The 57,671-nt window shown below is 42.5% G+C and carries 54 protein-coding genes and 1 pseudogene (1 of these 55 running past the window's edge); 43 read left to right on the top strand and 12 right to left on the bottom strand.

Features of this window, described 5'->3' with window-relative positions:
- The 14 genes from IT392_05970 to tatC all read left to right on the top strand — a co-directional run.
- On the top strand, positions 1-1,815 hold the 3' portion of the coding sequence (locus tag IT392_05970) for a chemotaxis protein CheA (protein ID MCC6544037.1). 273 nt of this gene lie to the left of the window's left edge; 1,815 of the gene's 2,088 nt are visible here — the last part of the coding sequence; its start codon lies off the left edge, out of view; it ends in the stop codon at positions 1,813-1,815.
- Between the two features lie 192 nt (positions 1,816-2,007).
- Positions 2,008-2,895, top strand: a complete 888-nt coding sequence (locus IT392_05965; GenBank protein MCC6544036.1) for a diguanylate cyclase — start codon at positions 2,008-2,010, stop codon at positions 2,893-2,895.
- 6 nt (positions 2,896-2,901) lie between these two features.
- Positions 2,902-3,402 carry a purine-binding chemotaxis protein CheW gene (locus IT392_05960; GenBank protein MCC6544035.1) on the top strand — a complete coding sequence of 167 codons (501 nt, stop codon included), beginning with the start codon at positions 2,902-2,904 and terminating at the stop codon, positions 3,400-3,402.
- Positions 3,399-4,034, top strand: a complete 636-nt coding sequence (locus IT392_05955; protein MCC6544034.1) for a hypothetical protein — start codon at positions 3,399-3,401, stop codon at positions 4,032-4,034. Before IT392_05960 ends, IT392_05955 begins: the two co-directional genes overlap by 4 nt.
- Positions 4,035-4,096: 62 nt before the next feature.
- Positions 4,097-4,804 (top strand): phosphoribosylformylglycinamidine synthase subunit PurQ, encoded by a 708-nt coding sequence (purQ, locus tag IT392_05950; protein ID MCC6544033.1) that lies wholly within the window; start codon positions 4,097-4,099, stop codon positions 4,802-4,804.
- Positions 4,805-4,817: 13 nt separating this feature from the next.
- A complete protein-coding gene (gene purL / locus IT392_05945) occupies positions 4,818-7,037 on the top strand; it encodes a phosphoribosylformylglycinamidine synthase subunit PurL (protein MCC6544032.1) in 2,220 nt (739 codons plus the stop codon).
- An 8-nt stretch (positions 7,038-7,045) separates the two neighbouring features.
- The gene (locus IT392_05940) at positions 7,046-8,422 is read left to right on the top strand and encodes an amidophosphoribosyltransferase (GenBank protein ID MCC6544031.1); all 1,377 of its coding nucleotides are present in this window, start codon (positions 7,046-7,048) and stop codon (positions 8,420-8,422) included.
- Between the two features lie 14 nt (positions 8,423-8,436).
- Positions 8,437-8,796, top strand: coding sequence for a PilZ domain-containing protein (locus IT392_05935; protein MCC6544030.1), 360 nt, complete (start codon positions 8,437-8,439; stop codon positions 8,794-8,796).
- Positions 8,797-8,822: 26 nt separating this feature from the next.
- Positions 8,823-10,178, top strand: coding sequence for a DNA repair protein RadA (gene radA, locus IT392_05930; protein ID MCC6544029.1), 1,356 nt, complete (start codon positions 8,823-8,825; stop codon positions 10,176-10,178).
- Positions 10,178-10,879 carry a hypothetical protein gene (locus tag IT392_05925; GenBank protein ID MCC6544028.1) on the top strand — a complete coding sequence of 234 codons (702 nt, stop codon included), beginning with the start codon at positions 10,178-10,180 and terminating at the stop codon, positions 10,877-10,879. The genes radA and IT392_05925 overlap by 1 nt, the downstream gene beginning before the upstream one ends.
- The gene (gene tsaB / locus IT392_05920; protein MCC6544027.1) at positions 10,876-11,568 is read left to right on the top strand and encodes a tRNA (adenosine(37)-N6)-threonylcarbamoyltransferase complex dimerization subunit type 1 TsaB; all 693 of its coding nucleotides are present in this window, start codon (positions 10,876-10,878) and stop codon (positions 11,566-11,568) included. Before IT392_05925 ends, tsaB begins: the two co-directional genes overlap by 4 nt.
- Positions 11,569-11,599: 31 nt before the next feature.
- Entirely contained in the window at positions 11,600-12,061 is a 462-nt protein-coding gene (gene rimI, locus IT392_05915) for a ribosomal protein S18-alanine N-acetyltransferase (protein MCC6544026.1), read from the top strand.
- A gap of 21 nt (positions 12,062-12,082) precedes the next feature.
- Positions 12,083-12,331 carry a DUF465 domain-containing protein gene (locus IT392_05910; GenBank protein ID MCC6544025.1) on the top strand — a complete coding sequence of 83 codons (249 nt, stop codon included), beginning with the start codon at positions 12,083-12,085 and terminating at the stop codon, positions 12,329-12,331.
- 23 nt (positions 12,332-12,354) lie between these two features.
- Positions 12,355-13,125, top strand: coding sequence for a twin-arginine translocase subunit TatC (gene tatC, locus IT392_05905; protein MCC6544024.1), 771 nt, complete (start codon positions 12,355-12,357; stop codon positions 13,123-13,125).
- Here tatC and IT392_05900 read toward each other — a convergent pair.
- Positions 13,111-13,908, bottom strand: a complete 798-nt coding sequence (locus IT392_05900) for a GAF domain-containing protein (GenBank protein MCC6544023.1) — start codon at positions 13,906-13,908, stop codon at positions 13,111-13,113. The genes tatC and IT392_05900 overlap by 15 nt on opposite strands.
- Positions 13,909-14,014: 106 nt before the next feature.
- On the opposite strand from IT392_05900, the gene IT392_05895 reads away from it, so the two are divergent.
- The 6 genes from IT392_05895 to IT392_05870 all read left to right on the top strand — a co-directional run bounded on the left by IT392_05895 (position 14,015) and on the right by IT392_05870 (position 18,972).
- Positions 14,015-14,794: a tetratricopeptide repeat protein gene (locus tag IT392_05895; protein ID MCC6544022.1), complete on the top strand. Its 780-nt coding sequence runs from the start codon at positions 14,015-14,017 to the stop codon at positions 14,792-14,794.
- Positions 14,795-14,912: 118 nt separating this feature from the next.
- On the top strand, positions 14,913-15,854 hold the full coding sequence (locus IT392_05890) for an SDR family oxidoreductase (GenBank protein MCC6544021.1): 942 nt from the start codon (positions 14,913-14,915) through the stop codon (positions 15,852-15,854).
- Positions 15,851-16,612, top strand: a complete 762-nt coding sequence (locus tag IT392_05885; protein MCC6544020.1) for a DUF3108 domain-containing protein — start codon at positions 15,851-15,853, stop codon at positions 16,610-16,612. Before IT392_05890 ends, IT392_05885 begins: the two co-directional genes overlap by 4 nt.
- Before the next feature lie 215 nt (positions 16,613-16,827).
- On the top strand, positions 16,828-17,976 hold the full coding sequence (locus IT392_05880) for a GGDEF domain-containing protein (protein MCC6544019.1): 1,149 nt from the start codon (positions 16,828-16,830) through the stop codon (positions 17,974-17,976).
- 8 nt (positions 17,977-17,984) lie between these two features.
- The gene (locus IT392_05875) at positions 17,985-18,590 is read left to right on the top strand and encodes a PilZ domain-containing protein (GenBank protein MCC6544018.1); all 606 of its coding nucleotides are present in this window, start codon (positions 17,985-17,987) and stop codon (positions 18,588-18,590) included.
- Positions 18,583-18,972: a RidA family protein gene (locus IT392_05870; protein ID MCC6544017.1), complete on the top strand. Its 390-nt coding sequence runs from the start codon at positions 18,583-18,585 to the stop codon at positions 18,970-18,972. Before IT392_05875 ends, IT392_05870 begins: the two co-directional genes overlap by 8 nt.
- Before the next feature lies 1 nt (position 18,973).
- Here the strand turns inward: IT392_05870 and IT392_05865 are convergent, their stop codons facing one another.
- Positions 18,974-19,165: a 50S ribosomal protein L28 gene (locus IT392_05865; GenBank protein ID MCC6544016.1), complete on the bottom strand. Its 192-nt coding sequence runs from the start codon at positions 19,163-19,165 to the stop codon at positions 18,974-18,976.
- A gap of 97 nt (positions 19,166-19,262) precedes the next feature.
- On the opposite strand from IT392_05865, the gene recG reads away from it, so the two are divergent.
- The 4 genes from recG to IT392_05845 are packed head-to-tail and all read left to right on the top strand — an operon-like array spanning position 19,263 to position 23,851.
- Positions 19,263-21,353 (top strand): ATP-dependent DNA helicase RecG, encoded by a 2,091-nt coding sequence (gene recG, locus IT392_05860; protein ID MCC6544015.1) that lies wholly within the window; start codon positions 19,263-19,265, stop codon positions 21,351-21,353.
- Positions 21,354-21,373: 20 nt separating this feature from the next.
- Positions 21,374-21,697 (top strand): hypothetical protein, encoded by a 324-nt coding sequence (locus tag IT392_05855; GenBank protein ID MCC6544014.1) that lies wholly within the window; start codon positions 21,374-21,376, stop codon positions 21,695-21,697.
- 48 nt (positions 21,698-21,745) lie between these two features.
- Complete coding sequence (locus IT392_05850) at positions 21,746-22,696, top strand: Ppx/GppA family phosphatase (protein MCC6544013.1); 951 nt, start codon at positions 21,746-21,748, stop codon at positions 22,694-22,696.
- Positions 22,697-22,720: 24 nt separating this feature from the next.
- Positions 22,721-23,851 (top strand): hypothetical protein, encoded by a 1,131-nt coding sequence (locus tag IT392_05845; GenBank protein MCC6544012.1) that lies wholly within the window; start codon positions 22,721-22,723, stop codon positions 23,849-23,851.
- On the opposite strand, the gene IT392_05840 is transcribed toward IT392_05845, so the two are convergent.
- Both IT392_05840 and xerD read right to left on the bottom strand, forming a co-directional pair.
- Positions 23,817-26,456, bottom strand: coding sequence for a CBS domain-containing protein (locus IT392_05840; protein MCC6544011.1), 2,640 nt, complete (start codon positions 26,454-26,456; stop codon positions 23,817-23,819). The two genes, IT392_05845 and IT392_05840, sit on opposite strands and share 35 nt — an antisense overlap.
- 54 nt (positions 26,457-26,510) lie before the next feature.
- Positions 26,511-27,410 (bottom strand): site-specific tyrosine recombinase XerD, encoded by a 900-nt coding sequence (gene xerD, locus IT392_05835; GenBank protein MCC6544010.1) that lies wholly within the window; start codon positions 27,408-27,410, stop codon positions 26,511-26,513.
- Between the two features lie 318 nt (positions 27,411-27,728).
- Between xerD and miaB the strand changes: the two genes are divergently transcribed.
- The 3 genes from miaB to mtaB are packed head-to-tail and all read left to right on the top strand — an operon-like array spanning position 27,729 to position 30,795.
- Positions 27,729-29,063 carry a tRNA (N6-isopentenyl adenosine(37)-C2)-methylthiotransferase MiaB gene (miaB, locus tag IT392_05830; GenBank protein MCC6544009.1) on the top strand — a complete coding sequence of 445 codons (1,335 nt, stop codon included), beginning with the start codon at positions 27,729-27,731 and terminating at the stop codon, positions 29,061-29,063.
- Between the two features lies 1 nt (position 29,064).
- Entirely contained in the window at positions 29,065-29,466 is a 402-nt protein-coding gene (vanZ, locus tag IT392_05825; GenBank protein ID MCC6544008.1) for a VanZ family protein, read from the top strand.
- Positions 29,467-30,795 (top strand): tRNA (N(6)-L-threonylcarbamoyladenosine(37)-C(2))-methylthiotransferase MtaB, encoded by a 1,329-nt coding sequence (mtaB, locus tag IT392_05820; protein MCC6544007.1) that lies wholly within the window; start codon positions 29,467-29,469, stop codon positions 30,793-30,795. It abuts the gene before it with no gap.
- On the opposite strand, the gene IT392_05815 is transcribed toward mtaB, so the two are convergent.
- Entirely contained in the window at positions 30,775-31,305 is a 531-nt protein-coding gene (locus IT392_05815) for a TrkA C-terminal domain-containing protein (GenBank protein ID MCC6544006.1), read from the bottom strand. The genes mtaB and IT392_05815 overlap by 21 nt on opposite strands.
- A 238-nt stretch (positions 31,306-31,543) precedes the next feature.
- Between IT392_05815 and radC the strand changes: the two genes are divergently transcribed.
- The 15 genes from radC to IT392_05740 all read left to right on the top strand — a co-directional run bounded on the left by radC (position 31,544) and on the right by IT392_05740 (position 49,306).
- The gene (gene radC / locus IT392_05810) at positions 31,544-32,176 is read left to right on the top strand and encodes a DNA repair protein RadC (protein ID MCC6544005.1); all 633 of its coding nucleotides are present in this window, start codon (positions 31,544-31,546) and stop codon (positions 32,174-32,176) included.
- Positions 32,177-32,411: 235 nt separating this feature from the next.
- Positions 32,412-34,982 carry a PAS domain S-box protein gene (locus IT392_05805; protein ID MCC6544004.1) on the top strand — a complete coding sequence of 857 codons (2,571 nt, stop codon included), beginning with the start codon at positions 32,412-32,414 and terminating at the stop codon, positions 34,980-34,982.
- Between the two features lie 52 nt (positions 34,983-35,034).
- Positions 35,035-36,444 carry a sigma-54-dependent Fis family transcriptional regulator gene (locus tag IT392_05800; protein ID MCC6544003.1) on the top strand — a complete coding sequence of 470 codons (1,410 nt, stop codon included), beginning with the start codon at positions 35,035-35,037 and terminating at the stop codon, positions 36,442-36,444.
- Positions 36,445-36,783: 339 nt separating this feature from the next.
- Positions 36,784-37,182 carry a universal stress protein gene (locus IT392_05795; protein ID MCC6544002.1) on the top strand — a complete coding sequence of 133 codons (399 nt, stop codon included), beginning with the start codon at positions 36,784-36,786 and terminating at the stop codon, positions 37,180-37,182.
- A gap of 72 nt (positions 37,183-37,254) precedes the next feature.
- Complete coding sequence (locus IT392_05790) at positions 37,255-37,866, top strand: hypothetical protein (protein ID MCC6544001.1); 612 nt, start codon at positions 37,255-37,257, stop codon at positions 37,864-37,866.
- Positions 37,867-37,870: 4 nt separating this feature from the next.
- The gene (locus IT392_05785; protein MCC6544000.1) at positions 37,871-41,596 is read left to right on the top strand and encodes a nitrate reductase subunit alpha; all 3,726 of its coding nucleotides are present in this window, start codon (positions 37,871-37,873) and stop codon (positions 41,594-41,596) included.
- Positions 41,596-43,116 (top strand): nitrate reductase subunit beta, encoded by a 1,521-nt coding sequence (narH, locus tag IT392_05780; protein MCC6543999.1) that lies wholly within the window; start codon positions 41,596-41,598, stop codon positions 43,114-43,116. The genes IT392_05785 and narH overlap by 1 nt, the downstream gene beginning before the upstream one ends.
- Before the next feature lie 3 nt (positions 43,117-43,119).
- On the top strand, positions 43,120-43,677 hold the full coding sequence (locus IT392_05775; protein ID MCC6543998.1) for a hypothetical protein: 558 nt from the start codon (positions 43,120-43,122) through the stop codon (positions 43,675-43,677).
- Positions 43,678-43,679: 2 nt separating this feature from the next.
- Positions 43,680-44,399 (top strand): respiratory nitrate reductase subunit gamma, encoded by a 720-nt coding sequence (gene narI / locus IT392_05770; GenBank protein MCC6543997.1) that lies wholly within the window; start codon positions 43,680-43,682, stop codon positions 44,397-44,399.
- Between the two features lie 246 nt (positions 44,400-44,645).
- A complete protein-coding gene (locus IT392_05765; GenBank protein MCC6543996.1) occupies positions 44,646-46,280 on the top strand; it encodes a NarK/NasA family nitrate transporter in 1,635 nt (544 codons plus the stop codon).
- 148 nt (positions 46,281-46,428) lie between these two features.
- Complete coding sequence (locus IT392_05760) at positions 46,429-46,740, top strand: DUF2769 domain-containing protein (GenBank protein ID MCC6543995.1); 312 nt, start codon at positions 46,429-46,431, stop codon at positions 46,738-46,740.
- 32 nt (positions 46,741-46,772) lie between these two features.
- Positions 46,773-47,276 carry a DUF2299 family protein gene (locus IT392_05755; protein ID MCC6543994.1) on the top strand — a complete coding sequence of 168 codons (504 nt, stop codon included), beginning with the start codon at positions 46,773-46,775 and terminating at the stop codon, positions 47,274-47,276.
- Positions 47,277-47,293: 17 nt separating this feature from the next.
- Entirely contained in the window at positions 47,294-48,115 is an 822-nt protein-coding gene (locus IT392_05750) for a hemerythrin domain-containing protein (GenBank protein MCC6543993.1), read from the top strand.
- 1 nt (position 48,116) lies between these two features.
- Complete coding sequence (locus IT392_05745; protein ID MCC6543992.1) at positions 48,117-48,938, top strand: right-handed parallel beta-helix repeat-containing protein; 822 nt, start codon at positions 48,117-48,119, stop codon at positions 48,936-48,938.
- Positions 48,935-49,306 (top strand): hypothetical protein, encoded by a 372-nt coding sequence (locus tag IT392_05740; GenBank protein MCC6543991.1) that lies wholly within the window; start codon positions 48,935-48,937, stop codon positions 49,304-49,306. The genes IT392_05745 and IT392_05740 overlap by 4 nt, the downstream gene beginning before the upstream one ends.
- 7 nt (positions 49,307-49,313) lie before the next feature.
- Here IT392_05740 and IT392_05735 read toward each other — a convergent pair whose 3' ends face one another.
- The 7 genes from IT392_05735 to nth form a co-directional block, all read right to left on the bottom strand.
- On the bottom strand, positions 49,314-52,127 hold the full coding sequence (locus IT392_05735) for an Hsp70 family protein (protein ID MCC6543990.1): 2,814 nt from the start codon (positions 52,125-52,127) through the stop codon (positions 49,314-49,316).
- Complete coding sequence (locus IT392_05730) at positions 52,127-52,690, bottom strand: radical SAM protein (GenBank protein MCC6543989.1); 564 nt, start codon at positions 52,688-52,690, stop codon at positions 52,127-52,129. The genes IT392_05735 and IT392_05730 overlap by 1 nt, the downstream gene beginning before the upstream one ends.
- 23 nt (positions 52,691-52,713) lie before the next feature.
- Positions 52,714-52,899 carry a hypothetical protein gene (locus tag IT392_05725; GenBank protein MCC6543988.1) on the bottom strand — a complete coding sequence of 62 codons (186 nt, stop codon included), beginning with the start codon at positions 52,897-52,899 and terminating at the stop codon, positions 52,714-52,716.
- 82 nt (positions 52,900-52,981) lie between these two features.
- Positions 52,982-53,323, bottom strand: coding sequence for a hypothetical protein (locus IT392_05720; protein ID MCC6543987.1), 342 nt, complete (start codon positions 53,321-53,323; stop codon positions 52,982-52,984).
- Positions 53,324-53,345: 22 nt separating this feature from the next.
- Positions 53,346-55,484 carry an AAA family ATPase gene (locus IT392_05715; GenBank protein MCC6543986.1) on the bottom strand — a complete coding sequence of 713 codons (2,139 nt, stop codon included), beginning with the start codon at positions 55,482-55,484 and terminating at the stop codon, positions 53,346-53,348.
- Between the two features lie 316 nt (positions 55,485-55,800).
- Complete coding sequence (locus tag IT392_05710; GenBank protein MCC6543985.1) at positions 55,801-56,316, bottom strand: cob(I)yrinic acid a,c-diamide adenosyltransferase; 516 nt, start codon at positions 56,314-56,316, stop codon at positions 55,801-55,803.
- An 86-nt stretch (positions 56,317-56,402) separates the two neighbouring features.
- The gene (gene nth, locus IT392_05705) at positions 56,403-57,035 is read right to left on the bottom strand and encodes an endonuclease III (protein ID MCC6543984.1); all 633 of its coding nucleotides are present in this window, start codon (positions 57,033-57,035) and stop codon (positions 56,403-56,405) included.
- 538 nt (positions 57,036-57,573) lie between these two features.
- Between nth and IT392_05700 the strand changes: the two are divergent.
- Positions 57,574-57,671 (top strand): annotated as a pseudogene (locus tag IT392_05700) (NADP-dependent isocitrate dehydrogenase).

Genomic DNA, 57,671 nt, shown 5'->3' with positions numbered 1-57,671 from the left:
GTAGATACGTTATTTGAAGTTGCTGATGTCTTTACGGAGCTCCTTAACAATATTAATGATCAGGGAGAAGAGTATACTGAGATAGGGCCGGTAATTGAAAAAATGGGGCTATACCTTGATAGCGGGATACATGATGAAACTTTTAAGAACAATAGATTTGCCGGATTACCGTATGCTCTGTTAGGGAGGCTGCCTGAATTTGAGCAACACAGACTTATGGAGTCTGTTAAAGAAGGGCGCAGGATTTTCAGGATTATTGTACGAACGCATATTGACACTGTTGATGATGCGATGACAGAACTCAGGGCGAATCTTACATGCTACGGAGAGGTTATCACAGTAATGCCAGTCTCCGGGTTTTCCGAGGATGACATGGCATCTTTTGAACTTCTTTATTCCTCGCAACATGAAGATATTTTGCGTCGTTATGAACTGGTCTCAGGGACTCAAATGATGCAGGGGCAGGAGTTTCTTGAACAAGTTGCGGAAGACAGGGTTAGTGAGCGGGATCCTCTATTTTCTGGTGAAATAATAAGTATCCAGAATATAGACTTGGAAGGTGACCCATTTGAAACTCAAATACAGGAACAAATTATTGATCAGGTCGAACCTCCTCCACAGACGGTAAAAAGCATAGCCAAGACAGTCAGGGTTGATATTGAAAGGCTGGAGACACTGCTTGATACCGTAGGAGAAATATTATTATTAAATAGTACTGTAACACACCTGATGAATGACCTGAAGATGAAGTACGGCAAAGACCTGGTTTTCCTTGACATTCATAGATCTACCAGGCAGCTGCACAAGAAAATAGCATTCTTGAGAGATAAACTCATAGATATAAGGTTGGTACCCATAGAGTATTTGTACACAAGGCTAAATAGAATAGTGGAAGTGCTTTCAAAGGACTTGTCGAAGAAAATAAAGTTTGAAGTGTCCGGTGGTGATACTAAACTGGACAAGTCAATTATAGAAGAAATTGCAGACCCACTAATGCATATAATACGTAACGCAATTGATCATGGTATAGAGGATGATGAAGTACGGAGAAAAAGAGGTAAGGATCCTGCAGGGACAATAAGAATTACGTCTGTGCAGAGAGATGGGACTGTGGTGATTGACATTGAAGATGATGGATGTGGTATTGATTTTGATGTTATTAAAAACAGGGCGCTTATCATGGGTCTGCTTAGAAATGATGAAATGGATGAAAAGACACTCCTGAAGATGCTTTTTATGCCGGGCTTTACCACAAAAAACACAATAGATGACATATCCGGCAGAGGGGTAGGCCTTGATGTGGTAGCAAAGAGCATAGAGGATTTGTCTGGTATGATAGAAGTTGAAACAGTTTATGGTAAGAGAACTACTTTCCGTATTACACTTCCTGTAACATTGCTTATAGTCAGGGCTCTGATAGTTTCAGAGTCAGGACGGGAATTTGCAATACCTGTAAATTTGATATCGGAAAATCTCAGCTTAAAGGAATGCGAAATAAAAATTATCAGGGATAGAGAAAGTATTAACCTTAGAGGAGATTTCTTGCCTCTGGTTAGATTAAAGGATGTCCTGAAATACCATGAAGGTCACTGGGAGTCATACAGCAAGAATGAATACGTAATTATAGCGGGCTTGGCACAGAAGAGAATGGGTATTATAGTTGATAAAATACATGGTCAGAGAGAGATCCTTATTAAACCTCCCGGTAAGTTCCTAAAAGAAATTCAGGGTATTGAAGGGTTTGCAGAGATAGATGCCAGAAAGGTTGTACCAGTTATAGACGTCATCGGACTTGCAGAAAGAGTTTTTGCCTGAAATAGACTATCCTGTATCCACTTTAGAACAATATTCAGACGATTTCTCAGGCAGTTAACTAATTCCCCGGAGTGATTTCCCGACTAATCGGGTTTGCGCTTTTACCGTGTTCTCTTTCTTAAGATATTCAATCAGTTACCGAAAAGTCGTTTAATGAATAACAGTGTATTAATAATTGATGATTCCCCACTTTTGCGACAGAAAGTAATCGAAAGTCTCAGGAATGCAAACCTGTTTGTACGTTATTTTGAGGCAAATGATGGTTTCAGCGCTTTAAAGATCTTATCTAAAGAAAATATTGATATGATAGTCTGCGATGTAGTGATGCCGGGAATGGATGGATTCCGGTTAATGGAAATGATAAACAAGGAAAAGAGGTTTGAGGATATCATGGTTATCATGTTGTCTTCCAACCGGAAAATATATGACAGGATTAAAGGCCTCGAAAGCGGGGCCATAGATTACATGACTAAACCATTTCATCCGCATGAATTGTCTTTAAGGGTAAGTATATTATTGAGGATGAAAAGCCTTCAGAAAGAACTAAAAACCAAAATAGCAGAGTTGGAACATGTAACTGTAGTAGATTCACTAACTGGTTTATATAATCAGCGATATCTATACGATACACTCAGGAGAGAATATAATAGAAGTGATCGTTTTAACCTTAAGCTTTCCCTGATAATCATGGATATTGATAATTTCAAAGACATTAACGATACCTTTGGACATCAGCGTGGTGATGAAATTATCAAGGAAGTCGCAAAACTTCTGCAGGTAATGGTTAGAGGATATGATTTTGCAGTTAGATATGGAGGTGATGAATTTATTATCGTCCTGTCACAAAATACAGTTATCGGGTCTCACATTGTGGCTGAAAGAATCCGAAAAATCATAGAAGATAACCCGCTCCTGATTGAGTTGAATGGTGGCAGACCGGTGACAGCAAGCATAGGAGTATCGACATTCCCTGATGACACCAAGGAGGGTTGTGATGCATTGATTAATAAGGCTGATCAGGCATTGTACAGGGCAAAACGTGATGGCAGAAACCGAGTTGCATATGGCAGCGGGATATGAAGGTTTATGACAATTATGACATATCGTCCTAATTTACGGGGAAAAGACGACACATCTATCGCAGGCAGCTCAGATATCAGTTCTGAATATTCAGCAGAAAAATGTCTGATTTTCAGGCTATCCCGTCAGGAATATGCCATGGGAGTTTCAATGGTAAAGGAAGTGATTCACTACACAGGGCTTACAGCAGTTCCCAACACGTGCTCATATGTCAAAGGTGTTTTGCCTTTAAGAGGGATAGTAATTCCAGTGCTTGATTTTATGGAATATATCGGAAGATCAGCTACAAATGTCACCGGGAGCACTCGTATTCTGATAGTGCATTATGATGATTTCTTTATAGGTATACTTGCTGATTCAGTTGAAGGGATCGTGTCTGTACCTTTAGGCAGATATTTGCCTGTTCCTGATTTTATTGGAAAAGAGAGCTTAAAATATTTTAAGGCAGCTTTTAAATTCAATAATAACTTAATATTATTGATTGAGACCAGGATGGAGCACATATGAGTTATGCGTCGTCAGATGTAATTTTGATATGCACGACTGAGCCGGGGTTGAATGAAATTATTACCCGTATCCTTGAACCTAAATGGTTCAGATTTATTTCCGCATTAAACCAGCATATGCTTTTCAGTTTGATTGAATCGTACTGTCCTGCTGTAGTAATCGCAGACTCCGGACTATCCAGGATAATGGGATTTTCACCATGCGAGATAATCAAGGGTGTGGAGCGTTTCAGGAATACAAGAGTCGTCCTGATAACGGGGTACGATGTTCAAAGCAGTAAGGATGCGCATCAGTATGCAGATGATGTTATTGACAGAGATTTGGTCAGTACTAAACTCCTCGCGGCAGTTTGTAAGTATTACACATGCGATTCGGATATGCAGATAAAAGAGGATATGAAGAGATTGGCACGGGCCATTGTTTCAGATATTGTGCATTATAACCATGAAACAGCGTATATGAGCGCTGCAGATGGTACATTCTATGATATCCTGAGTAAAGAGATTGAAAAAGGCAGGGCACTGTATCGGCAGCGAACTTCAGTAATCCTGCCGCCTCTGCCAGATTATTTCAATGAAGCAATAGTTGATTTTATCAATAAAAGCCAGCAGTGTAATTTGGTCTTGCCGTAAAAGTTTAATTCCTGTTATAATAAACGAAAAGGTGTGTGATTCGCAGCGAATCTTCTTTAAAAATGAAATTTGCCATAATCGTATTTCCCGGTTCTAATTGTGACCATGATTGCTATAATATAGTAAAGCATGTATTAGGCAGGCCTGCAAGTTTTGTATGGCACAAGGAAAATGATCTCTCTCAATATGATGCAGTCATCCTGCCCGGCGGTTTTTCTTATGGTGATTACCTTCGAACGGGATCTATAGCCCGGCTTTCCCCGATCATGACAGCTGTAAGGCAATTTGCAGAAAGTGGAGGGCTTGTCCTTGGCATATGTAATGGTTTTCAGATACTCCTCGAGGCAGGGCTCCTTCCAGGTGTGATGTTACGGAATAAATCCTTAAAGTTTATCTGTAAGGATGTTTATCTAAGAGTTGATAATATTAATACACCTTTTACCCTTAAATATTTTGAAAATCAGATTGTAAAGATGCCGATTGCACACGCAGAAGGTAATTATTACATAGACCAGGAGTCATATTCTCAGCTTAGGAAGAATAATCAGATTGTTTTCAGATATGCGGGGAATGATGGAAATACAGATGATGATTTTAATCCTAATGGATCAATCGGTAATATTGCAGGGGTATGCAATGATAAGGGAAATGTGCTGGGAATGATGCCGCATCCTGAGCGATGCGGGGAAAAGATACTTGGCGGGACGGATGGATATACCCTTTTTGAGTCAATGGTATATTATGTGGAAAAGATGAAGCATAAATCATGATTGAGGGATACCCTTGTTATCTAATGAAATAATAGAATCACATGGATTTACTGTTGATGAATACGAGAGGATATTAAAGATCCTTGGAAGGGAACCTCGCATTGTAGAGTTGGGTATCTTTTCTGTAATGTGGAGCGAGCACTGTAGTTATAAGAGCTCAAGAATACACCTGAAGAAGTTTCCTACCAAAGGTGACAGGGTATTGCAGGGACCCGGCGAGAATGCCGGGATTATAGACCTTGGTGATGGACTTGCAGCAGTCTTTAAGATGGAGAGCCATAATCACCCGTCATTTATTGAGCCATATCAGGGCGCTGCTACCGGAGTGGGTGGTATCCTGAGGGATATTTTCACTATGGGGGCAAGGCCGGTAGCAATACTTAATTCACTTCGTTTTGGTGATATAAAGATACCTCGCAACAGATATCTTTTCACCGGTGTAGTAAGTGGAATCGCAGGCTATGGTAATTGTATGGGGGTTCCTACAGTCGGTGGAGAAATATATTTTGATGAGATTTACAACAACAACATACTTGTAAATGTATTTGCCCTTGGAATAGTCAAAAAGGACAGGATATTTAAAGGCGTGGCAAGCGGTGTTGGTAATCCTGTTATTTATGTTGGATCAAAGACAGGCAGGGACGGTATTCATGGCGCTACAATGGCTTCTGATGTGTTTGATGAAACATCCGATGCAAAGAGGCCTACAGTGCAGGTTGGAGACCCATTTACAGAAAAGCTTCTTCTCGAGGCTTGCCTTGAGGTCATGAACAAGGGACTCATTGTCGGTATACAGGATATGGGGGCCGCAGGGCTTACAAGTTCATCCTGCGAGATGGCAGGAAGGGCAGGAACTGGCATTGATATTCATATTGACCGTGTCCCCATGAGGGAATCCGGTATGACCCCTTATGAGGTAATGCTGTCAGAATCTCAGGAAAGGATGCTGATAGTGACTGAACCTGCAAAAGAAAAGGAAGTTATGGAGATATTTCATAAATGGGACCTTGATGCAGTTGTTATAGGTGAGGTTACTGGTAGCAAAAAGATCCGGGTAATTAACATGGATGAATTGGTTGCAGAAATCCCGATTGAGTCCTTGACTGATGAGGCCCCGCTTTATGACAGGAGCCTGGCCCCTCCGCCTTATCTTGATATCCTTCATGACCTTGACATGGACAATCTCCCGGTACCTGAGGATCTGAATAAAGCTCTCCTGACGATTCTCTCTTCCCCCACGATTGCATCCAAAGAATGCGTATACAGGCAGTATGATCATATGGTGCGCACAGATACCGTCGTTGGCCCTGGCTCTGACTCTGCTGTTATCAGGATAAAGGGGACTAATAAAGGGATAGCCATTACAACAGACTGTAACAGTCGTTACTGTTTCTCTGATCCTTATGCCGGAGGTGCAATAGCCGTTGCAGAGGCCGCGAGAAATATTGTATGTGCAGGAGGCGAACCTGTTGGGCTCACAGATTGTCTCAACTTCGGAAATCCTGAAAAGCCTGAGATTATGTGGCAGTTTCAGCAGGCAATAGAAGGCATATCAGTAGTCTGCAGGAAATTTAACATACCTGTTATAAGCGGTAATGTAAGTTTTTATAATGAGACAAACGATATATCCATTTATCCAACTCCAGTAATTGGAATGGCTGGTATAATTGAAGATATATCTAAATGCATGACGCACTACTTTAAAAAAGAAGGGGACATAATAATCCTCTTAGGGAACAATATTGAAGAACTTGGAATGAGTGAATATCTCAGGGAAATACATTATAAGGTCAGGGGAGTTCCTCCATTTCTTGACCTTGACCTTGAAAAAAATGTGCAGGAACTTTGTCTTTACGGAATTAAACAGGGTATAATAAAGTCAGCACATGATACATCAGAGGGTGGACTGGCGGTGGCCCTTTCCGAGTGTTGCATAAGGCCTGATGATAAGAGAAATATGGGAGCAGAAATAGGGCTTTCAGATGAAATAAGAGCGGATGCCATTCTCTTTGGGGAGACACAATCAAGGATTATAATTACTGTAAGCCCTGAGAGGGTTAAAGAGTTGGAGGGAGTTGCCGTGAACAGAGGGGTTCCTTTTACCGTCATTGGAAAAGTTGTGGGAGACAAACTCGTGATTCGACATAAAACAACTGTTTTAATTGATATGCCGGTGGATGTCATAGCTGACGCATGGGAAAATGCTATGCAGGGATATCTTGGGGAAGAATAGGGTCATATATGTGCGGAATATTTGGCATCTTTAATCATAACGAGGCAGCAAACCTCACATATCTGGGGCTCCATGGTCTTCAACACAGAGGGCAGGAAGGGTCAGGAATAGTATCATGTGATGGCAGTAAACTTTACAGCAAAAAAGGGATGGGACTTGTTTCCGAGATCTTCAAGGATGATAATTTCGAATTTCTGAAGGGGAGGAGCGCTATAGGTCACAACAGATACTCAACTTGCGGCGATAGTATCATCGAAAATGTGCAGCCTGTAGTTGTAAACTTTGCAATGGGCTCTCTTGCACTGGCCCATAACGGTAATTTAGTCAACGCATCCTTTCTCAGGCGTGAGCTGGAGGCACATGGCTCAATCTTTCAGTCTTCTATTGACAGTGAGGTCATTGTCCACCTGATAGCGCTTTCCAGAGAGAAGACTATACTTGATAGAATAATAGATGCACTGAAAAAGGTAAAAGGCGCATACTCGATGCTGATACTTACGGATAAGGAGATGATTGGTGTAAGGGATTCCTATGGTTTTCGTCCACTGTCACTTGGTGAAATCAACGGGTCTCTTGTACTTTCTTCCGAGACAAGTTCCTTTGAGTTGATAGGCGCACGTTTTATTCGGGACATCCTGCCGGGAGAAGTTGTAGTCATAAATAATAATGGACTGACATCATATATGCCATTTGATAAAGTAAATGAGGCGTTTTGTATTTTTGAGCATATCTACTTTGCACGTCCTGACAGTTATGTGTATGGTGAGAGCGTCAATAGTATACGGAAGAAGATGGGTGTAGAACTGGCTAAAGAATCGGCGGTTGATGCTGATATTGTTATCCCTGTTCCTGACTCCGGAACCCCTGCTGCCATGGGCTTTGCCGAGGGCAGCGGTATTCCGTTTGACAACGGACTTATCAGGAGTCATTATGTTGGTCGGACATTCATTGTTCCAAAGCAATCCATTAGAAACTTTGGCGTAAGACTGAAACTGAACCCTGTTAAAGAAGTGTTGAAAGGAAAAAGGGTCGTAGTTGTGGATGATTCCATCGTCAGGGGTACCACAAGCAAGAAGATAGTAACAATGATACGGGAGGCAGGGGCAGTCGAGGTTCATATGCGGATAGCATCACCGCCTGTAAAATACTCCTGTTTTTATGGTATAGATACACCTACAAGAAGGGAGCTTATTGCCTCGAATATGGAGGTTGAAGATATCGGCAGGCAAATAACGGCAGATACCCTCGCATATCTGAGTATAGAGGGGATGTTAAAGGCCGTCAGCAACCCGCCGGATAAATTCTGTGTTGCTTGTTTTAATGGGGATTATCCTATTCCGTTTAGTGATGACGAAATAAATCAGCTTGGTCTTTTTGACGTATGAAGTAATTCTGATATATGAATAAGGAACGACGACGATTTTTACGCGCTCCTCTTTCCCTGATTATAAAGTACCATAGTCCTGAAAGCATAGTGATAGAGGAGGGTTTCACCTCAGTTATCGGGGGAGGTGGTCTGTTTATAGAGACTTTTCACCCGTTCTCAATAGACGATGTCATTACAATGGAATTGTTCCTGCCGGGAGATATTGACAAGACTGTTATGAAAGGATTGGTAGTATGGAGCAGAATAGAATTTGCAAGGGACTTTGTTCCCGGTATGGGTATAAAATTCGTAAATATTTCGTCGAAGGATAAGAAAAAAATCAGTGAATTAGTCACACGGACACTGGGAGGCAATGCAGATGGAGGGGAGTAGGGTCTAAAAGTTAATAAAGACAGGATATGAAACTGAAGAGTCTGTTTATATGTCAAGCCTGTGGTTATAGTTCAGCTAAATGGATGGGACGGTGTCCCGATTGCAACGGATGGAATACTATAGCGGAAGAGAGTGTCAATGCCGTACCGCTTACCACCAGGAGCCCTGATTCAGAAATTATCCCCTGTGTACTTGATGATATAGAGTATGAGAAGGGTGACAGACTGCTGACCGGAATCGGGGAGTTCGACAGAGTACTGGGCGGTGGAATTGTCCCGGGATCAGTTGTTCTGATAGGCGGAGACCCTGGAATTGGAAAGTCAACACTTCTCCTGCAGGTTGCTGAGAAAGTAACAGACGTTACAAAAAAAGTTCTGTATATATCAGGTGAAGAATCACCTGCACAGATTAAGCTCCGGTCTGAAAGGCTTGATGTTTCTTCAAAAGGCCTTTACATCGTATCTGAGACTTCCTTAGATGAAATACTGATACACCTTCAGAAGTCAGCATACAATGCCCTGATAGTTGACTCTATACAAACCATGTATACTGCCGCTATTTCTTCAGCCCCGGGCAGTGTTAGTCAGGTGCGTGAAACAGCCTCTATCCTGATGAATTATGCAAAAAAGAACGGGGTACCTGTTTTTATTGTCGGTCATGTTACAAAGGATGGGACAATCGCGGGTCCGAGGGTGCTGGAGCATATCGTTGATACTGTTTTGTATTTTGAAGGTGACAGGGGACATCCATACAGAATATTAAGGTCAGTAAAAAATCGTTTTGGGTCTACCCATGAAATAGGGGTGTTTGAAATGAGGGAAGGCGGTCTTGAGGAGGTATCAAATCCTTCAAGTCTTTTTTTGTCAGAGAGGACAGCAGGTTCAGCAGGTTCAGTTGTAGCAGCCAGCATAGAGGGTAGCCGGCCCATACTGACCGAGATTCAGGCACTGGTCAGCGCATCTCCTTTTGGTATACCTAAGAGGGGGGCAATCGGTGTTGACTATAACCGGTTGCTGCTTCTGGTCGGGGTTCTTGACAAAAGAGTCGGTATCCATATTCAGGGCCAGGACATTTTTGTCAATGTCGTTGGAGGTCTTGAGTTAAGTGAGCCTGCTATTGACCTGAGCATTATAGCCGCTCTGACATCAAGTTTCAGGGAGATTCCTATTGATCCGGAAACGGTGGTTTTTGGGGAAGTTGGTCTGGGTGGTGAAGTTCGTGGCGTGACCTCCGCGGACGTCAGGGTAAAGGAGTCCGCAAAGTTGGGTTTTAAACGTTGTATAATTCCTGAGCGTAATGCAGGTCAGCTTTCCATAAATACCAATGTTGAGGTAATTGGAGTTTCAACGGTCAAGAGTGCGATTGATGCGATGTTTTTCTGATGAAAATTGTATTTTATTTATTTATACTGTTATCAATTCCGTTTCTTCTATCATGTACATCAGTGAGGCCGCCGCTTAATCTCTCTGTAAGCAGTGATACAAGTTCTTTTGAATTTCTTCAGGAGAGATTACTGGCCGTAAATAGTTTAAGGGCTGAACTGAATATTAAACCTGCTGATGTTGCCAGCCCTTCCATTGATGCATATTTAAGTTATGAAAAAGAGGGCATCTTCCGGCTTGTCGGTCTCTCGCCGGCCGGTTTTACCCTATTTGATATCAAGCTTGTAGATGGAGTTATTTCCGGTGATGTTAGTAATTTCCCGGATAAGGATACACTACCTCCAAACATCATTAAGGAGGTTATTGATTTTTACGGAAGTGATAATTCCAGGGAATATAGCTGGTTTACAGAGGAGACAGGTAATCTCTATGTGGTGACTCAGCTGATCTGTTCAGGCGGTATTGCCAATCCGCTACGGCGCTGGTGGATTGACAAAACAGAAACGGTGATAGTAAAAAAAGAACTTTACTCAAGCCTTCCTGACAAATATGGTGTCAGAATTTTTGATGCGATCTACAGAGACTTCAGGGCTGTCAATGGCATAATGACGCCGTTTGAGATTATAATAAACAATGGAATAGGACGAAAGATAGGTAGGGTGAGGTTTAAGAAGATAGTATATAATGAGGTTAAGAAATGAAGGTAATAGGTGTAGATACATCCACCATGATGGGTAGTGTTGGTATTATTGATGATGACAGGCCCCTTGGTCAGATTAGCCTCAATATTGAGAGAACTCATTCTGAGAGATTGATGGAGGCTGTCTCCGGTCTTATTGAGAGTGTACAAATTACCCTGGATCAGATAGAGTGTTTGGCAATCTCAATAGGGCCTGGTTCTTTTACAGGACTGAGGATAGGTCTGGGTACGGTCAAAGGGCTCAGTTTGGTATCTGGAAAGAGTGTTGTTCCTGTATCTACTCTCGAGGCGCTTGCATTTAATACCCCGTTTTGCAGGTATCTCGTCTGTCCACTCCTCGACGCTAAGAAAAGTGAGGTTTATACGGCCCTCTTTAAATATACGGACAATGGTAGTATTATCAGGCAGACAGATGATTTTGTAATATCCCCCGATAAGCTCATTGACAGGCTCAATGAACCAGTTATGTTTACAGGGGATGGGGTACATGTCTACAGGGATCTGTTAAAGAGACATCTGGGAGATCTGGCATTTTTTGCCCCTGCCAATACTATACTGCCTTCCGGGATATCTGTTGCAATATTGGGTCTGCAAAACTTTCAGAAGGGCAAGGCCGGTTCCGGAAGTCTGGTCCCTGTCTATATACGTAAGTCTGAGGCAGAGATTAAGTTTATGGCAAGACAGGGATAATCGTACGGGGAAGCAGGAGGCCGGCAGAGGGATGGTATTGATCAGAGAGGACAACATCGTAATTGAAGATATGAAAGAAGAGGACCTCTTTGATGTTATGCAGATTGAACGAGAGGCCTTTTCTGATCCATGGGCCATTGAGATGTTTCATTCAGAATTGTTTAATTCATTTTCGCGTCTCTGGGTGGCCAGGCAGATTTCAGGGAAATTAGTTGGATATTTTTGCTTCTGGCGCGTAGTTGATGAAGCACATATTATGAACATTGCAGTACTAAAGAATTACAGAAGAAAAGGCATCGCTCGAATCATCTTACTATTTGCAATTGATTACTGGAAAATAGATGGTGTAAAGACCGTATTATTGGAAGTGAGGCGGTCTAATATGGCGGCTCAGGAATTGTATAGAAAATTTGGATTTAATGTTATTGTATGCAGAACCAAGTACTATAAGAATCCTGTGGAAGATGCACTTGTTATGGCCCTTGAGCTTTAATGGGGCCGGAGAGGGGGATTTATGAAAGAGAAGCGTGTGGCTTTGAAAGAAAAACTGCGCAGGGAGAATGATGAGTATCTGCTAATGGAGGAAAAACATGACAGGCTTGAACGGGAAATACGGAGTCTGAACAGAAAGCACGTACTTACACCTGAAGACGAGGTTCTTCGAAAGAATCTACAGAAGGAGAAACTTCTTGCAAAGGATATAATGCTCAAGATATTCCGGGAAGAGGAAAGTAAGCAGAAGGCAGGAAAGAAGAGCGTCTAAGAAAGATGTAAGAAGCGGAATAGATGAGTAATGATAATGTAAATGAGACATTCTCAGACAAGAAGATGTCTCTGACAGGGCACCTGGCAGAGCTAAGGACTTGTCTGATTGTATCCGTAGTAGCGGTTGTTGCCGGGTTCGTTATTTCCTTTTATTTTTCTGAAGATCTTCTTAAAATTCTAACAGATCTTATAAGCAGTGAGCACAAGCATAGCTTCGTGTTCTTATCCCCTGCCGAGGCACTCTGGACTAACTTTAAGGTGGCATTTCTTGCAGGGTTTTTTATTGCCATGCCTGTAATTCTTTACCAGTTGTGGAGGTTTGCATCACCCGGGCTTTATGGAAATGAACGAAAATATGCACTGCCCTTTCTGATTGTAGGTATAGTTTCCTTCGTACTTGGAGTTCTTTTCTGTTATTTTGTTATTCTCAGATATGCTCTTGAATTTCTGTTTACATACAAGACGTCGAACCTGACTCCCATGATATCAATCGGTTCATATCTGGATTTTGTTATGAAGTTCATGCTGGCATTTGGCTTAATTTTCGAACTTCCGATTGTGATTATTTTTCTTACTAAAACAGGGATTCTTACCATAGGATTTTTAACAAAGAACCGCAAGTATGCCATTCTTGTCAATTTTATAGTGGCAGCCGTATTAACACCGACTCCTGATGTATTTAATCAATTATTAATGGCTGTTCCACTTATAATATTGTATGAACTCGGTATTATAGGTGCGAAGATCTTTTGCAAGAATGCAAAAACAAGGAATTCATTAAGCCTGGATTGATTGTTTCTTTAAAGAAATCTGTGTTTGCTCAATTGTTGTCGAGATATATCTTGCAAAGATGGACAATAAACGTACATCGTGTTCTGTAAAAACCCTTTTTTGTTCATGCTGATAATTTAAATTAAGCGCTCCTATTACCTGTCCTTTCAGTTTTATGGGCAGGCAAATCGAAGAAGAGATATCTTCAGGCTTGTCCTGGAAGTTGTGAAACCTGTCATCATTAACTTTCCCTGTAAGGATCAGAGGTGTCCCGTGTTTGCAGACCCATCCCGCTACGCCTTCATCCACCCTTTGCGAATTGGCCCTTACTATGTCCGGGTAATTGCCTATAGAGCTTGCAACTACAAAGTTCCCCATTCTCTCATTTATCAACATGATTGACGCTCTATTGGCATTTACCATATTGAAAGCAAGATGCAGCATCTTGTCGAGCTTCATTTGCAGTGTTAGAGATGAAACCGTTATGCGGCCTGCCCTGTATAGCAGGGTTACTTCTCTTAGTCTCTCTTGCATTGAGGCTGCCTTCATCTTCTCTTCAACATTCCTGAACAGCTCCTCTGAAAGGTCTTCATCAAGTTTCTTTAATTCCCGCTGTTTGTTAATTATGTAGGCAGAGAATAATACCGTAAGAATTGGCAAAAATAAGAGAGTTAAATACTTTTGTTCAAGGAGAGACAATACTATGATGGAAATAGTGAGGAAAGAGAGGACTAATAATTCAAGACTTAATAGTTCCCATCTTTTTTTTTCAATGTACTTAAGGTTATGAAAGGTTTGATTCACTTATAAATAGATACCATACAATTGGCCACTTGACAAGGAAAGTTGAATTACATAGTATTTATAAGTTTAGGAATTTGATTTACAAACTATATAAAGAGGTGATTTTGTGAAAATAAAGAAACGGGTACCCAGAAAAAAAGAAGGATCAAGTCAACCAGAAGACTTGCATGCCATTTTACAGGAGATTGAGACCAGGTCAACCGGAATATTTGAAAAGTACAAAATGCCGCTGATTATAGCGGTATCAGCTATCGTTATCATTATTGCCGGTGCGATATCATATAAACTTCTGACATCTCATTGGGATAAGAAAGCCTCTGCTATGGAGTATAGCGCTTACAATTACTTCCAGGAAGAAAACTATTCAAAGTCAATATCTATGTTTCAGGAAATTGCTGACAAATATTCAGGCAGCAAGAGTGCACGTATAGCTTATTATTATATTGGCAATAGTTACTCAGCCCTTGGACAATATGATGATGCCATCAGGGTATACAAGATCTTTATTGACAAATTTCCTGAGCAGGATACAATACTTCCTCTGGTATATATCAATCTTGGTTCAGCATACATGGCAAAGGGTGATTACACTGATGCCCTATCAACATTCAAAAAGGTGCTCTCGCTAAAGACTGCATTGATAAAAGACAGAGCTGTTTATGAGATGGCCATGGCTTATGAGGCTTCAGGTGATACAGCTTCAGCGATAGAGCAATACGATAATTTAATAAAGACATATTCATCATCTGCCTGGAGTCAGGAGGCAAAGGCCCGTTTAGGCAAGCTTAGGGGAGATTCCCCGGATTTAACAAAGGGCCCTCTGCAGGGATCAGGTAAACCGACGTCAGGAGGCAGTCAAGCTGAAGGCGTCAAAGGTCAGAAGTAGGATACAGCCGCGTCAAAGAGAGCAATTAGCAATGTGAAGAATACAATGATGAATATGCAATTTCTCAGGGAGAGGATGCGGGTAAGGTCAGGGAGTTCAGAATAAAGAGGTAAAAGATATGGCTAAGGTATTAATAACAGGCGGCGCAGGTTTTTTAGGGTCTCATCTCTGTGACAGGTTTCTTGCCGGAGGAGATGAGGTTATCTGCATGGATAATCTCATCACAGGTTCATCGGATAATATAAGTCACATACAAAGCAGCAGGTTTTCTTTCATAAATTATGATGTAACAAACTATATATATATTAAGGGGGATCTTGACTATATACTTCACTTCGCAAGTCCGGCTAGTCCCCTTGACTACATGGAGTATCCGATTCAGACACTAAAAGTTGGTTCCCTGGGCACTCATAAAGTTCTTGGTCTGGCCAAAGAGAAAAAGGCGAGGTTTCTTCTGGCTTCCACATCTGAGACTTATGGTGATCCGCTAATCCACCCTCAAAATGAAGACTACTGGGGCAATGTGAATCCTGTGGGCCCTCGAGGGGTCTACGACGAGGCAAAAAGGTTTGCAGAGGCTATGACAATGGCATATCACAGATACCACCAGGTAGATACAAGGATTGTCAGGATATTTAATACTTATGGACCCAGGATGAGGATAAGGGACGGGAGGGCTATTCCCAACTTTATAGCTCAGGCACTCAGGGACGAGGATGTAACAGTTTTTGGAGACGGTTTGCAGACAAGGAGTTTCTGCTACATAGATGATATGGTTGATGGTATATACAGGCTATTGATGTCAGATTATAAAATGCCTGTCAACATTGGTAATCCGCACGAAATGACGGTGGTTGGCATGGCAAAAGAGATACTCTCACTTACAGGCAGTAAAAGCAGGATAATTAATACACCCCTTCCTGAAGATGACCCCAAGGTAAGACAGCCTGATATTGCAAGGGCAACTTCTGTCCTGGGGTGGAAACCGACAGTTGAATTAACGGAGGGACTAACAAAGACAATCGAATATTTTAAAGCAAAGATGAGGGTTTCAATATAAAATCTATAACGACTTATATCGTTATATTTTTATTCATAACTCTTTCGTTTTCTTCCTCCTCCTCAGCTATTCCATTTTCATCCGGTGAACGCCTGGTTTTTGATGTATCATGGTATGGTGTGAATGGAGGCACCTCAGTTTTTGAAGTTAGTAATGCAGTTTATGATAATAAATCCGTTCTTAAAATAAGTTCTGAGTTAAAATCAAATTCAGTTATTTCATTGTTTTATCCCGTAAAGGATGTCGTCGAGTCATATGTTGACATCAAGAGCCTTCAGCCTTATAAATACCGTTCAAGACAACAGGAAGGATCATACAGGAGTGACAAGGAGATAGTTTTTAACAGAGATGATAATCTGGCGACTTTTATTAACCACAAATCCGGAGGCAAGAGACAGATATCTAAAATACCTTCCGGTGTTCATGACCCGTTATCAGTGGTATATTTTCTCCGGACGATCCCACTACAGACCGGGCAGTCTGTAAACATTGAGGTTCATGACGGGAAGAAAACCTGGACAGTGGTTTTCCTTGTTATGGATAAAGAGAAGGTAGTGGTGCCAGCAGGCACATTTGATACTTTAAAAGTTAAGACCTTAATTAAATTTGAGGGATTATTTGTCAATAAAGGAGAGGTATTTATCTGGTTTACCGATGACGAGGTTAAGATGCCTGTTAAGATGGAGAGTAAGGTTAAGGTGGGCACTATTACTGCACAGCTTATAGAGAAGCAGGGCATCGGTTATGGTTCTTATTAAATTGGCGTGCGGCATAAACTGCACCGGGAGTTGACAAATCTGCCGAATAGTCGTCAATTATGTGACGACAGTAGTGGCGAATTGGCATTTGTTGTTTGACGCAGCTCGTGGTAGTTTCAATTTTATTGAATAAAATCAATTAGAAATGATTATCTGCTGTACCGCAACAATGACTTCAGGTAATGGCATAGTTAGTGCATATAATGTAAGCCAATATGGAAAAAAAGATAGATCAGGAACTATATAAGAAACTTCAGAAGGTAAACAGTGCATTAAGAATTCAAAAGAAGAAGCTTCTGGAAGAGAAGAATGCTTTGAAGAAATGGGGAGATGATTTAAGCTGTTTAAATGAGCTGAGTAAGGCAATAGTAAGTACATTGGATTCCGACAAAATCATTTCCTCCGCTGCTGCAATTATGCAGGATATAGTGCCCCACGATGTTTTCTGTGTCGTCCTATTCAAACAAAAAAAGTTATGGGTATTCTCAACAATGCAGTTATATGTAGCAGATACTGAAGAGATAAAGAAGTATGTCTTGCAAACAATAAAGAAGGTTGTTGAGACCGATGATAATGATGATTACAAGGTTGAAATAAATTGCATTAAAACTGATCAGACTGAGAGCTTGGGTTTTAATTCAAAGTTGTCAGGCAGGTTGTGTTATCCAATCGAAATTGGTGATACGAGAATAGGAGCATTGCACCTGATTAGGAAGATGGATAAACAATTTACAGGATACGAGCATAATCTTGGATCTATGCTGGTGAGTACCCTTGCGCTGGCACTTAGGAACTCAGAGATTCATCGTGAAGTAAAGGAACTTGCAACGACTGACAGCCTTACCGGGTTATTCAATAACAGATATTTTTATGAGAGCCTTACCAGAACATTTAAGAGCACCATGAGGTATCAAAATCCTGTTTCACTCCTGATGATAGATGTGGATAATTTCAAGCATATTAATGATCAGCATGGACATCAGGCAGGTGATGCTGTATTACATGAAATCTCAAACAGGCTTATAAGGAGTTTGAGAGAGATTGATGTTCCTGCACGTTATGGTGGAGATGAGATAGCAATTATCCTTCCGGAAACAACTGTTGAACAGGCATTTTTTGCCGCAAAAAGACTTAAGAGAATTCTGGAAGAACAACCGGTATTTTTTAAGGAGCAGAATATCAGGGTGACAGCAAGCTTTGGTGTTGTAAGCTGTCCTAGTCCCGGAATCAAATCAGTTGATGATATGATTTCCGTGGCGGACAAGGCCCTATATGATGCAAAGAAGTCTGGCAGGAACAGGATTGAGGTGAGTGGACGTTTATTTACTCATGACAACTCATTTTTAGGACCATTCGTGTTTTAACATATAATATGCTGCCAATAGACAGAAGAGAGAATGTAAGGATCATAGATAAGATTCCGCTTGCCTACAGGTTTGTTACAGCAGAGGATATCGCAGAAAATAACAGACCTGAAAGATATTTCCCTTATATTTGGAATAAATACCCGCAACTGCTGCCCTCAGAGGAATTAGAAGAGAATCATACAAAGTTGCTAAATCATATTATTGATTTACACAGGAAGATGGATATTCTTATTGAGACCGTAGCGCCTGAATGCAGGACCATAGTTGAGATACCAAAGGAACAGGATGTCTGTATCAGTGCCTCTGGTATAAGAATTCACCTGGATACACCTGCAACGGCAGGTCAGCTAATGATTTTATGTATTGTTCTCCCCTTTATCCCGCCTGCAAGTATCTTTGTAACAGGCGAGGTAATAAGACGAGATATGTCAGAGGATCTAATACCTGATGAAAAAAACTATTTTGAGACAGTCATAAATTTCCTGACAATAAAAGAGGATGACAGAGAGACCCTCATCAAGTACATCTTTAAAAGACAGCGTGATATGTTAAGGGACCGGGCATTGGAAAAGGGTGAGGTAATGCAGGCGTTAAGTGAAAATGATGAGTGATGATGTCAAGAAGGTTGTTTCGGCAAAAAAGGCGCCTGTTGCAATAGGTCCATATTCTCAGGCAATTAAATTTGGGAAGTTTCTATTCATATCCGGTCAGATACCTGTCAATCCTGCTACAAACGAAACAGTAAATGGTCCAATAGAAGATCAGGTGGTGCAGGTCATATCCAATATTAAAGTCATTCTTGAAGCTGCCGGGATGGAGTTGACAGATATAGTAAAAACCACGTTATTCCTGAAAAGGCTTGAAGATTTTGACAGGGTTAATAATATTTATAAGAGTTATTTTTCGGATAATCCACCGGCGAGATCTACCGTCGAAGTTTCAAACCTTCCCAAAGATGCTCGTATTGAGATAGAAGCCATCGCCTGCCGTTAAACTATACCGCCTTTTGCACACGGTTTGATCTAAGACAACGGGTACATGCCATGATGTATTTTGGTGCACTGTTTACAATTACCCGTACCCTCTGAAGATTTGGATGAAACACCCTTTTTGTCCTGTTGTTTGCGTGACTAACATTGTTCCCAGAACGCCTGCCTTTACCACATACTTTACATTCTCTTGCCACTTTATCCCTCCTGATCAATAAAACCTTGAATAAAAAGACTCGTAATACTATCATAAGATACGGTAATAATGCAACTTTTTATTTGGAAGACCTGTTTATGGAATTTCATAGTGATATACAGTATGTAAAGGGGGTCGGTCCTGCAAGGGTCAGACTTTTCAACAGATTGGGCCTGTTTACAGTGGAGGACCTTCTCTATTATTTCCCTTTCAGGTATGAGGACAGGGGGAACCTTACTTCAATTAAAGAATTGTATAGATCGAGTAACCCTGGGTTTACAACTGTCCAGGGAAAGATAGTGTCTGCAATGGTCGTAGTTACACCAAGGCAACGGAAGAAAATATTTGAGGCCGTCATTGGAGATGAGACCGGTTACATAACGGCCAAGTGGTTTAATCAGTCATTTCTTAAAGATGTCCTGAGGAAAGGGACTACAGTAGTAGTCAGTGGTCACGTGAAATCCGACTATCGCGGGTCTGGCATCTGTATGGAGGGGCCTGAATATGAGGTCATAGGATCAGAAGATAATGATCTGATTCATACAGGAAGGATTGTGCCTGTATACCATGTAACTAATGGTTTATCCCAAAAGACTATTAGAGCTATAATCAAGGGTGTACTCGACAGTACAAATATCCCGGAAATGCTTTCACCAGAGATTCTTGTCAGGTATAATCTTCCGGAATTGAATAATTCCATTAATGATGTTCATTTTCCGCCTGAAGGTTCAGCTTTGGATAGTCTTAATAATGGTGAGACCCTGGCCTACAAAAGACTTGTATTTGAAGAGTTTTTCCTTCTCGAGGCAGGGCTTGCCTTGAAAAAGGGTATTGTTTTGAAAGAGAGCGGTACTTCTTTTGAAATTAATGACCAAATGACTGAGAAACTCTATTCACTTTTGCCATTCAAACTTACGGATGCACAGCAGAGGGTTATTAGTGAAATCAAAGAGGATATGACTGCGCCTCATCCTATGAACAGACTCCTTCAGGGAGATGTGGGATGCGGAAAGACAGTAGTGGCGCTTTGGGCTATGCTGATGGCTGTAGAAAATGACTATCAGTCTGTCATAATGGCGCCTACAGGAATATTGGCTGAACAGCACTATCGTAACATTAAGAAATACCTTGATACACTTGGTATTCCGTCAGCCCTTCTTACGGGAAGCATAAAACCGGGAGAAAAAAGCGCTATCCTTGATGATATAGCAAATGGAAGAGCAAGAATTATCGTTGGTACTCATGCCCTCCTTGAGGAGGGGGTAAAGTTCCAGAGATTGGGCCTCTCCGTGATAGATGAGCAGCATAAATTTGGCGTGCTTCAGAGGGCAGCCCTTAAAAAAAAGGGGTATAGTCCTGATGTCCTGATTATGACGGCAACACCTATACCACGGACACTTGCCCTGACGGTTTATGGTGACCTCAACCTCTCCGTAATAGATGAGTTGCCGCCTGAGCGAACTCCTGTTCAGACGAGATGGCTGTATGGAAAAAACAGGAAAGATGCCTTCTATATAATGCAGGAAGAACTTGGAAAAGGGAGGCAGGTTTATGTAATCTATCCTCTTGTTGAAGAGTCTGAGAAGGTTGACCTCAAAGGTGCTGTTGAAATGGCAGAAAAACTGCGTGAGGCATTTAAGGGATATAATACCGGTCTCCTGCACGGAAGAATGAAAAACACAGAGAAAGAAATGATTATGGAAGATTTTAAAAATAATAATATTCACATCCTTGTATCTACTACTGTTGTTGAGGTCGGTATAGATGTCCCCAATGCAACTGCAATGGTTATTGAACATGCTGAACGATTCGGGCTTTCTCAACTACATCAACTGCGGGGCAGAGTAGGAAGAGGCGGTGGTAAATCCTGCTGCCTCCTCTTAACGGATGGTTTTATCTCTGAAGATGGGAGACGGAGACTTACAGTTATGGAAAGGACGAATAACGGGTTCGAGATAGCAGAGGAGGATCTGTCTATACGCGGACCAGGTGACTTCTTTGGTACAAGACAGGCAGGGCTTCCGGAACTGAAGGTCGCAAATATTCTCAGGAATTCTAAAGTCCTGGAAACTGCACGCAGGGAGGCATTTGACCTTGTAGCAAAGGATCCAATGCTTACACATCCGGATCATAAAGTACTTCGTAATGCAATTGAGCGCAGATGGAAGGACAAGTTGATTTTGTCCTGACAACGATGTAGTATCAGCAAATGGATATATTGAGCAGGATACAGCATGATCTTTCGGAAGGGCTTTCCGTTATCAGAAAAGAGGGTACCTCCCTTTTTTTAAAGACAATGACGGAAGTTGACCTGGTTAAATACAGACTGGATATATTCAAGACCCATAACCGTCTTTCAGCTTTTTACAGGGAGCTTGGGGAAAGGTTTGTGGAGGCAGTTGAAAAAAAAGACAGCTCCTTTAATAACAGAGACGACACAAAAAATCTAATCGAAATGATTGATAGTGTAATGATAGAAGAAGATCAGTTTAAGAAGGAAATTGAGAGCTTAAGGGAGTTGAAGAAGCAATGAGTATAAAGCAGTGAGCAATGAGTTGCGATACAGCGATGGGGCCATCAAGTGATACTCGCTGGCATAGACATTGGTACAAATACCATACGGTTGCTGATTACTGAATATTATGGTGAAGGCAAATACAGGACAATAGAATCAGACCGCCATATAGCAAGGCTTGGTGAGGGTATATCATCTGCCGGAATACTTAAAGATGAGGCAGTGGATAGGGTTATCAGTGTACTTAAAGGATACGCCGGCAAATGCAGTGATTTGCACGTTGAAAGTATTAATGCCGTTGCCACCAGCGCTGTTCGTGAGGCTGACAATGGAAGAGAATTTATCAGCAGGGTTAAAGTTGAGACAGGGATTGATGTTAATGTCATTTCCGGAGAGGAAGAGGCAAGACTGACAATGCTTGGTGTTTCGTCTGCGATAGAAATATCAGGACATGATGTTTTGATGATGGATATCGGGGGAGGCAGTACCGAGTTTATATTGGTTTCAAAAGGGAATATAGTGTTCAGGAAGAGTACAAATATTGGTGTTGTCAGGTTCAGTGAGCGGTATATTAAATCCGATCCCCCTCTGACGAAAGAAATCAAATTGCTTGAAATTGCAATTGTTGACCATCTTGAGAAAGAGGTTAGTTTCATTGGTTTAAAAGATAGCGGCAGGAGCCTGGCAAGTATCGAGTTTATAGGTACCGCCGGCACTGTGACAAGCCTTGCTGCCATAGAGCAGAAGATGCGGGTATACGATCCAGAGAAGATTAACGGCTATAGGATCAGCAAAGGTGGAATTAAAAATATCCTGAATCTTCTCGCAGGAATGACCAACGAAGAGAGGATCAATCTCCCAGGAGTTGAGGAAGGACGAGAGGACCTGATTGTCGCAGGTGCGTTGGTCACATATAAGGTTATGGAATGGTTTGGATTTGATGAGATGACGGTTAGTGATTCCGGATTGCGGGAGGGATTGGTGGCAGACTTATATAACCACCTGAGTGTTAAATAGTGAGTTAAATATGGACGGCTGAATATGTTAAGACGTATCATTCCGATTTTTTTTGCGGTTATTATATTTTCAATATCTTCATCATCGTTGGCCCAACTCCGAGAGAATGATAATCCGGGCGCTGATCAGCCTGATGACAGTGCACTCCTTGGCGATGATTTATATCCAACAAATCTTGAGAATATTAGACTTAAAACTGATAATGAATCCGGGATTGCAATACTTGATAATGGATACAGCAGGAATGCAGGGATGTTTTTTGGATTGTTTCTGCCGGTAAGGATGATTGCAGAGAATGAAGCGCCAGACATCTATTCAGCAATCCGGCTCCTTGTTATCCCTTCGGGTGGTTTAACATCAATAGAAGACCGGGAGAGATTCAGGGTCGTTTTGAAGAAATATGTTAAAGACGGCGGGACACTGCTTGTATTATCACAGAGGGTCGGTAGTGATTATTCTATTCTTCCGGTCCCTGATGGTAAACCTCTTACCGCTTACGGCTGGATTGAAGACCAGAGTAAATTATCATCGTCATCTATCCTGTCAATGACGCATCCTATAGCATCAAGGCTTACTTCTTCAGAACTTAACATTAATGTTGACGGATCTATAGAAATCTTTCCCAGTACGAGTAAACCTCTGCTTCGAAACCGGATCAGCGGCCAGCCGGTTATGGTTGTATACAAATATGGGAAGGGGACTGTTATTGCGACAACATTGTTTACAGACTGGGCGTATATGCATCAGCGGGCGACCTGGGACGAGATTAACCTTTTCAGCGGACTCATCAATTGGACAGGTTTGACGACTGAAGAATTATCCGCGCATAATGTCCCGGCAGCAAGTCGAAAGGCCGCAAAGCCCATTCCGCAGCCGTCCCTCGGGTTTTCAGTGCTTTCAGACAATGAGATTTATTTTGCCGGAGATAAAGCAAATATTACAATCAGGATGTGGAATAATGAAAAAAGGCAGCGGAAGATTAAAGTATACTATGACGGTAAAGGGGAGTTGAGGTCATTGTCACCAAAAGGTTCGTCTGAAATATCATATTCATTCCCCGTTTATTCTGCAAGAAGGCTTTGGGTTTACTTTTATGATGAAAATGAGGTGTTCCTGCAGACTATACACAGGGGCTATTCTGTAGTGTATCCTTAATTATAATGCCTTTAAGAAATTCCAGTTCTTCATCTCGGGTTTTAACTATTCCATCGAGTTTAGCACTTAAAGTCTGGTTCAGTGCCTTTGTGTATACAGGGCCGGGTTTAACTCCAAGTCGTACGATATCTTTACCAGTGATAAAGAGTTTTACATCCTGCAGATGATCCAGGTAGATGGAGATAAATTTCTTTACATCGTCCTTTTCAGTCCTGGCCATTAAGTATAATAGCTGTTCCTGAGAATGATTATTCAGAAGCTCATATATCATACTGTTTGAGGGATCATTAATATTAAGGAGCTTTTGAGTTAAATCAGGAGTATCTTTTTTTACAGATAGTATTTCGTCAAGAAGCCTCTCCCTGATTTCCAACCGAAGGCATGTTTCTTCTGTTGCTTTGCAGGACAGCTGGTCAATAAAACCGAAAAAGCAAACTTTCCATGAATCATATTTCTTATCAAGAAAAAGAAGTCTGTACCATGCAAGGGCATCATTAATGGATTCAAAAATAGTCACTGATCTGTCATCCCATTGAAGAGAAGGATGGATGAACCTCAGGAGGTCAAACTCTGAGAGCCGTGAAAGAGATTTTGCCGGGTCATCTTCGCTCAGAAGCAGGACAATTTCTGCAAATAACCTCTTTCCAGAGAGTCTGTGGAAAAGGTCTATCTTTGCAGTGCTTTTTATAAGGCTTTGTGTGTGCCGCGCTATCCTGAGCCCGAATCTTTGTTCAAATCTGATAGCCCTGTATATACGTGTGGGGTCTTCAATAAAGCTAAGGTTGTGCAACACCCGTATGGTCCTCTCCTTTATATCCCTCTGTCCTCCAAAATAATCTATAAGGAATCCGAAGTCCGGCCCGTTCAGTTTTATTGCGAGTGTGTTGATCGTAAAGTCCCTTCTGTACAGGTCTTTTTTTAAGGAGGATACTTCAACCTTTGGCAGAGCCGTCGGATATTCATAATATTCTGTCCGTGCAGTCGCAACATCTATTTTGAACCCATCCGGAAAAATGATTACTGCTGTGCCGAATTTCTGGTGGCACTTTACCCTTGCGCCTGCATCTGCTGCGAACTTTTCTGCAAACTCTATACCGTTTCCCTCAATTACTATGTCAATGTCATAGTTTTTATAACCAAAAAGGAGGTCCCTTACAAATCCACCCACGGCATAGGCATGAACTCCGGATGAATCAGCGGCCTCTCCAATGCTCATGAGAAGTTTTTCTATATTCGCCGGAAGCCGTTCCTTAAGCAATACTCTCAGATTTCTTTCATGAGCCTTACTGCTTATACCCAAAGTGGATGAAAGCCACGGTCTTGATATATCCTCATGCAGCGCCCGTAATATATCAGTGCGGGTAATCGCTCCTATTACCCTGTCACCCTCAACGACCGGCATAAACCGCTGATTATGTTCAATCATGCTTGATTCTATCTCCCTGAACGGTGTGTCACCCGTGACCTTTTCAAACTCCGTCGACATGAAGTCAGTTACCGGTACCTCTCCAAACTTGTGAAATATTGCCTTATGAATAATCTCCCGATAGATCAGGCCAATCAAACTGTCTCCCTCAATGACGGGCAGCACATTAACGCTGTAGCGGGTCATAAGATCACCTGCCTCTTTTATAGTCAGGTCATTACTGATAGTCTTAACAGGGGTTGTCATTATATCCCTTGCGGTTTTAAACGGTTTTATCGTCTCTCTGAGGAGCTCTAAAATCTTTTCCTCTACCTGTATCGTTGTGAGATCCTTAATGCTTGCGGAGGCTGCAGTGGCATGACCTCCGCCGCCGAAATATCTTGCGATTGCACCCAGGTCAATTTCAGAAAGTCTGCCTCTGGCTACAAGCTGAATCTTATCTTCCATTCTTACGATTACAAAGAGTACGTCAAGGTTTTCCATATCCTGAACTCTGTGTGTAATGGTCGAGAGTTCCGAGACATATTTATCAGTTGTTCCTTTTGCAATAACTACCTTGACGCCGTCAATATATATAGTCTTTGCGTTATGAATGAGTTCGTCCAGCAGGGCTATCTGCTCTGCATCCATTTCGTGTACCATATATCGTGATAATGTCCTCAGATTAAGCCCGCATGAAAGTAGAAATGCAGCAGCCAGGATGTCTCGCTGTGTCGTTGACTGGAATGTGAATGAGCCGGTCTCTTCATATATTGCGATGGCAAAGAGTGTAGCCTCAAATGGGGTTATTTCAATCTCTTTATCTCTTAATATCTCGACAAGAAGCGTCGTCGCTGCGCCAACCGCTTCAATTACCTCAACCTCTCCCCGCAAATCTCCAGGAGAGAAGGGGTGGTGGTCATAAATGTGAACGCTTATATTCGGGATATTCAGTAATTCTGATACGTGAGTCAGACGTCCCGCATTTTTGTTGTCAACAATAATGAGCCGGGTTACCTCATCATGCTGAATCTCTTTCATATTGATGAATTCGATCTGGTTCTCTGAAATAAAATTCCTTACATTGATCTCCTGTGTACCCGGGAAGATCATCTTTGCCTCCGGATACAGTTTCCTTGCAGCAATCATGGCTGCAAGCGCATCAAAGTCGGTATTACTATGTGAAGTTATAATCTCCATTATAGTTTTTAATATTATATCCTATTTTCACCCTGGGGGTTAGCAGACATGGAGTTAAGGTCTTGGATGGCACTCTGCATGTATCTTTTTCAGCCTCTCGCGGTTTATGTGAGTATAGATCTGGGTCGTAGAAATATCAGAATGGCCAAGCATCATCTGAACAGATCGCAGATCAGCGCCTCTATCGAGCAGGTGGGTTGCAAAAGAGTGTCTCAATGTATGTGGTGAAATGGCCTTGTCAATACCTGCCAGTCTGGAATGTTTTTTTATAATCTTCCAGAAGCCCTGCCGGGTCATACCTTTACCACGGGATGTTACAAACAGGTGTGGAGACTGGCGTTCTTTAAGGATCTGATTCCTTGCAGTCTTAATATAAAGCCTGATCTTGTCGAGTGCATATTCGCCTGCAGGAACTATCCTTTCCTTACCCCCTTTGCCGACAGTGATTATAAATCCCACTTCGAGGTTAACGTTGCCCTGTTTCAATGATATGAGTTCTGACACCCGAAGTCCTGTGGCATATAATAATTCTATCATGGCTGAATCCCTGATACCTTCATTGATCTTTTCATCAGGCTGTTTCAGAAGCGCATCTACTTCTGAAAGAGATAGTGTATTTGGAAGCCTCCGCCAACCCCTGGGTGACTCTATGTATGTAGTCGGGTTTGTGTCAGTAAGTCCTTCCATGAGCAGAAATTTGTGGAAATGACGTATGGAGGATATACAACGTTTGACAGATGACACTGACGTCTGATTTCTTAGTATTTGGGCAAGAAATTCACGCAGAATGTTGAGGGTGACGCTACGTGCATCGTGGATGTTGTTCTCATCAATATATGCCAGATACCTTGTCAGGTCCCTTCTGTATGATTCTATTGTGTTGGCAGAGAGTCCTTTCTCTATCCTGATATAGCTGAGGAAACGGCTAAGGAGGGTATTAAGATTATCATTCATTTAACAGGAGTTTACTCAAATAAGACGCCAAATGCAAATTTATGATTTAACGATGTAAATAATTTGCAACAGGTGGAGGACTGCACGAATGTTTGTGCAGCTTGGCGGTTAAATGCACAGGGCTTTGTGCAAAATTGTGCCGGAGACGGTGGCCTGCCTTTTTGTTCATACTAAATTCCCTTAACCGTGACTTTAAAAAAATCGAATCAATGTGTATGGTATATTAAATGCATTTGCATATATGGCCTGTTGATTTTTAGGGTCAAACGATGTAGTTTAGATAATAACTTTTTGCGCAAAATGAGTTAAATTTAACATATGTCAAAGCAACTTTTTATCAAGACATTCGGCTGTCAGATGAACGAACATGACACGGAAAAGATCGCCGGTGTCCTGTCTGGAATGGGCTATTCACTTACCGATTCTCCTGACAAGGCGGATATGGTTATACTCAATACATGCAGTGTTCGTGAGAAGGCGGAGTTTAAGTGTTACAGTGACCTTGGAAGGATCAATGAACTGAAGAAATCCAACCCTGATCTGATCATCGGGGTAGGCGGGTGTGTAGCACAGCAGGAGGGGGCTAATATAGTAAGGAAGGCCCCTTATGTAGACTTAGTCTTTGGAACAGACAATATTGCAGATATCCCTGGACTACTTGAGAAGAGGGGCATGACATCGGGAGACAGAGTATCAACCGCCCGTCGCAGGAATAAATATTTAAATAATGCTGCTGAGTCTGCTGATCTTTCTTTTAATCGGTCAAATCCGGTAAAGGCATGGGTAGGGATTGTTGACGGCTGTGATAAGTTTTGTTCATTTTGTGTGGTTCCGTTCACCCGTGGAAGGGAGAGGAGCAGGCAGCCTGCTGATATTTGCAATGAGGTGAGAGGGCTTGCTGCAAATGGCTTTAAAGAGGTGACATTATTGGGACAGAATGTTGATTCTTACGGTAAGGATCTGGGCGGCAGCTCGAACCTTGCTGACCTTATGAAGATGATAAGTGATATCGAGGGGATAGAAAGGATCAGGTTTGTAACATCACACCCTGCAGACTTTGACGACAATCTTATTAATGCCATTTCATCATTACCAAAGGTTTGCGAGAACGTTCACCTGCCTGTTCAATCAGGCTCTGATGCAGTCCTCGAAAGGATGAAAAGGAATTATACCTTAAGCGGATACAGGGAAAAGATAAGGAGACTCAGGGATGCTGTCCCGGGCGTCTCTGTTACAACTGATATTATAACTGGCTTTCCCGGAGAGACAGATCATGACTTCAATCTTACAATGGACTTGTTAAATGAGATTATTTTTGACGCCGCATTTGCATTTCAATATTCCAGGCGACCTTTTTCACCAGCCCGTCTGTATGAGGACCAGATACCTTTTGCAGTAGGACGGGAGAGGCTCAATAAGGTAATAGAACTCCAGAACCGCATAACTTTGATAAAAAACCAGGATTGCATCGGCAGTGAGTTTGATATACTTATCGAAGGGGAGAGCAAAAAGGACAAAGGAAAGTTGTCAGGACGCACCCTCACCAACAAACTTGTGCATCTGTCCAGGAATCCCGGAATTAAGACAGGAGACATCGTGAGAGTGAAGATAATGTCAGCTTCACTTTCTGCATTGACAGGGATAATTATCTGAGATGAAACGGTTTATAATATTTTGGGGACCTGTCTTTTTATTTGCAATGTTTATCTTTATAATGTCATCGCTATCATTTCCTGCGGGTAGTGATCCGTTCCCTCACTTCGACAAGTTTGCTCACTTTCTGGTCTATGGTGCATTCGCCTTATTAATATTCCGGGGTTTTGCCAGGACAACCGGAAGTAATAACTTTTTGCTGATCGCTATTCTTACCGTAACAGTAACGGTTGCATACGGTGTGAGTGATGAGATCCATCAGTCTTTTGTCCCGGCGAGGGATTCTGATGTCAATGATGTCGCTGCAGATTGCGTAGGAGCAATGGCAGCCATGACTGCTCTGTATCTATTCAGGAGAGTCTCCCTGTCTTTAAACAAGAGGGGATGGGGGGGGAGGAGCTGATTGCAGAGGATTGCCTTTTCTACCCTTGGATGCAGGATAAATCAATTTGATACCGCAATGATGCAGTCATCAGTAACATGTAATAATGACTACAGCATTGTATCTTTTGATGAAGAGGCTGATATTTACGTCATAAACACCTGCTCTGTTACGGAAAAAAGCGACTCTGAATCAAGGCGGATAGTAAGACTGGCGTTGAAAAAGAACAGAAAAGCCCGCATTGTTGTGACGGGTTGTTATGCTCAGACGAATCCGCAGAAAATTGCAAAGATACCGGGTGTTTCATTAGTCCTTGGTAATAATGAGAAACAGAAAGTAAAGGATTATTTAAGTATTAATCCCGATACGGTAATGGATACAAGTCAAAATGTCCATGTCAGTGATATATTCAAGACATCATCCATGCACATGTCTGCAATTGAATGGTTTCAGCAAAAAACGCGTGCAATTTTAAAGATCCAGGATGGCTGCGATAGCAGATGCTCATATTGTATTGTTCCATTTGCGAGAGGGGGGAGTCGCAGCCTTTCTACTGATGATGTCATAAGGCAGGTGGGTGGATTATGCATCAGCGATTATAAGGAGATTGTTCTAAGTGGCGTACATCTCGGCGGATATGGCAGAGACCTTTCTCCGAAGACATCGCTCTATTCAGTTATAAGGAGGATTCTGTCAGAAACGAAGATAGAGAGAATAAGGCTCTCTTCGATAGAACCGCTGGAGGTATCTGATGAATTGATTGAACTAATTGCAGAAGAAGAACGTATTTGCAGGCATTTTCATATACCTCTTCAGAGCGGTGATAACGATATCCTTCGCAGGATGAACAGAAACTATGGTGTTGAAAATTATGAAGAGCTGATACTGAAAATTAAGGATAAGATTCGGGATGCCGGCATTGGATGTGATGTAATTGTAGGTTATCCCGGAGAAAAAGATATCCATTTTAAGAATACGTACAGATTTATTGAAAGGCTGCCATTGACATATCTCCATGTCTTTTCTTTTTCGCCAAGAGAGGGGACTGCAGCATTTGGGCAGAAGGAGACGGTGAATGGCAATGAAAAAGAAGAGAGAAGTAAGACGCTGAGGAATCTTAGTGTTGAGAAAAATATGAATTTTAAGATTGCACATGTTGGAAAAATTGTTGAAGTTCTGATTGAAAATAATAGGGATACGGAGACAGGGCTGCTCAAAGGATATACCGGAAATTACCTGCGGGTTATGATACAGGCTTATGAAAGTTCTTCTTCGTGCATTAATCAGATTGTCAGGGTTCAAATAACAGATGTAACAGGTGATAATTTGTCAGGCGAGTTGTGTGGATGAGGAAAATATTGTTGCGGACTCCATGATAGTATTCATAGTACCCAGGACAAAGACCCTGTCTCCTTCGAAAAGTTTTATCATGTCCTGAGGCAGGTTAAACTTTTCATTATGAATGATGGCAACAACTATTCCGCCCTCTGGAAGAATCAGCTCTAAAGAGGTTTTACTTATTGCAGAGGAGTTTGGTGCAACAATAAACTCTTCGATTGTATATCCTCCGCGTCTCATATATCTTGTTAATTCTTCGAGCTTTGATTTTATCCGCTCTTCTCTTAAAAGGTTTATCTCCTTTTCTATATTGTGAATGTCTGACTTGAGTGATTTGAGTCTGGATATATTGTCTCTGACTTTTTCATGGTCCGCTATTTCAGAAACCGGAAGGGGGTGCAGTTCATGAACAATTTTCCCCGTCTTTATATATATCCTGTCCACTTTCTTCTGGAGTTCAAATATCTGGTAAAGGAGTTTTGCAATCCGGGTGTTCTCGCTCATGGTAATTGCTATTTCCATGAGACTCTTCCTGAGTCCTTCTAAGGATATCCCGAGTTCCTTGTATATCCTGTTCCAGATGAACATTTGTAGAGTATATGATATAGGATTAACAGGGTCAAGCAATATAGCAAAGAACGAAATTAATTGAGCAATAAACGGAAAAAAACGGAATTTATAGCGGGATAAGGAATCTTCTGTGTCTAAAGTTAACATAAATCACTGGCCTTTGGACGAGAGACCGAGGGAAAGGCTTTTGATGGCCGGTCCCGAACATCTTTCAGCCGCACAATTGCTTGCAATTGTGCTCCGTACAGGTAGTGAAGGGAAGAGCGCTTTAGAACTTGCCATGGAGGTTTTACAGCATTACAGTGATTTAAGCGCTATTGCCGGGGCTACCATACACGAGCTCTGTTCCATCAAGGGAATTGGGCCGGCTAAGGCTGCACAAATAAAGGCCGCCATAGAAATCGGTAAAAGGGCATCTTCATTCCCGCTCAACAGGAAGGTTCGCATCCTCTCAAGCAAGGATGTCTATAATGTCTACCGCCATTATTTACCATATTATCAGGGGCTAAAAAAAGAGACCTTCAGATTGCTTATGCTTGATGGAAAGAACAGGATCTTTGCCGACTACCTTGTGTCGGAAGGATGTCTGACATCAAGCATTGTCCATCCGAGGGAGGTCTATATTCAGGCGATAAGGAACTCAGCTGCGTCAGTAATCTTCCTTCATAACCACCCGAGCGGGGATCCGTCACCAAGTCCGGAGGATGTTGATATAACAAAAAGGCTGGTAGCTGCAGGTGATCTAATAGGGATTAAGGTGCTCGATCATATAATCATGGGTGAGAAGGAGTATGTAAGCTTTGCAGACAAGGGACTTTTGTAAGGCAGTGAGTCGAAGAAGCAATGAGTCGCAGAAGCAATAAGCAATGAGTAGTAAAAAGGTTCTTGATTTCAGTATTGCTACTGTATCTCAATAGATATATACTAATTTTCAATGAGTTGAAGGGTTAAAAAGTTTTCACAGGATATCAGGCCAGTCAACCACGGAACCCCTATTAGGAATTAAATTGCAATTTCTCAAGGTAAGAAGCGGTATCAGAAAAAGGATAATACGGTCAATGCTTATTATAAGCATTATGCCGCTTGTAGCCGGTCTTTATCTCACCTATCTCGATGTCAGCAGCGCCCTTCGAAATTCTATAGGGGTATCTTTTCAGGAAGAAGCTAATGAGATTGCCCATAAGATTGAGATGGTAATCAAGGGAGAGACAGTAGAGGTGCAGAGGCTTACGGCATCTGCAGATGTCAGGGATGCAATTAAAAATGCATCTGCACGCAGAAGTGAATTGATTCACTATATCAGGGAATTCAGAAGTTATGATGAAAAGGAGGTCCAGGGCCTCTTAATTGTTGACAGAAACGCTGATTATATTGCCGGTCTCAATGAAGGTTCACGCGATAATTACAGAAATGAGCACTGGTATAATTTTGCATATAATAATGGAGCAGGCAAGATTTATGTTAGCGACCTGAATTTGGATGAAAAGACTGGAAAGTATCTTATGAACATAGCAGCTCCGGTCATGGACCGCGGCATTGCTATTGGCGTCGTTTCCGTCATGTATACTGTAGACGGTCTCCTTGAAATTATAAATAATGTAAGGATCGGCAACACAGGTCATGCAAATCTTGTAGACTCAAAAGGTACTATAATTATGTGTCCGATATTTCCACTTAAAAGTCATCATATAAATAGCGACCTTGTGAGGCTTGTCACAAGTGTTAAGCCAGGATGGGGGGTTGCAAAGGACGATGCTCATGGTGGAAAAGGCTCCATTGTCGGTTTTGCCCCTGTCCTTTCCACACTAAGTCCGGAGGCAGGATGGCTTGATGGTAACAAGTGGTTTGTCTTTCTGAGGCAGAGCCCGGGTGAAATGTACGCCCCGATATACTCCCTTCTTGCAAGGGTCACAATATTTGCATGTGTTCTCGTAGTCTTTCTTGCCCTTACAGCAGTTTATGCAGCGGGAGATATTGTCAAGCCGATTAATGAACTTTATAGAGGTGTAGAGCTTATCGGACAGGGTAAACTGGATCATCGTCTTTATATCAAGACAGATGACGAGATTGAAAAGCTGGCCGATGAGTTCAATAAAATGGCAGAGGAGTTAAAAAAGACCTACACAACCCTTGAGGAAAGGAACAGAGAGCTTGAGACATCAGAAGAGAGGTATAAGGATTTAGTCGAAAATTCCCCTGAAATGATCCATTCTGCTAATGCAGAAAGATATTTTGTCGGGGTGAACAAGACAGAACTCAATACGCTTGGTTACACTATAGAAGAGATGCGCAACAAGAAGCTTGAAGATATAGTTCCTGATGAATATAAAGAACGGATTAGAAAACACCTGGAAAGGGTCATTAAAGAGGGTAAAAGCAGGGTTGAGATACAGTTCATTACCAGTGGTGGTAAAAAAATTGACGTTGAGATATCTGCTACTGCCCTCTACCATCCTATCACAGGCCAGTTTATCAAGACGAGGGCATTTGTCCGTGATATTACTGACAGAAAGAGGCTGGAGAGACATCTGCGGGAATATCATGAGATACTTGAGCATAGGGTGTCAGACAGGACTAAGGAGTTAAGCGAGACAAAGGATTATCTTGAAAACCTGCTGGAAGGGGCAAACGACGTAATCTTCACCCTTAATCAGGATGGTATTATTACCTATGTTAATAAGAAGATAGAGGAATGGGGTTACAGAAAGGAAGAGCTTGTAGGGAGCTCTTTTTTAGGTATTTTGTCGAAGAAGCATAAAGGGGAGAGATTACGAAGGACACTTGCTGAGGGGATCCGGCAGACGTATGAAGTTGAAATTATGGATAAGGTTGACAAGGTGAATAATGCCGTTCTGAGTATTTCGCCGCTAAAAACCGGAGATGAACATATGGCCGGTGTTCTGGTAATTGCAAATGATATTACCGAGAGAAACAGGCTTGAACAGCAGGTTGCACAGGCAGAAAAGATGTCTGCAATAGGTCAGTTGGCCGCCGGTATCGCTCATGAGATAAATAACCCAATTGGAGGTATAATGAACTGCCTCTATAACATCCGCAATAAAAGACTTCCGCAGGGAAGGGAAACGATGTATCTTAAGTCTATGGAAGACGGGATTCAGCGGGTACAGAGGACTGTCGAACAGCTCCTGGATTTTTCACAGCAGCATGAGCCCAGGCTGTTGGCTGTGGACATAAATGGTCTTGTTGATGATGTCATGTCACTAATGAGCTATGCTGTGATACAGAGAAATATCCGTCTCCGAAAAGAATTTGATTCAAGCCTTCCGAAGATGATGATTGATCAGCATAAGATAGGGCAGGTTGTCATGAACATGCTGTTAAATGCCGTTCAGGCGGTGAAGGATGAAGGTGAGGTGGTAGTCAGGACATTTTCTGAGCAGAACTGGTGTTGTATTACTGTTTCTGATAACGGAGGAGGTATACCTTCGTATATACTACCCAGGATATTTGATCCGTTCTTTACTACAAAGGATGTGGGGAAGGGGACAGGTCTTGGCCTGGCAGTAAGTCTTGGCATAGTGGAGAAACACTCAGGTAGGATTGAGGTCAGGAGTGAAGAGGGTAAGGGTGCTGTTTTTACTATTAAGCTTCCTATGAAACAGACATGAGCCAGGGGTATGACAGATTGGATATTATTTTAAAGTGAACCAGGAGTTGTAAGTGTACAAGATACCGGAAGTTCTGATAATTGATGATGAGCCGTTGATGCGCATATCTATAAGCGATGCGCTCAAGGCGGAAGGATATAATGTTGCAAGCGCTGCAACGGGCAGTGATGGATTGAAGGCGATAAAGGATGCATCGTATGATGTTGTGATTACAGACCTTCGGCTGCCGGAAGTGGATGGAGTTCAGATATTGAAGGCCTGCAGACAGATATCTCCCAACACGAAGGTGTTGATGATTACTGCCTATGGCTCAGTGGATACTGCTGTAGAGGCGATGAAGATAGGTGCCTATGACTACATAACAAAGCCGTTTTCTATGGATGAACTTATCCTGACTGTGAAAAGGCTGATCGAGTTGAGAGATCTTGAAGATGAGAATTTATATCTGAAGGATAAGATTGGGGAGAGGTATGACTTTAGCGGAATAATAGGCAGGAGCGAGAAGATGCTGGACATCTTTGAAAAGATTAAGATAATAGCGCCGACAGATACGACGGTACTCATTACAGGGGAAAGCGGTACCGGGAAGGAGCTTGTGGCTAACGCCATGCACTTCAATAGCCTGAGGAAGAACGAGGCGTTCATTAAGGTCAGCTGTGCTGCACTTCCTGAGACTCTTCTTGAAGCTGAATTGTTCGGCCATGAAAGGGGTGCATTTACTGGTGCATTGAAGCTCAAGAAGGGCAGGTTTGAACTTGCACATAAAGGCACGCTTTTTCTTGATGAAATCGGCGAGATAAACCAGACTGTCCAGGTGAAACTGCTACGGGTTCTCCAGGAGCATGAATTTGAAAGGCTTGGAGGTACCAGCACTATCAGCGTAGATGTCAGGATTATAGGTGCAACGCAGAGAGATCTGAAGAAGGAAGTGCAGAAGGGTAATTTCCGGGAGGATCTCTATTACCGTTTGAATGTTGTTCCGGTACAATTGCCTCCATTAAGGGACCGCAAGGAAGATATCCTTCTGTTGATGGAGCATTTCTTGAAAGTATATTCAAAGCAGATGAACAAGCCCTTGAAGGGGATATGTCTGGAGGCAAGAGAATTTATGTTAAAGTACGATTTTCCGGGAAACATCAGGGAGCTTGAGAATGCTGTCAAGAGAGCGGTTACCTTATCGAGGGATAAAGAAATTCAACCATGGGATCTGCCGGAAGATATATGCACCATTTGCAGAGAAAGCGGTAACATGGGAAAGAAGCTCAATTACTCAGAGACCCTTCCAACCGCCATTTCTCTTTTTGAAAAACAATATATCTCAAGGGTTCTTGAGGAGACCAGGGGGAATAAGACCCTCGCCTCTAAAGTCCTTGGTATATCGAGAAAAACCTTATGGGAGAAATCCAGGTCGTATGGTTTAATGAAAAAAGAAGAAGATATTGATGAAAGTGATAACTTGTAAATTGTGTTACAATTGCGTAACATTCCTTGTTTGTCCCCACACCCATCTGATTTATGTGAACATTCCGAATAATAACGATTTCCTATGATTTTCATTACTGAGTAGTTACTCCAGTGTAACTATAAAAAAATGCATCAACATGGGCGAGTAAACCAAATAATATTTAAGTATCAAACAGTTATGAGCGCATATGTAGCTTGGCACCCCTCTTGCAGTTTTCATCAATCGTGCAGATGAGATTATCAGTTTTTTATGTTCAGGCAGAGTTGATCTGGCATTGTTTGACAGGGGGCAGCAATAGATTACAAGCTAATTATATGTCCAATTGATGGGTCTGCATTGAAAGACAAGGCCATTGAAGTGGCGTCATATATAGCCAGAATATCAGGAGCAAAATTGGTATTGCTTAATGTAGTTGAAAAATGGTATCGTTCTGAGCCTATGGTTACCGATTCACCGGAATGGACATCCATTCATGAGGAGTGGCTGGATGAGGGTAGAGAAATCCTGAGTTCTGAGGCAAAAAAACTTGTTGATAGCGGGTTTAACAATATTGAGACTATTCTGAGCGAGGGAGATGCCGCTCACGAGATTGTTGCTGAGGCAATTAAGTCCAGGGCAGACCTGATTGTCATGGCAACGCATCGTTATTCATCAGCAGGAAAATTCTTTTTGGGTAGTATAACAGACAGGGTAACAAAGAAGTCTCCATGTCCGGTATTGTGGGTATTCGGTTGATTTGGAATAACAGGCTGAAATGGTTTGGTCTGTTTTTTAATCTAACAAAATGAAAGGGGGTGTAAGAAGAGAATGGTAAAAACAAACATTGGCGGGAGGTTTGTAGTATTGATGTTTTCAGTGTTCATGGCAGCAGTGTTGTTTGGCATGCCTGTGCTGGTGACAGCCCAGGAGCCGGCTGCAACTGAGGAGGCTGCAGTCGAAGTTGCAGTGGTACAGGGTGATGAAAACATCGGGAAAATGTATTTCACAGGTGAAAAGAGGTTTATGAATGGTGGACCTCCATGTATTTCCTGTCACACTGTGGGCAGCGGTACCCTTGGTGGAGGCACGCTCGGGCCAAACCTGATGCTGCCAAACGAGAAGTACGGAGTTGGTCCTGCTCCACAGAATCCGCTTATTGGTGCAGCATGGATTAACAGTCCAGGCACCCCGATAATGGGGGCAGTCTTCTCAAGAAAGAATGTGACAGATGAAGAAGTTACGCATCTGAAGGCGTATTTCAGTTCACTGCCGGCAGAGCAGTCATCCAAGACCGGGGCGTTTATCGGGATTAGTGCAGCAGGCTTTATTGGTATCCTTATCTTCTTCAGTATTGTATGGAGCGGCAGGTACAGGAAACGCGTTGGCGGAACGGCGCATGAGGCAATTTGGAGGAATTATGGTGGGAAAGGAGGAAAATAATTAAATGGCTACATGGATTCAGGATATAGTTGACCCCTCAAAAAGGGGTTGGGAAGAGTTTTACAGGAACCGTTGGCAGTATGACAAAACTGTCAGAAGCACACACGGTAACAACTGCACAGGTGGATGCAGTTGGATGGTCTATGTTAAAGACGGAATAATAACATGGGAACTTCAGGCTACAGATTATGAGGCAATTGATGATAAGGTGCCGCCTTATGAACCAAGGGGTTGTCAGAGAGGTATTTCCGCATCATGGTATGTTTACAGCCCGGTAAGGGTGAAGTATCCATATATCCGCGGCCCTCTTCTTGATGCATGGAAAGATGCAAGGTCAAAGCATGCAGATCCGGTAGATGCATGGAAGAGTATCGTTGATAATGCTGAACTCCACAAGAAGATCAAATGGTCGAGGGGTAAGGGTGGATTCAGGAGGAGTACATGGGATATGTGCGCTGAGATAATAACAGCTGCACAGATTCATACCATCAAGACATACGGTCCGGACAGAAACATCAGTTTTTCACCTATTCCGGCTATGTCTCAGATAAGTTATTCATCAGGAGCGAGATATCATCAGCTAATGGGTGGTGTAAGTCTGAGCTTCTATGATTACTACACAGATCTGCCAAATTCACATCCTCAGGTCTGGGGTGAGCAGACAGATGTGTGTGAGAGCGCAGACTGGTATAACACCGGTTATGTAGTTATCACAGGCGCAACCCCGAACAGGACCAGGACCGCGGATTGTCATTATGTTTCCGAGCTGCGCATCGGCGGTGCAAAGGTCGTAGTTTGTGCGCCGGATTACTCAGAGGTTGCCAAGTATGCTGATCTCTGGATTCCTGTCAAGACCGGTTCTGATGGCGCTTTATGGATGGGAATCAATCATGTAATAACCAAGGAATTCTATATTGACCGTCAGGTACCGTATTTCATTAATTATGTGAAACAGTACACTGACCTTCCACACCTTATTAAGTTCCGTAAGGCCAAGAACGGTTATGAGGGCGGGCGCCTCCTCAGGGCAAGTGATCTGAAGGAGTATGCCGAGACTGATAACCCTGACTGGAAATTTGCCATGTGGGATACAAAGGCCAACAAGGCAAAGGTTGTATATGGAGGAATGGGTTTCCGTTATCCCAAGAGACATGAGAGTGAGGGTAAGTGGAACACCATGATAAAGGATGAGAAGTCCGGTGAGAAGTTTGATCCTGCACTGACTCTTATTGACAGTAAAGATGGAGCGCTTGAATGTGCATTTTATGAACTGGATACCGGTGAAGTCTACAAGAGACAGGTGCCGTTCAAATATGTAGAGACAAAAGAGGGCAAGATCCCTGTTACTACTATATTTGACCTCTTTGTATCGCATCTTGGTGTTGCTCGTCCGGGACTCAGCGGTGACTTTGCAAGAAACTATGATGATGATAAGGGCTTTTCACCCGCTTGGCAGGAGAAGTATACCGGAATAGGCCGCGACACCATTCTTCAGGTTGCAAGGGAATTTGCATCCAATGCTGAGGTCACAAAGGGACGGTCTATGGTCATCAGCGGTGCGAGCAGTAACCACTGGTACCATTCAGACCTTATCTACAGGTCATTCATTGGTGCGCTTATGTTGTGCGGAAGTATTGGCAGAAACGGCGGCGGGCAGAACCACTATGTGGGACAGGAGAAGCTTGCCGCATTTGACGCATGGGGGCAGTTTGCCCATTCACTCGACTGGATCAGGCCGCCACGTCTTCAGAATACACCAAGTTTCTGGTATATCAATACTCAGATGTGGAAGTATGACTCAAAGATCACGGATTATGTGCCTGTTCCTGATCCGAGTGTCCTTGATTATGAGCATTGCGCTGATTATCAGATCAGGGCAGTCAGGATGGGGCATCTTCCGTGGTATCCTCAGTTTAACAAGAGCAGTATTGCACTGGCTGATGAGGCACAGAAGTCGGGCGCCAAGACAGATGCAGAGATCGTAGATTATACAGTTAAACAGTTGAAGAGCGGCGCACTTCAGTTTGCAGTTGAAGATCCGGATGCTCCGGAGAACTGGCCAAGGGTATGGATGATATGGCGCGGTAATGCACTTGGATCAAGTGCAAGAGGTCAGGAATATTTCTTCAAGTTCCTGCTCGGCACGCATCATAACATGGATTGTACTGAGGTGGCTAAGCCTCATCTGAAAGAGATGAAATACAGGGAGAGTCCGCTTGGTAAACTGGACCTGCTTTGTGATCTCAATATGCGTATGAATACTACACCGACATACTGCGATATCGTAATGCCGGCAGCACACTGGTATGAGAAGGAGGATATCAACTCAACAGATCTTCACTCCTACTATGTGCCAATGGGCGCAGGTGTGCAGCCGAACTGGGAGGCAAAGAGCGACTGGGATGCATTTCAGTTCCTTGCACTTAAGTTCTCCGAGCTTGCAAAGAAGCATCTTCCAAGGCCGATGAAGGACGTTGTTGCAACACCGCTTGCGCATGATTCACCAGGTGAGATTGCACAGCCTGCGCTGAACGGGATTGAAGATTGGAAAAAGGGGCAGTGCGAGGCGATACCTGGAGTGACCATGCCAAACCTCAATGTGGTTACCAGAGATTTTGTAAATCTCTATAACAGGCAGGTTTCAATTGGTCCTAATCAGAAGGGCAAATATGGCTTCCACGGTGTCATGGTGGATGGCAAGAAATACTATGACCAGTACATGGCTAATGAGCATATACGCAAGCATGAGTTTGATGGTGAGAAGTATATCTGCATTAAGGATGCCAAAGAGGTTGCTAATGCGATTATGCATTTTTCGGCGTTGACCAATGGTCAGGTAAATTTTGAGGCATGGGAGATAGAAGAGCACCATACGGGTCTGCATGCAGAGCAGTATGTGGAGGCTAAAGATTCTGCCAAGGCAATATTCGGTGAGGAGATTAAAACAAGCGAACACTGGCACGGTCTCGCTGACGAGCTGGCAGGTCCTACAAAGGATGTGAGGATCTCCTATGAGGATATCGTAGCACAGCCCAAGAGGTGGCTTACCGCTCCAGTCTGGACCGGGATAGTCCTTAATAAGCGTACATACAGCGCTTACTGTCTGCAGACTGAGTACATGATACCATGGAGGACACTGACAGGCCGTCAGCACTTCTATCTGGATCATCCGGAATACTTTAATTTTGGAGAGTCCCTGCCTACTCACAAATACAAGCTGGATCCAAACAAGATGAATGAGCTTGTAAAAAGTGATAAGAGTGGCGCTTTGGTGCTCAATTTTATTACGCCGCATGGTAAGTGGCAGATCCATTCCACTCACTATGACAACCTGAGAATGTTGACTCTCTCACGCGGGGGTAACTCGATCTGGATCAACGACAAGGATGCAGAGAGCGTAGGTATCCAGGACAACGACTGGGTCGAGGCTTATAACGACAATGGTATTTTCTGCTGCAGGTCGGTTGTCAGTGCAAGGATACCATCAGGCGTTGCATTTGCCTATCACTCACAGGAGAGAACTGTTAATGTCCCTAAATCAGAGCAGAGAGAGAAGAGAAGGGGTGGTTTCCATAACAGTCTGACGAGACAGAGACTGAAGCTCCCGACACTGAGTACAGGTGGTTACGGTCAGTTCTCTTATGGATTTAACGCCTGGGGACCAATACCAATCATCAGGGATACAAATGTCCTTGTGAGAAGAATGAAGAATCAGGAGGTGAAGTGGTAATGGACGTCAGATTTCAACTTTCAATGAGCTTTAACCTTGACAAGTGTATCGGATGTCATACTTGCAGCGTTTCCTGCAAGAACGTATGGACATCCCGTCAGGGCGCTGAATATATGTGGTGGAACAACGTGGAGACAAAGCCGGGGACAGGTTATCCTGTAACCTGGGAGGATCAGGAAAGGTACCGAGGCGGATGGGAGCTCAGCGGTGGAAATCTCCGTCTGAAATTGTTAAAGGGGCCTGGCAAGATAAGGACCCTTGCTAATATCTTCTTTCAGCCGAATCTGCCGACTATTGATGATTATTATGAACCTTTTACCTTCGATTATCAGAACCTGTTTAATGCACCGCTTGGTGATGATCAGCCGGTGGCAAGGCCTAAGTCATTAATTACAGGTGAGTTCATGGAAAAGGTATCTCTCGGCCCTAACTGGGACGATGATATGGGCGGTTCGCCTCTGTATGCAACCAATGATCCTAACCTCAGGAATCTATCTGCATCTCAGAAGGAGTTGTTGACCAAGTTTCATAAGCTCTTCTATTTCTATGTGCCGAGGATATGTAACCATTGCCTTAATCCGGGCTGTGTAGCGTCATGTCCTTCAGGTGCATTGTATAAGAGGGGTGAGGATGGAATAGTCCTTCTTGATCAGAATATATGCCGTGCATGGAGATTCTGTGTAAGTGCATGCCCGTATAAAAAGCCATACTACAACTGGGCAAACGGGAAGTCGGAAAAGTGCATATTCTGCTATCCGAGGACAGAGACTGGACAGGCAAATGCATGTGCTCATGCATGTACCGGAAGGATCAGGACAGTCGGTGTTCTGATGTATGACGCAGACAGGATAGAGGATACGGCAAAACTGCCTGAAGACAGGCTGGTTGACGGGATGAGAGACATAATCCTTGATCCTTTTGATCAGAAGGTAATTGATGCTGCCCGCAAGGCTGGTGCAGAAGATAACTGGATAATGGCTGCACAAAGGTCGCCTGCGTACAATCTGTTCAAGAAGTGGAGGATATCTCTCCCGAATCATCCGGAGTTCAGGACACTTCCTATGAACTTCTATATTCCGCCGCTATCGCCTATTCTTCACCAGGCTAAGGCAGACAGGGGAGGATCATTTGATCCTGAGGCCAATGACTTCTTCAATGAGATTGACAAGATGAGGATTCCGGTTAAATATATTGCGAACCTTCTCGCAGCCGGCAATGAGAGTCTTGTTATCGAGTCTCTGAAGAAACAGATGGCAGTCAGGATGTACTGGAGACAGAAGCGTGTGGGTGATGTGGGAGAAGGCGCCGTCAGGAATGCGCTCACGGCAACCGGCCTTTCTGAAGAGGATGTACACGGTATTTACAGAATCAACTCTCTGGCAACATACGCTGAGAGATTTGTAATACCTGAGACTCATCGTGAACATAAGACCGCCGTTGATCCGAGAAACATGTACGAGAAAAGGGGTTCAGTCGGATTTGGTCAGAAGAGAAAGGAGTTCCCTTCAAGGGAGTGGTAAGATATGACAGAGACGCTCACAGGTAAAGATCCTTATTCGCAGCTTGCAGCTCTTCTTGATTATCCGCATGATGATATCAGCGCCAAGATTGAAGAGGCGATTAACATTATCAGCGGTCATACGGAATATCCGAGGGAGGTTTCCGACTCCTTAAAGGAGTTTAAAAAGGAGAATGCAGAAATGAGTCTTGATGATCTGCAGGGTGTATACTCTTATACCTTTGAGATGAGCTCTGATTATTCCCTTGACCTGGGTTCCCATATACTTGAAGGTTTTAAAAGGTCTGGAAACCTTGTACACATCAAAACGATGTATAGAAGGTTTGAGTTTCCATTTGAAAGTCTCAGCAAGGGGGAGTTGCCTGATCATCTCCCCCTTGTATTGAGATTTCTTGCCTTTGTAAAGGATGAACAGGTAAAAAAGGATTTCAGAATGGACTTTGTCATCAGGGCCTTGGAAAAACTTAACAAGAACTTTCAACAGAATCAGGACAACCCATACAGACACGTAATTACCGCTGTCTATAAAATTATAGACAGGGATGTAAAGGAGGTTAAATAAACATGTATTCAGTACAAACAGATGTACTTCATTTTATACTGTTTGGAGCTATGCCGTACATACTGCTTTCTATCTGTGTCGTCGGGGCAATATGGCGTTATACATCAAACCGTTATTCATGGTCGAGTCAGTCATCTCAGTTTCTTGAAAACTCAGTTCTGTTTTACGGCTCGTTTCCATGGCACTATGGGATATTAACCATACTTGTAATGCACATTTTCGGACTTTTGTTCCCAAGTGCAATATTGGCATGGAATGGGGTCCCGGTGAGGCTCTATATCCTTGAGCTTTCAGGCCTTGCGCTCGGTTTCCTTGCTTTCTTCGGACTCCTCGTATTCACATACAGGAGACTGACTGATGTCAGGGTAAAGTCCGTTACATCAGGATGGGATGTGCTGGTTCTTATCGTACTCCTCATCCAGGTTGCAACAGGTATCCTTAATGCCATGCTTTACAGATGGGGTTCAAACTGGTATGCGGCTACAGCAGTGCCGTGGATGTGGTCAATCTTTACTTTACAACCTGATCCGACATATGTTTCAGGATTAAGACTGATTACAAAGGTGCATATCTTCAATGCCATGATTTTTATCGCATTGATTCCTTTTACAAGACTTGCTCACTTTGTAGTTATCAGGCCATATGCATACCTTTGGAGACCTTATCAGGTAGTAAGATGGTACAGGAAAGAGGCGCCGGAGAATATAGTACAGTATAAGTAATTCAAGGATAGTGCAGGATATATTAAGCGGGGGTCAGGCTTCCCTGACTCCCGCTTTTTTAATGCCTTTTTATAGTCAGAGAAAACTCTGCAAGTTTCTATTACAGGCAGACAGCCTTATAAAAAGGAGGTGATGTGGAAATCATAACTACGCATGAGTAATTTTGTTTTTATTGTTTTTCCAATAATTTCTTTCTAAATCAAGATTCATCTTGCATAGGATTCAATGAAAAAGGAGTGTGAGAATATGTCTACATGGTTAAAAAGGTGGGAACCTGAAGACCAACAGTTTTGGAAATCGGAAGGGAGTGGACGGGCCTGGGGGACGCTTGCTGTTACTACCTTCAGTCTGTTTTTTTCATTTGCAACATGGTTCGTTATGAGTGTTGTGGCTGTTCGTCTTCCTAACATTGGATTCAAATTTGACACTATGCAGCTTTTCTGGCTTGCGGCTATGCCAGGCCTTGCCGGAGGGTTCTTTCGAACGATACACGCATTCCTGATCCCAATTTTCGGCACAAGGGCTACTATAACAGGTGCTAATTTTGTTAAATTGCTCCCCATGGTCTGGCTTGGGATTGCAGTTATGAACCCGCAGACTCCGTATCTGCATTTTCTGATAATAGCATTCCTTTGCGGCTTTGGAGCAGGAGACTTTTCTTCTTTTATGCCCTCAACAAGCATCTTCTTTCCAAAAAGACTTCAGGGAACTGCTATGGGACTACAGGCAGGCTTGGGAAATCTGGGAGTGAGTGTCACACAGTTTGTAGCTCCCTGGATTATCGGTTTTTCCATCATAGGTGCAATCGGTGCCCCGCAGCTCTTTACTAGTGCCACACCGGTCTTTGATGTGAAGGTTACAAAAGACGCTGGGGTTGTAAAGGATGTCGTTGTTAAGGGGGATCTTGCCAGTCATATAAAGATTGTTAAGAATGAAGCAGGGGCAGTTCAGGATATAATAATTACTGAGCATGAAAGGACAAGAGGAATGCAGGCCAAGATCGAGATGGAAAATGGAGTTGTAACCGACATTACGGTTAAGAAAATTGTCAAAAAGAATCTGTGGCTTCATAATTCATCCTTCTGGTTTATTCCATTCCTCATCATCGCCGGCATTATAAGCTGGTTGTATCTCAGGAGCGTGCCGATGAAGAAGGTCTCTGTCGGGGGTATGATTAAGAATATGACTGACAATAAACATGCCTACTTCTGTACCTGGATATATATCATGACATTCGGTTCATTCGCTGGTTTTGCGGCAACATTCCCTCTTATGATAAAGATTTTGTATGGGAACATCCCAGGCATGGATGCAGCGCTGGCACCTGATCCACTTAAATATGCATTTCTGGGACCGCTAATAGGTTCTGTTATTCGTTTTGCCGGTGGACCCTTATCCGACAAATGGGGAGGGTCACTATTTACAATGATTTCAGGGGCAGGGATAGTCGCGGGGTGTGTTGCACTCGTATACGGCGGATACCTGGCGCCGACCTCACTGGATCAATTCCCGATGTTCTTGTATCTGATGCTGTTTCTCTTCCTCATGGCAGGTATCGGGAATTTTTCAACCTTCCGCCAGTTCCCAATTGCTTTTGCTTTTAATCCGAGAATGGGGGCGCAGATACTTGGCTGGACAGGGGCATGGGCTGCCTATGGACCGTTCATATTCGCCAGCCTGATCGGGAGTTCCATAACCAAATATCAATCAGCAGCGCCATTCTTCACAGGTGTCGCAATTTTCGCTTTTATAGGTACCGCTCTAAACTATTGGTACTATTATCGAGACGGCGCTGAGAGAGGTGATTGGGGTTCTAAGGATACCTGGTGGATCAGGTTATCCGAATCCGAAAAACAGAGCTACATAGCTGCGAATCCATAATCATCCGAACAGATTAAATGGGGACAAGCTTTATATTCTGTCCCCATTTTCTTTTCTTGACTTCATGTAGTAGTAGATTTAAGATAGATATACGGCTGAAATTAAAGGTATGGTGGGTATTTAACGTTAATAACAAAGGAGGTGGGTCATGGCTGAAACAAGTGCATTTGATAAGTTTGGGATTGAATCCATGAAAAGAGAGGAGTTTGATGCTAAGCAGAAATATGTGATTAGTAAGTGTCTTTGCACAACATGTCCTACGTATGTTCAGGGGGATGCCCCTATTGGTTATTGCTTCCCCGCTGTAGGAACCAGCAAAAAAATAAAATGGGAAAAGAATTGTCTGTGTGAAGGGTGTGATATTCACAAAGAACATGAACTGACACACACTTTTTATTGCACCAGGTGTTCTCAGTTATGCCAGGCATACAAGATGGAAATTGGCGCCGGTCACGAGTAAAGATCAACAAATCACAATAAGGGAGGTATGTTTTGGAGATTACAACAATTGAACAGGCGAAAGAAACAATTCTCAAATGGTTAAAGGAAAATCATCATCAGATTGATGAGTTTAAGGATGAAAATGCAAATTTTCATTTTGAAATAGATTTTCCGGTTGGTACAATGAAAAAACAGAGGATTATTCAACCCAAGGATTATCCTCAACTTGTACTGATACTTAATGGAGTTTCTATAGCACCTGAGCATGCAGAGAAACTCAAAAAGATGAAAGAAGGAGAGAGGGAAGAATTCTATAATGAGATAAGGAAAGACCTGATGTTCTCTGAAGTCAGTTATGACCTTAATCTCGATCAGGAGGGAATTGCGAAGCAGGTGCAATTCTCATATGAGTTCTATTTTGACGGACTTACAAAAACTCAGACCTTTAAGGCGCTGCTCTTTAATTACAGGGTGCTGATGTATTTTGTAACAAAATTTAATGATAAATTCGGAGTACCGGAGATGAAAGAGGCTCCTGAAACACTTAATGTTTAATAAGGGGTTAATATAAGATGTCACAAAATTATCTTAGAATCAAATACAGATGTCAGCATCCTGATTGTCAGATAAAGAGCTGCAGGACTGGAGAAATTGACATTAATGAAATGGAATTCATAGAGTTGACTTCATCTGAAGACAAGACATTATTTAAAAGTCCGCGGGGCATCTGCCGCCTTGGATTTGCACAGACATTCAAGGCATTAGAGGTAGGGAATCTAAGTGATATGTCTGAAGACACTTTTATAGAGTCAGGAGAAGAGGAGATCAATCCTGTCTCCATCCTCAGAGAAGAGCATCAGAGGGTGCTCAGGAGACTTGATGTTGTCGAGGATATGATACTCAGAAGAGATATTGATGGACTCTGGGTAACCATGGCTGAGGTTGAGAATGATATAGTACTCCACTCAATCCGTAAAGAAGAAGGTGTCCTCTTTCCTCTGCTCGTTAAGTTGGATCCGGTGAATGAGAAGTATATTGAGATTATAAAGGAGGACCACAGGGAATTGATGGCCCTCCTGCATTCTGTCAGGAATGCAATGTGCGAGGATGACATTCCGGATAATATACTTCGTTCAGCCTTGTCAAATTTAAGAAGTCATATCAGTAAAGAGGATGAAGAGTTTTTTTATATGGTTGAGGAATGCCTTGATGCCGACAGCAGAAGTATCCTTATAGAAGGTATGGACCTGGCTGAGAAGTCTCATGTGTTAATTGCTGCTGGGGAACGTAACCGTGGGGTACATAATCATAGTGATGAGACATTTGATCAAATGAATTACAGAGAGGCCGTACTTACTGCTAAGCAAAATGCCGATAAGGATAATTGTTGCTGAGATGTTCCGAAGAGTATCAACTGCACTTATTTGTGGCGTGCTTTTAATCAGTTGGGCTCATGAATTAAAGGCCGCCACAATCTATGTCAGCGATGATTTTAAAACCATTCAGGATGCAGTAGATAATTCGCACGCTGGTGATAGTATTGTTGTCAGAGAGGGGGAGTATCACGGGAACATAGTGATTACCAAGCCCCTTATCCTTAAATCTGAGAGGGGGCCAGAGAAGACTATAGTACATGCTGCGGATTCATCTGAACCAGTGTTCAGGATCTCTGATGTCAAGGATGTAGTCATTTCCGGTTTTACGTCTACCGATTCATCAGTTGCAGGGATATACCTCAATAACTCAGTCAATATTGAAATAAGTGACAATAAGGCTGTTAATAACCGTAACGGCATAGCCCTAATTTCTTCCAATAGTAATAAGTTGACTAATAATAAGAGTAACTTGAATAAACTTTCAGGCATCTATCTGGAATCGTCTAATAATAACGAGCTTGAGCGGAATGAGACAAACTCGAACAGGGAAAAAGGGATATTTCTAAACTCATCTAATAACAATAACATTGTCAGCAATGTTTCAAACCGTAATGAGTGGAATGGCATTACTTTATGGGTTTCAAACAACAATAGAGTTGAAAAGAACGAAGTTATGAGAAACACATACAGTATTATTGTCAGTGGTTCAATGGGGAATATATTGAATGATAATTATACATGGACGAACCTTTATATAATACTTCCAATACTCCTTTTATATACAGGAGTTGTTTTGTTCTTTATTCAACGAAAGATATATAGTCTTATTTACAGCGGATGATGACAAACCTATATAGAATATTTGATTTTAATACAATCGTGGCATCAGTAGGAATGGTCCTGGCAACTATGAGTTTCATGACGGGATTGCAGACCGTAAAAAGGGACAGAGAGGCTGCCGTCATGATGGCGAAGTTGCATAGATTTGATGGATATTTAACCTGCCTCATCTATATTGCTGTCGCAGGACTCTCATTGAGTTATAGCGGTCTGACTTTGTGGCCTGTAGTCGGTTGGATCTCCGGTCTTGTATTAATAATAGTGAAGATACTGGTGGTTAGAAACAGAAAATATTCAAAGTACAGCAGCCGGATCGGGATGATGCTTTTCTTATCGTGGTTGTTTATTATCTATCAACATATCATCTGATGTCTGCTTATTGCAGCCTTATCCCTGTATCAACTTCCTCCGCGTGACTACCATAGCGAAGCTTGAGGTGGCCGAATTCATCCACGCAGAATATTACTTTCGTATGGTCTTCTATCGGTTCATCATAATTAAGTGTTATGATCCTCAATTCCTTTAAAACCATGTCATCTGACGGCTTTATTACCTGTTTAATGAATTCCATACTGCCTTCTTTTTCCCATCTCCTGACGATATATTTATCAGGTACCTCGAAGAGTTCTATATAGATCTGTCTCTGCTCCCCAAGTGTCTTTGCCGGCGAGAGCCTGAATGTCTTCTCGAAAGGATATGACTCTCCCTTTTCAAAGATAATCTCGCAGGCGAACGGTACATCCTTTTCCCTGGTCTTGTAACGGATTGCGTAGGCCAGCCTGAGGTGTTTGTCGCTGACCCTCCTTGTAGCATACATGGCAGCTCCGACAGCTACTGCTGTAAATGGGCTGTGATTGTATATTCCATTCTGCTTGTGAAGGTCAGGGAATAGCGCTTCAATCTTCTCTCTGAATGAAGGTATCTGTGATGTGCCTCCTGTTAGCAATACAGCCTCTATCTGCTCCTTTTTTACTCCAACCTTGGCGGCCTTCCAGAGTACATATGATATAGTCCTGTCAATTGAGTTGTAAAAACCATGGTGATTAAGAATATCTTCCATATCATTTCTGGTTACGTGGCATACATCATAGTTTTGCCAAACGAATGGCACCTCCCTGTTATTAGACAAGGCTATTTTAATCTCTTCTGCCTTTTCAATTAAATCTCCCGAAGGGGTGTCTCCCTCTCTATTAAGTTTTTTATGTAAATACTCAGCAATCCACATATCTATATCGTGTCCGCCGAGGACCTTGGACCTGTCAGGCTTGGCAACGACATGGGCTTCGTTTATGTTCAGACGTACAATGATCACATCAAGAGTGCTGCCGCCGAAGTCTATAAGGAGAACAACCTTGTCATCCTTTTCAGCCATTTGATAGCCGAGCGCTGCGGCAAGCGGTTCTTCAAGAATTTCTATGTCTACACCCTTTATTGTCCGTGAGACTATTTTTTTCAATGCCTTACTATAGTCAGGAAAGCCAATCGGGGCAGTTATATATAATTTGTCTGTGAGGGTATTTGAGAATACGGAAAGCCAGACAGGCCGTTTAGCCTCGCCTTTAAGATGCTTATAAAGTGAGGATAAATACCTCTCCATGTGTTTTTCTCCATTAGGAAGCCCTTCAAGAAGAAGCCTCTTGAAATTTGATGCAGTGTTATCGCTCCCGGCTGCCTTCCCAATGGCATCTGTCGTCAGGTTGAGAAGGGTAGGGATTATAGGTATTTCATCATAGTGACGTGCGATATCATTTAAATTTATAAATTCAGGCTGCATGTCCCACCTGCGTTTCATGATTACAGTGTTAGTTGCGCCAAGATCAATAGACATACATTCTTTGATTGCACTTCCTGCTATATGCCCCATGGCTGATTGAGTTTCTCTGGAATGATAATACTCCCCGGCAAATTCAGGCCGTTCAATTTCGCATCCATGAAAATTATTTTTGAGTCCTTCGAGATGCTCCACTATCTTGCTGACAGCAAGTCTGAGCGCCTTAGGGCGGATCCAGACGTGGGTATATGGCTTTAGTACCTCTATAAGTCTTATATCATTTAATAATAGACCAAAATGCTCAAGATCTTTGGCAAGTATATGGGCATATTTGTCCTTTGTAAATTTTGATTTTTTGGAGTCGTCAACACTTTTATCATCCATTAGAAGAATGAAATCAATGACCTCCATAGGAGTAATATCCTTTATCCTGCTTTGGACAGTATAGAAGTCAAGAATATTTACTAATGCAGTCTTTAATTGCTCAAAAAAGTCTGCAGTCTTTGGAAACAGCTTAAGTACATCTATCAGTGCATTAATCCTCGCATGGGGATCTTCTATCGCAGATGCGGCCTTGTATGCCTCTGACATTGTATGTTTGTACAATGTTGTTAACTCGTGTGACCCCATGAGCTCTTCAGCTATATAACAAAGTGCATACTTTCTGTAATAAGGTTCGTCAATCGTAACGGCCGCAGCTATAGCGAGCATGATAGCATCTTTGAAAAGGTTTAAGAATTCTCCTGTCTTCGGGATCTCTTTTGCAATGCCAAGCAGGGTATACTGTCTGTAGAATTCATAGTCACTGCTCTTTGGCAGTGTCTTTGCTATCTGTTTCAGCCTTAGTTGGTCATATTGCGCCTGACTGGCATTGGTCGCAAGATTAAGAGCAAGTTTAAAAGCCCTTAAACGGAGATTATTGTATTCCTGCGTCCCGGGTATCTCATCCACCAGGCTTAACAGTGCATGTATCCTGTACTGTTGATCCTTTATCTCATCTGCCGCCTTAATAGCACAAGTCATGGCCTCGATAAAAAGGGGTTTAAAATCCTCTTTGTCAGTAAGGCTATGTATTATATCGAGAAGTGCATGTTTTCTTGATCTGGCTTCTTCAATTGCATTTGCAGCCCGTACAGACTGTGACAATACCTCAAAGTTCAGATGGTGGAATTCTACTGACTTGGGTAACTCACGGGCGATGGCAAGAAGAAGCCATTTTCGCTCTGAGGGGTTATCAATCCGGTTAGTTAATGAAACACATAGCTGGTATCCCGCCATGGATTCAATTTTCTTTGGTATGTCTTTAATACAGTTCACGCATTGGGACAAAATCCTTTTCCTGGACTCCGGTTCCATTACGTCTTCGATCCTTGGGAATGTCTCAAGTATACAGGCTATATTTTTATCTTCTTTGTCCATTATGCCACCTTACTGAAACCTGTCTGTGTAATTGTGCCCTCAGGACCTACTATCAACTCAATTTTTCCAGGCATGACCAAGTCCTTTTCCGTGTATCTGTTGCTCAGGAAGTGCAGCCTCTGATTAGTTGATCCACGGGCAAGCATGGTAGGTTCTATCTTTGTTTCATCGAATCTCCCGTCAATGAGCACGTCTGTATAGCTGAAAATAGTTCTGCATATGGTTGAGGCTGCAAGCATTTCATATTCGAATCCGGTATAAACAACAGTTGAGAGGCCGTAGTCTTCCCTGGCGCTTCTAAGGAGTTGTAACAGCCCCCTTCGCTGATAAAATGGATCACCGCCGCTTACAGTAAGACCCTCAATACCAGGACGGTAGAACTTTGTAAATATGGTTCCGGGATGATATTCAGCAATCCGGATGAAAGGATGTGTCTCCGGATTAAAACATCCGGCACATTTGTTTCTGCAGCCCTGAAAGAAAACAACCATTCTTTTACCGGGGCCGTTTATCCTTGATACAGGTATTACTGAATGTACGTTAATGATAACATCATGATTCATTTGAACACTGTCTATTGGCTATATTAATCCCTGTCAATTCTCAAACTCTTGTCAAGGGCTATTTCAGTCTCATCCTTTACATCCATCTTCTCAACACTTCCCAGGAGATCTTTCAATTTGTCCGCAACTTCCATGCAGTCCTTAAATACCGAGGAGTCTACCTCTACCTTCCCGTCCTTGGTAATCCGTATCTTAATCTGTTTGTCCATAGTTTATACTCTCGAAGATATTGCGCCAGGTTTAATCTTAACAACCTGTCATTTGAACCTGGTTCAGAGTCTCTCCTAAATATTACCCTTTCAGCATAATAACTATTTCGCCGGCCTCTTCTGTCTCCTTTGCGATCTCAAAATCAAGAGGCAGGTTGTCTTTAATAGATTCATAAGCATATAACTGCTTCATACGGTCACTGATCTCACGGGCAGGTCGGGAGATTCCGCCGATCTCGAAATTGCTGTTTTCGTTTGCCCTGCTTACAGTAACAATCTCTCCGCCCCTGTCTACCTCAATCTTTTCCTTTTTTTTGTTTACCACATAGCTGGTTATCTCACCCTTGCGCTGCATCTCTGCAAGTGCAGCTATTACATACTTTTTCTTGGATAATTCAGTTTTAATTACACAATAAAATGACATTGTCCGATCCCTGTTTTGATCCTTAATTCAATAGTTGATGACTGCTGAAAAATTTTATCAGCGCCTCTCCATTTAACAGCACATCTTTCTCTAATTCTTTAACAAGGCTCATTATAACTTCACTGTTCTTTTTTATTACAGCTTCTGTCTCTGCCTTTGCACCCTCAAGTATTTTTTGTACGTCGTCAAATATCTCTTTGCCTGATGTCAGTGCAAAGTCCTGAAGTGCTATAAGACTGGTGTTCTTTATTATGTCACCAAAGCCGAACTCAACGACCATCTTTCTTGCGATAACAGTTGCTGCAATCAGGTCGTGTGATGCGCCAACCGTCTTGGAGTCAAATCCAATAATCTCCTCTTCAGCTACCATGCCTGAAAGTATGATCCCGATCTCTTTCTCAAGCTCTTTTTTGGTAAAAGTATGTTCCAGTGAATCCGTATGAGGCAGATAGACTGTGTAATCCTTGTATGTGTCCAGGCTGATGTATACAGGAGTTTTCCGGAAATGGTGCCACATCATGATCGTGTGAGACGCCTCGTGAATGGCAATATTCCTCTTTTCCTGAGCTCCAAGATTTTCTACCCTCTGCAGGAAAAGGGAGCGGGAAGCAGGTCTCGCCCTCCTGTGACTCCATTTTCTCAGCTCGTCTATCTCTTCCTTTTTAAGGATTGAAAGCGGTGTTATACTCCTGATAGAAGAAAGAACTGTAGCCTTATTCACATCGAGACCGGAAAGTTCGCTGATCGTCTCTTCAGCAGCTTCATCCCCTTTGCCTTCATGTATCCTGTTAAAGGTAGTTACAATGGAATCCTTCACCGCCTGTTCTATCTCTGCACCCGTATAACCATGGCTGTTCTGGGCATACTCCCTTAAATCAGCCGGTATCGTCTTCTGTCCCCTGCTCTCCATATGGATCTTGAATATCTCTTCTCTCTCTTCGACACTTGGAAGGTCTACGAAAAATACCTCATCATACCTCCCTTTCCTCCATAACTCCGGAGGCAGGTTTTTTGGTTCATTCGCAGTTGCTATAACGAACACAGGCTTTTCTTTTTCCTGAAGCCACGTAACAAATGTTCCAAAAACCCTGAGCTGCGTCCCGGAATCTCCCTGATATCCTCCCACTCCTCCAAATGCCTTGTCAATCTCGTCAATCCAGAGAATGCAGGGGCTCACGGCCTCGGCAAGCTGGATGCATTTTCTTATATTCTTTTCAGATTCACCAACTGTAGACCCAAACAATCTTCCGACATCAAGTCTTAGCAGAGGAAGGTTCCATATTCCTGCAAGGGCCTTACAGCAAAGACTCTTTCCGGAACCAGGGACGCCGATTAACAGTAGCCCCCTCGGGATATCAAGTCCGAGGGTGTCAATCCTCTCCTTGCTGAGACGAAACACATGTTCCCTTTCTATAAACCATTTCTTGATCTCTCCCAAGCCGCCTATATGTTCAATAGTTTCCTTGTGAGTATAATAATCCAGTGTCTTCTGTTTTTTTATTATCTGTTGCTTCTCTTCCTGGATAAATGCTATGCAGTCTTCAGTAAGTTTTCCGTTATTCTGGGTGATGGCCTTTCTTACTACCCTTCGGATGTTGTCCATGGAAAGTCCCTGAAGCGATTTATATAATATTGCCCTGGTTGAGGGAAACCATTTCTCTGGAATGAGCTTGCCAAAAGTGGTTGTAACAATCTCCTCAATCTCGTCATAGTCAGGAAGTGATAATTCTATTACCACTATATCTTCGTCCAGTTCTGGAGGTATTTCCGTGAGTGTTGGAGAGAGTATGCATACGGTATTAAGTGGCTGATTCTCATCTATAATGGCTGGCAGATCCCTGAATTTGCGGAGAAATTCATGGGAGTGAAAATATCCTGAGATGTCTTTCAATAGAAAGAGATTGTTATCGTTCTGACCCTTGGAGATCTTTTCATCAATTGTTGTCAGCACCTTTTCCCTTCCAAGCGCCTCCCATTTTTTCTTTTCTCCGCTGTAAAGCCCCCTTGATACAGACCAGCACCAGTATTTAAAATCAGTCTCAGCAGCCAGACCTTCAAGGAGCTTTTCAACCCGTCTTTCTTCAAATGAGACCAGCCATAAGACAGGATATCTTGCCTCAACGTGAATCTTTATCTCATTCTTGAATTCTTTTGCGATCATATATGAATTCCACCTCTCTGCTCACGATACGAATATGAATGAAGATGCAACTTTATTATATCACAACTTATAATAGCTTCCAATACAACCCCCCTATTAATTATCCGAAAATATATTATCCGCATGAAACTATATAAAGCGACCTTAATAACTTCTCATTATCATCGTATCGTCATTCCTGCCCCGTATCAAGTACGGGGTAAACTCCGGCAGGAGTCCATACAGATACACTGGATTCCCACTTTCGCGGGAATGACAATACATTTGAATAATGCGCAATTATTTATGACGTCATAGATAAATATATGTGTCAGGACTAATAATCTATGCCCTTTTGAGGTTCTATTCCCAGTGAAAATGAATGCTTGATTTCTTTCATCTCTGTAACTGTATGTGCCTTTTCTATCACCTCCTGATGTGCACCCCGGCCTGTCAGAATGAGGTGCATAAATTCGGGTTTAGTATCTATCAGATCAAGGATTTGAGACAGGTCCACAAGCCCGAGATCAATGGCATTGTGTATTTCATCGAGTATCAGTATGTCAATGGTTCCTGATGCCATCTTTCCCATTGCGAGAATTAATCCATTCTGAGCGCTTGTCCTGTGTTCTTCAAAGGAATAAGGGCTGCTTCCTATATTTACAAATCCTCTGCCTGTCACATGAATTTCAATTTCTGGGCTCAGCCTCTTGATGCCATCAAACTCTCCGGAGTATAAATCACCTTTTATGAAGCATGTAACGCAGACCCTCATCTTATAACCTGCAGCCCGCAGTGCCATACCGAGCGCAGATGTCGTTTTCCCCTTACCATTGCCAGTGATGACTATCACAAGGCCTGTCTTATGTTTTGGCTCAAGAAATTTAACCTGAAATCCCCCCTTCCTGTCAGTTACACTTTCTGATCAAGGTTCACCAGCTATGTTTCTCTTGACGGGCATATATCATATAGTATGCACTTGCTGTGTTTAGGCTTCTTAGCATGACATATTGCCCTGCCATGTGATATCAGCAAATGAGTTAAATTTCCCCATTCCCGTTGTTTTGTAATCCCCATAAGGTCCTTCTCTATCCGTACCGGATCATTATATTCTGTGAGACCCAGCCTGTATGATACCCTCTTGACATGGGTATCAACGGCAATGCCCTCATTTATCCTGAATGCATTGTACAGGATTATATTTGCCGTCTTGCGTGCCACACCGGGGAGTAATGTAAGTTCTTCCAAAGTTGATGGGACCTCTCCGGAAAACTTATCTATTAACATGCTGGCTGAGGCCTGTATGTTTCTCGCCTTAGTTTTATAAAAGTTGACAGAGCTTATGTCCTTTTGAAAAATATCTCCGGGTGCTTTTGCATAATCTCTGATCGTTTTATATTTGTTAAAAAGACCCTCAGTGACTTTATTGACCTGAATATCTGTGGTCTGAGCAGAGAGTATGGTGGCGACGAGAAGCTCGAATGGTGTATTAAATTTTAGTTCTGTTCCAGGCTCAGGATACTCAAGCTTCAGACGGCGAAGGATTTCTGAAACCTTTTCACTCGCATTCATGTAACGAATTCCTGCATTGGCAACTGACTACTTATAGTGCTACTTTAGCAGTATAATATTTTATCTGTCAACTGATATTTCCATATGCTTTTTAGCCGGGTTTATCTTCGTGATCATGGAAAATACCCAACCAAAACAATTATTCTGAAGATATAAACTTCGAGTCATTTTGTGTTTGTCCGTCATAAACTGGCGGTATATCTTCTTTCATCTGATAAAATTATTGTATTATATCAAAAAGTTATCAATAAAAAGGGTGAAGAGGTAATCAGGATTATTGGTATTCAATTGAGATTATAGATAATATGGAGATTAGAATTGAAGGTGATTATATAATTCAGACCCTGGTTTCTCAGTAAAGTACCCAATAATATTTCTTGACACATTAAGAAATGTTAAATATAATGCAAATCAAACTAGCGGATACGCTGAATGGTTTTTGTGTTCTCAAGAGAAACCAGTTAGATTATAAGCCAGTCATCAAAATGATGACGGGCTTTTTTTATTTCAAGAGGAGGAAGTCATGACAAGACAAGAAGCAAAGATTATGTGGACAAAGACAGATGAGGCGCCGGCTCTTGCTACGTATTCGCTGTTGCCTATAGTACAGGCATTTACGAAGGCAGCCGGGGTGGT

The organism is Nitrospirota bacterium (assembly GCA_020846775.1).
GTDB lineage: Bacteria > Nitrospirota > 9FT-COMBO-42-15 > HDB-SIOI813 > HDB-SIOI813 > RBG-16-43-11.
The sequence above is the reverse complement of the archived record's forward strand: the minus strand, read 5'-3'. Positions and strand labels throughout refer to the sequence as shown.

Bases quoted from the DNA above. Each gene is read 5' to 3' on its own strand.
- tatC (MCC6544024.1), top strand. From the start codon at position 12,355: ATGAGTAATGATAATGTAAATGAGACATTCTCAGACAAGAAGATGTCT.
- IT392_05925 (MCC6544028.1), top strand. From the start codon at position 10,178: ATGAAAATTGTATTTTATTTATTTATACTGTTATCAATTCCGTTTCTT.
- tsaB (MCC6544027.1), top strand. From the start codon at position 10,876: ATGAAGGTAATAGGTGTAGATACATCCACCATGATGGGTAGTGTTGGT.
- nth (MCC6543984.1), bottom strand. From the start codon at position 57,035: ATGAATGCGAGTGAAAAGGTTTCAGAAATCCTTCGCCGTCTGAAGCTT.
- IT392_05870 (MCC6544017.1), top strand. From the start codon at position 18,583: ATGAGTGATGATGTCAAGAAGGTTGTTTCGGCAAAAAAGGCGCCTGTT.
- IT392_05805 (MCC6544004.1), top strand. From the start codon at position 32,412: ATGCTTATTATAAGCATTATGCCGCTTGTAGCCGGTCTTTATCTCACC.
- IT392_05750 (MCC6543993.1), top strand. From the start codon at position 47,294: ATGTCACAAAATTATCTTAGAATCAAATACAGATGTCAGCATCCTGAT.
- IT392_05935 (MCC6544030.1), top strand. From the start codon at position 8,437: ATGAATAAGGAACGACGACGATTTTTACGCGCTCCTCTTTCCCTGATT.
- rimI (MCC6544026.1), top strand. From the start codon at position 11,600: ATGGTATTGATCAGAGAGGACAACATCGTAATTGAAGATATGAAAGAA.
- IT392_05940 (MCC6544031.1), top strand. From the start codon at position 7,046: ATGTGCGGAATATTTGGCATCTTTAATCATAACGAGGCAGCAAACCTC.
- radA (MCC6544029.1), top strand. From the start codon at position 8,823: ATGAAACTGAAGAGTCTGTTTATATGTCAAGCCTGTGGTTATAGTTCA.
- radC (MCC6544005.1), top strand. From the start codon at position 31,544: ATGGCCGGTCCCGAACATCTTTCAGCCGCACAATTGCTTGCAATTGTG.
- IT392_05855 (MCC6544014.1), top strand. From the start codon at position 21,374: ATGGATATATTGAGCAGGATACAGCATGATCTTTCGGAAGGGCTTTCC.
- IT392_05960 (MCC6544035.1), top strand. From the start codon at position 2,902: ATGACAATTATGACATATCGTCCTAATTTACGGGGAAAAGACGACACA.
- IT392_05840 (MCC6544011.1), bottom strand. From the start codon at position 26,456: ATGGAGATTATAACTTCACATAGTAATACCGACTTTGATGCGCTTGCA.
- IT392_05845 (MCC6544012.1), top strand. From the start codon at position 22,721: ATGTTAAGACGTATCATTCCGATTTTTTTTGCGGTTATTATATTTTCA.
- IT392_05715 (MCC6543986.1), bottom strand. From the start codon at position 55,484: ATGATCGCAAAAGAATTCAAGAATGAGATAAAGATTCACGTTGAGGCA.
- purQ (MCC6544033.1), top strand. From the start codon at position 4,097: ATGAAATTTGCCATAATCGTATTTCCCGGTTCTAATTGTGACCATGAT.
- miaB (MCC6544009.1), top strand. From the start codon at position 27,729: ATGTCAAAGCAACTTTTTATCAAGACATTCGGCTGTCAGATGAACGAA.
- IT392_05875 (MCC6544018.1), top strand. From the start codon at position 17,985: ATGCTGCCAATAGACAGAAGAGAGAATGTAAGGATCATAGATAAGATT.
- vanZ (MCC6544008.1), top strand. From the start codon at position 29,065: ATGAAACGGTTTATAATATTTTGGGGACCTGTCTTTTTATTTGCAATG.
- IT392_05730 (MCC6543989.1), bottom strand. From the start codon at position 52,690: ATGAATCATGATGTTATCATTAACGTACATTCAGTAATACCTGTATCA.
- IT392_05890 (MCC6544021.1), top strand. From the start codon at position 14,913: ATGGCTAAGGTATTAATAACAGGCGGCGCAGGTTTTTTAGGGTCTCAT.
- IT392_05790 (MCC6544001.1), top strand. From the start codon at position 37,255: ATGGTAAAAACAAACATTGGCGGGAGGTTTGTAGTATTGATGTTTTCA.
- IT392_05725 (MCC6543988.1), bottom strand. From the start codon at position 52,899: ATGGACAAACAGATTAAGATACGGATTACCAAGGACGGGAAGGTAGAG.
- IT392_05880 (MCC6544019.1), top strand. From the start codon at position 16,828: ATGGAAAAAAAGATAGATCAGGAACTATATAAGAAACTTCAGAAGGTA.
- recG (MCC6544015.1), top strand. From the start codon at position 19,263: ATGGAATTTCATAGTGATATACAGTATGTAAAGGGGGTCGGTCCTGCA.
- narH (MCC6543999.1), top strand. From the start codon at position 41,596: ATGGACGTCAGATTTCAACTTTCAATGAGCTTTAACCTTGACAAGTGT.
- IT392_05760 (MCC6543995.1), top strand. From the start codon at position 46,429: ATGGCTGAAACAAGTGCATTTGATAAGTTTGGGATTGAATCCATGAAA.
- IT392_05910 (MCC6544025.1), top strand. From the start codon at position 12,083: ATGAAAGAGAAGCGTGTGGCTTTGAAAGAAAAACTGCGCAGGGAGAAT.
- IT392_05955 (MCC6544034.1), top strand. From the start codon at position 3,399: ATGAGTTATGCGTCGTCAGATGTAATTTTGATATGCACGACTGAGCCG.
- xerD (MCC6544010.1), bottom strand. From the start codon at position 27,410: ATGAATGATAATCTTAATACCCTCCTTAGCCGTTTCCTCAGCTATATC.
- IT392_05785 (MCC6544000.1), top strand. From the start codon at position 37,871: ATGGCTACATGGATTCAGGATATAGTTGACCCCTCAAAAAGGGGTTGG.
- IT392_05740 (MCC6543991.1), top strand. From the start codon at position 48,935: ATGATGACAAACCTATATAGAATATTTGATTTTAATACAATCGTGGCA.
- IT392_05720 (MCC6543987.1), bottom strand. From the start codon at position 53,323: ATGTCATTTTATTGTGTAATTAAAACTGAATTATCCAAGAAAAAGTAT.
- narI (MCC6543997.1), top strand. From the start codon at position 43,680: ATGTATTCAGTACAAACAGATGTACTTCATTTTATACTGTTTGGAGCT.
- IT392_05815 (MCC6544006.1), bottom strand. From the start codon at position 31,305: ATGGAAATAGCAATTACCATGAGCGAGAACACCCGGATTGCAAAACTC.
- IT392_05765 (MCC6543996.1), top strand. From the start codon at position 44,646: ATGTCTACATGGTTAAAAAGGTGGGAACCTGAAGACCAACAGTTTTGG.
- IT392_05735 (MCC6543990.1), bottom strand. From the start codon at position 52,127: ATGGACAAAGAAGATAAAAATATAGCCTGTATACTTGAGACATTCCCA.
- IT392_05775 (MCC6543998.1), top strand. From the start codon at position 43,120: ATGACAGAGACGCTCACAGGTAAAGATCCTTATTCGCAGCTTGCAGCT.
- IT392_05745 (MCC6543992.1), top strand. From the start codon at position 48,117: ATGTTCCGAAGAGTATCAACTGCACTTATTTGTGGCGTGCTTTTAATC.